The organism is Paenibacillus sp. FSL R7-0048, assembly GCF_038004505.1.
In the GTDB taxonomy this organism is placed as follows: domain Bacteria; phylum Bacillota; class Bacilli; order Paenibacillales; family Paenibacillaceae; genus Paenibacillus_AQ; species Paenibacillus_AQ odorifer.
On the sequence record NZ_JBBORF010000001.1, the window covers coordinates 7086434 to 7144104 of the forward strand.

The window sequence follows — 57671 nt, forward strand, 5'->3', positions numbered from 1 at the left end:
GGCAGGATTCGATTTATGCATCGCTGGCCACCATTGTCCAGGATCCTGTGGAAAAGGAAAAGAAAAAGCGGATATATCCAAAAATCACAGCTGCTGTGACTGCGGCGATATTGTTAAGTGTTATGCTAACGGCTATCTATCCGCCTACGTTGGCCAATGCGCTCAAGCAGCTTCCCTTGATAGGCGGTATTTTTGAACGGGCAGATGATATAGGGTTACAAGCGGCCCAGCGTCTGGGACTGACTTCCCGTCTAAACAGTAGTGATACGCATGAAGGGATCACCTTGTCTGCCGAAGAGGCTGTATTTGATGGCAGCCGGTTGGCATTCTCGGTGAAGCGTGAGGGAGAAGAACTGGAAGGTAAGCTAGCCGGAGTAACGATTGGAGCGGATGGGAAGCCTTTTTTAGCGAAAGGTGCAATAACCTCTGCAGAAGTATTGATCGACGGCGCTTCCCTGGAGCAATTTTCTGATGGTCTCTGGAAAGCTATGCCGTTTCTAAGCTGGATAGAAGGTGCGGAAAGCAACACAGCTATTTTTAGACTAGTGGATTCCTCGAATTCCGGAATCTCCAACAAACCTTTTCCTGATCGATTTGTATTGACTGTAACCCTTGGCTTAAACGGTATGGATGAACCGTTTGTTCTCCAAATTCCTGCGCGGAAGGCTACGATTAATAAAATTTCCACACCTGACATACGCGCACAAGTTGGAGGATGGAGTTTGATCCTGAAAAAGCTGGAATATAGTCCATTAACGACACGCCTGTCGCTCATGCTGGAACAGGATACAGACGAAGATCATACAGCATTGAGTTTAGTGGGCTTTGAAGTAAAGGATCAACAAGGACAGGTGCTGAAAGATATTTCACAGAAAGTCCTCTCGACTTCCAATAGGTCACTTAATGTCGATTTGCTTACTGAGCCATTTGAGAAACACCCTAATATGCTCACAATCCGTGGCTATCTTTATGAGTTTGAGAACCCACAAAGTAAGAATGGAGCATTTAAAACAGACAGTTCTGGAAACCCAGTGAAGCATTATATTGACGGTCTAGAGATAAACGTGCTAGTTAAATAAAAATTAAGGAGCTTGATAATATCATGAAAAAAATGACTAAGAAGATGTCTGTAATTTTAAGTGCTGCTGTATGCCTAGGAGCGTTGGGAATGCCAGCTTTAACCCAAGCATCCAGTGCTCAACCCGCTGTTGAAGCTTCCCTGAATACAACAAAAGTGGCCGATTCACACGATCAGCTTACTTTAAAGGGCAGTGCGCAGTTTGATGGTAACTATATTAAGATCGACCTGAGCCGTGAGGGATCGCTATTTTCAGGAATGCTCGCAGGAGTAACTTTAAATGATAAAGGTGAGCCCTATCTTGCAGAAGGTACTATTGTGGGAATTGACGCTAAGCTCACTCAACCAGGAGGCATTGATTTAAAAACACCACGCTGGATCAGTGACGGTGATGCCAACAAGGCGGTTGTTGTATTGCAGACCGGATGGTTAACTGAGCAACAAAAGGCAAACCTGGCTTCCTCTGAATTGAGTATCCATGTGAAGCTTAACGGAATCGATGAACCGTATGTACTTAAATTTTCTCTCAAGCAAGCAGGATTAGTGCGTAACATTCAGCTGCCTGCTATAAAGAAAGACAACCAATTTGAAATCAAAACCACCCGTGTTGCTGCAGGAGAGACTTCTGTGCGTATCGCTTTAGCGGTTAAAGGGGTTGCCACCCAAGCACAGGCTTTAGGATATGACATTTATGATAATCTGGGAAATGAATTAGAATTTATTGCAAGGGATTCTGTTGCAGCAACTCAAAATACGGTTTCTGAAGATTTATTGTTCGAAGCACCTAGCTCAGCGGCAGAATATCTGATTATCAGACCGTATCAAGCCGTATTTGAAAAAGGCAACACCGGGGCTTATAAAGTAGATGCCAAAGGCAATGTAGTTAAAAATTACAACAAGCAATTGGAGATCAAAATCCCTCTAAAATAATCGTTAGCGCAGCAAACATAAACATATTTATCTAGGAAAAGGGGATTACCTCTCCGGCCGAAGGCTTGAGGTAATCCCCTTCTTTCAATGGAAAGAATGTTCCGTTTTACTGGTCATTTATAGCTAAAAAGCGGATAGTAGCTGTTGTCCCCTTACCTTCAGAACTACTATAATAAATTTCCCCGCCGTACTTTTCTACGATATTAAAGCAAATCATTAATCCTAAACCTGTTCCATTACTTTTTAATGAATAAAAAGGAGTCCCTAGCGACTTAACCTCAGCTTCCGACATCCCGCTTCCTTCATCGATGATTGTTATCTCAATAAAATTATTGTTCCTATTCGCCATAATAGAGATTGATTTACCAACATCCGAAGCCTCTAAAGCATTTTTTATTATATTAATAAGCAGCTGCTTAAATTCAATTTTATTAATAGAGATCATGCAGTCTTCTTCTACATAGGTAACAATTTGATTATCAGATAACATTGCGTAGGAATGGAGCAATCCTGTGACACTCTCAATAACATCCTTCACATCTACTTTTTCTAGCTTTTGTTCTCCATTTGGCTTTGAAAGGGTTAGAAATTGCGAGATAATCTGTTCTACTGTGTTCAATTCATCAATCATTAATTTAAATTTTCTTTTCATAGGATCATCAAATGAAGGATCCTCATCAAAAAACTGCAAAAAACCTCTAACCACTGTCACTGGATTTCTAATTTCATGCGCAACGGCAGCAGTTAATTGTCCAACCATCTTTAAGCGCTCAGATTGCTGTAATTGTTCATAATAAAGCTGCTGTTTTTTCATCCGTTTAAATGATATTTGAAAAATGAAAAATAATAACACTTGAACCGCTATTATATTAATGAAATTCCCTAGAATATCATAATGTAAATATGTATATAGATCCCCTCTATCAATCAAGAGGATATAGCCAAATGTAATTACCATCAGTATTCCATTTATAATGAAGGAAAAATAAAACAATTTTAAATCAAAAAATAGAATAGAGAGTGCAGGAATAAGACAAATGAGGATATAGGTAGTCCAAGTTTGAGGATATAAAAAGAATAGCGTATAAAAATACGCAAATCCAAATAGAATGATAATCTTTCTAAAAGTATGTGTCTCATGCTTAGGGTAAATCCATAAACAAACCGTTAGAAACGCCACACATAAAAAATGAATGATATAACCAAAATCAATTCCATCTAACTCTAGAGTAGATAGTATTAATCCAGACATCATAAGAACGATGATCATTAACATTAATATGTAATAGGTTTTTCGATTCACCCGACTGTAGAACTCTCTCATGAATTCACCACTTTTAAATTGATTGTCGAAATAAGAATTATATCAGCTGAAATAGTAATAAACAATAACTGAAAAAAACTGTAAACTCAATACCCCATTTAATTTCTGAAACTAGTAATTATTGCTATAATCATTGTATTCACTTTAGTTCTGATATCTAAAGCATTAGGATGGTGTTCCCTATGGTATTTGCATTTTTATTTATATTCGCTATGTACGCGGCAACTAACTATTACATTGCGAGAAAGATTTTTAAATGGTTACAACATATATTTTCACATATAAACGGGATCATATATGGAGTCATCTACAGCTTATGTGCGTTATCAATCATTATTAATTTACTATTGTCTTCTTCAGCTATGACGACCGATTCAAATATTGTTAATTTTATTGGTCAATTCGGGGACTATTGGATGGGTATCTACTTCTATTTGTTCTTGCTTTTGATCCTTTCAGATGTAATCTTACTAATTAGTAAATGGATCAAGGTCCTCCCTTCTCCTATACCAGCACGTGTTATTTTTCATACAAGGTCCATAGTATTAATTCTAGTCATAGGATTGGTGTCCTATGGGATTTATAATGCAAATCATTTAAAAGAAGTCACCTATCCGCTCCAAATACATAAAAACACTTCATTAGATCAGTTAAATATCGTCCTGATCAGCGACTTACATTTAGGCTACGTAAATGATGTAAAGTTTATTGAAGACGTTGTTGATCGTATTAATGGACTACAGCCGGATATAGTGTTGATGACAGGAGATATATTTAATGGTAACTACTATGCGCTCTCTAACCCTTCCAAAGGAATAGAGTTATTAAGTACTATTCAGTCAACCTATGGAGTTTATGCTTGTTTAGGTAACCATGATGCAGGACGCTCATACGATGAGATCGTGAACTTTATAGATAAGAGTAATATCAAACTTCTAAATGATGAGCATGTCGTTATTGATAATCAATTCGTTGTTGTTGGCAGAAGGGATTCATCACCGATTGGTAATCAAGGGAACCCTCGAGCAATTACTTCAGAAGTGATGAGTGACATTGATACAAATATGCCCGTTATCGTAATGGATCATCAACCAACCAATAGGATTGAATACGCAGATGACGTTGATTTGATACTTAGCGGACATACGCATCAAGGACAAGTATTCCCTGCAAATCTGATCACCAATGCTATGTTTACAGTAGATTATGGCCACTATCAGAAGAATCCTAACAGCCCTCACGTCATCGTTACATCTGGTGCAGGGACTTGGGGACCGCCATTACGAATTGGCACGAATAGTGAGATAGCACAAATCAAAGTTGATTTTAAATAGACGATAATTTTAGACTGATTAAAAAACATGGAAGAATATCCCGATAGCATACATAAGTTCGAAAAAGAGCATCGACCACATTAATGAGAAAATCCACCACCGTATGCGGTGGTGGATTTCTATGACTGCCTATCTAACTGTAATATCAGCAAGCACCCTCATCGACTAATCATGCCGGATCTCCGTGTTATTTCGAATACCTTCGAGACGTTCTCTTGGATCAGGCGTTATTCTTTCCCTCTTTCTTCTATTTATCGAATACAAAACAAATAATAATATAAACCATAAAGGCGTCAACAATAAGGCCGGACGAGTTTCATCAGCAAATAGCATAATTATGAGTATGATTGCAAACAAAGCTAGAACAACATAATTCACAAAGGGTGTAAACGGTGCTTTGAATTTTGATTTGGCCTGCAATTCCGGCTTCGTCTTTTTATATCGCAAATGGCAAATTAGAACGACGCCCCAAACCCAGATGAAACAAATGGCACTAATTGTTGTCACGATGCCAAAAGCCGTCTCCGGAATCAGCTTACTCAACAAAGCGCCTACAGATAAGACAAGCGTGGATATGAATAAAGCATTACTTGGTACATGATTTTTATTAAGCTTTGCAAAGTTGGCTGGAGCCTGGTCATTTCTGCTTAGATTGTATAGAATCCGGCTTGTTGAGAACATCCCGCTATTACAAGCGGACGCAGCTGAAGTTAATACAACGAAGTTAATAACCCCCGCGGCAATCGGAATCCCCACTAAACTAAATGTTTTAACAAAAGGACTTTCTGCCGGGTTTAGTTCTGTCCAAGCGTTGATGCATAATAAGGCAATAATAGCACCCACGTAGAAAAATAGAATCCGTAAAGGTATTTTATTAATCGCCGATGGGATAGTTTTTTCTGGATTGGAGGTCTCTGCTGCCGATACGCCCACCAATTCCACACCCACAAAAGCAAACACAACCATTTGAAATGAAAGTAGGAACCCTGAAATGCCGTTTGGAAATACTCCCCCATGTGCCCAAATATTACTGAGCGCAACGGTTCCGGTAGTTGTTTTGAATCCAATCACCAGTAAGACTACCCCGATAGCAATCAATGCGAGAATAGTGATTACCTTAATTAAAGCAAACCAAAATTCCAATTCGCCAAAGCTTTTTACCGTTAATAAATTGAGTCCTAATAAAATAATTAAACAAATGACTGCGGGTATCCATTGCGGGATATCAAACCAATATTGTACATAGACCCCAACAGCTATAATATCGGCCATAGCCGTCATGATCCAACAAAACCAATAGGTCCATCCAGTTACAAACGCCGCCCGCGGTCCAAGATAGTCTTCGGCAATGTCTGTAAAAGATTGATAACCTGCTTTAGACAACAGAAGTTCTCCTAATGCCCTCATCACAAAAAAAATAGCGATACCCACGATTAAATAAGCAAAAATGATGGATGGTCCTGCCAGTTGTATAGCTTTGCCTGATCCTAAAAATAATCCGGTACCGATGGTTCCACCAATCGCAATGAGCTGAACATGCCGATTCTCTAAATCTCTCTTTAATTCTTGTGCTGCCATTTCGAACTCCCCCTTATGTGAAAAAAATAACAAGTAAAAATGATAACAAAAAAGAGATTGGATACGCTCCAATCTCTTAGGTCTAAGAATAATAAATAAAATACATTCCTTTATTCTGACGATGATCAGAATAACAAATGAATTATCTAGTACTCTTCTGTCCTTTTGCCTGAGATTGTGAACCCTTCGGCGCCGGGGGAATCCCCCACGGTCTCTCCAGAAGCTGCTCCTGCTATAGTGTGATCCATAGCAATCATAGCTTGCGAATTATTTAATTGTTATGCCGCTAACTTCATTTTTAATATTTTTCAATACTAATCATTGTCAAATATTTTGTCAATAACATTAATTACCGCTTTATTTCAACTGCGAAATACGCGAATATCACGCATTGCTTCGGAAACATCGCAACCAACAGATCAAGATTGGCTGATGGTTAATATGAAAAAAGGGCTATCTCATTGTAGAATTCTACTCCTGAGACAGCCCCTTTATGTTTTGAAACACACTCTATTAGTGGCTTGTCAGCCAAGCCGCCAACTCTTCTGTCTGACTCAGAATAGCTATCGGGTCCCAGTAGCCGGAGCGATCGCTTGTCCAAAGAAATACGTGATCATTTTTGACTGCTGGCAGTGCGCCCCAGATCGGGTCGGCTTTAAGTTCATCCAGCTTTTTCGAGTCGGAGGTAAGAATAATATAGTCACCGGCATACTTTGGTAAGACCTCAGCAGAGAATGAAGCCCAGCCCGGGTCGGCCATTTCGGCGGCGATATCCGCAGGAGGCTTAAATCCCAATCCATTATAGATTGGTTGTCCACCTTTGCCGAAGTCTGTTCCAACGGCCATCAAGCTGTTTTCAGACCATTCAATAATGGAAAATGTGCTATCTGCTGGCACAACCTTCAATACGCTCTCCTTGGCATTGGCCATACGGCTGTCATAGTCTGCAAGCCAGGTTTTGGCCTTATCTTCTTCACTAAGCAGCTCACCGAAATAAGCCACTTCCTCATGTACCGTTTTTAAGGAAGCGTATGGAATAACGACCGTAGGTGCGATTTTTGACATCTGCTCATTTAGCTCAGGATAGAAATCATCCATAATAATCAAATCGGGATTAAGCGACAGAATTTTCTCTACATTTCCATTTCCGTCCCCTATATTCTCAACGTCTTTCAAATACTCCTGAAAATATGGATTTTTAATATGATGTTCGGAGGTTCCGATGGGTGTAATGCCAAGCGCAATTAAGCTACCGAGATATTCACCTGCAACAATTCTTTTGGGATGAAGGGGGATCTCCACCTCACCGTTAACCGTTTTAACGATTTTGGTCTTCGGCTGCTGTGAGGCAGCATTCTCCGTAGCACCGTTTGTACCACATGCGCTCAGTACCAAAATGAAGCTTAACAGCAATACCGATGCCAGCGTAGGCCTTGAATGTTTAAACATGAATGAATCTCCCTCTTGATCAAAATGATACTGATAATCGTTATCAATATAATCAGTATAGTCAAATGATTCAAGGGCAACAATGGAGGATTCTATGTTTGTGGCAGGACTATCTTCTAGTTTGTTCTTTCTGGAATGCAATTCTCTATAGCTAATCGGGGAAACACCCTTATACTTTTTGAACAGCCTGCCCAAATAACTAGGGTCTTGATAACCGACACCCACTGCAATTTCCTTCAGCGTAGCATCTGTTTCCAGCAGCAGTGCCACCGCTTTTTCGATGCGCACCTTAATTAAGTAATCAATCGGGCTAAGTCCAGTACGGATTTTGAAGTAGGAAGATAAATGGGGGACGCTATAGTTCAGGCTTTCCGATAATGATTCCAGCGTAATGTTATCCGTATAATGTTCATGGATAATGTCGGCGATCCGGGCGGCCAGATCACGCTTAGTCGTATTAACCCCTTGCACCGACATTTGATGAAATAGCTCATACACAAACTGATGGAGTAAAGTTCGAACATGCAACCGCGCAAGCGGCTGCGGCTTCTCCCACTCCTTAAACATCTCGCTCACTATGCGATACAGCGCTACCGAATTGTCAGGCGTCATGCTGTACGAATGATCAAAGGATTTAGCGCCCTCGTATAGCGTAGCAATCTCTAAGGGTAGTGAGGGATGCATACTCACTTTATAATAAATGCTATAGTAATCCAGCCCCTCGCTGCCTGCGTCAATGTTGAGCACAGTTCCTTTGCCTACATGAAGCACTGTAAAGCGCTGTAAACGGTGAACTTGGCTTCCCAGGTTAACTGTAGCATTACCGTGAATCGACATAAGAAACAGCCTTGAGGGGACGTAATAGGAAGGTATAGATTCGCCAGGTCTAAGGGTCATCCGACGAATATCAACTACTTTGCAATTCGCGTGATTCCATACAGCAATAAGGTCATTGATGTCCATGATTGACTAACACCTTACATGTTTTCGTTTGAAGCCGAGCTGCGATTTATCAACTGCCTTTTGAATATTAATTGAAGCATTCAAAATCTTGCTTTTTGCACTACCGGTATGGATTTCCACCGGGCCAACTTCCTTTGCAATCTCAACCGCTTTATCATGAAGCGGCAGATAGGATACGCCCACAGTGTAGATGAAATTGTTCATTGCGTATTTCGTTCGCTCAGGAGCATCATGAATCGTGTTTTTTGCAAGCTCCAACATAGCGGCCAATTTTTCTGCGGAAAATTCACTGTCCGGGCGATTTCCGAGCAGCCAGCAGTAACAGTTCCAGCCCGCCGACATTTTCAGCTCTATCTCACTTGCAATCCATTTATCAGAAACCTCTTGCGCAATATCCGTCTCCGCCAACGTTACTGCCACCACAAAGTCCGATAGCATATAGAAATAAGCCCCAGCAATCCACCGCTCAAAATCCGACTCGGTCATTGCTTTAGGCTCCGCGATCACCCCGGCAAAATACATAGCGTCGTAATTTCCCGTAGCATAAAGCTGCTCGGCCAAGGGTTGATTATGTTTTATTTTTCTGAAGATGGGCTTCATCTGGCCTGTGGCCACACCAAAAAGCGGTTCGTGCGCGCCATTGGATAGATATATTTTCTTGGTGCGTTCCTTGCCGAGAGCTTCAAGCTCTTGCATGACCGTTTCTAAATCCATTGTTCGCACTTCCTTTTTAGATTATTGGCTAGGGACTCAAACTTTACTTGAATATATCATAAAAGCCCTTATAAATACCTTCTTTTATACATCAAGGTAATTTGCCCCGCTATGTATTCAGCGCTATATTGGTTGCCATCCTTAATCCACCACATAATAATCCCCAGTAGTGAGGCTGCAATAATATCAACGGAGACTACCTCCTTAGTAAGGTCAATGTTCCTCGCGTTTCTTCGTTTTTCGACAGTACTTTTTAACAGGTTGGTCAAGTGTTTTTTGAAGCCTTTATGCTCAATCAATACAGCAAAAACTTTCCGGTATTCAAAAAAATAATTTAAAAAGGTGACCAGCTGCTCCTGTTCGTTGTTGCTCTTCATTTGTAATAGCGGTTCAACCTTCATGGACAGGTCATCGAAGATTTCATGTACGATCTGGCGCAATAAATCGTTAATATCCTCATAATGCAAATAAAACGTTGCACGATTTAGTTCCGCGCGGTTGGCGATTTTTTGGACGGTCAATTGCGAAATCTCCACATTGTCGGCCAATAATGAAAAAACAGCGTTCTTAAGCATCTTTTTTGAGCGAATAGCTCGTGGGTCAACTCTTTTATGTTCAGTCATTTCATCCCTCTATTATCGTTTAAATGGCATTTCATCAACTAATTTACCTATTCTGTCGATTAGTCGACATTTTCAATAAAATTGCAAATAGGAATACTTTTTAAATCCTGATATGATTTATTTTATTGACACTATGTCGAAAAAGCAATGAAGAGAGGACTGCAACATGCAAGAAGACACTAAGAAAATAAATAAAGGGATCTTACTAACCATCTTAATCTTTGGTTGTTTCTTATCCACACTCAATCAGACGCTTTTAAATGTCGCCTTAAGTAGTCTGATGGATGTATTTGATGTCACGGCAACAACCGTACAATGGATTTCAACAGGATTTATGCTGATCAACGGGATTTTGATTCCGATTACGGCCTATTTAATGAAACGTTTTACAACACGGCAATTATTTATAAGTGCCATGTCATTTTTATTAATCGGTTCTATAATTTGTGCAGCAGCGCCGAGCTTTAGTCTACTCTTAATCGGACGAATGATCCAAGCTGCCGGTGCTGGCATTATAATGCCGCTCATGATGAGTGTTGTGCTGGCGATCTTCCCCGTTGAAAAACGTGGCAGCGCTATGGGACTGCTTGGACTGGCGATGATATTCGCTCCGGCTATTGGGCCAACACTGGCGGGATTTGTTGTCGAATACCACTCTTGGCGCTGGTTATTTATCGGGCTTATTCCACTTGTCCTCATTGTTATAGCGTTGGCACTCAAGTATTTAGTGAATGTATCTGAGACGTCTAAGTCGAAGCTTGATGTCATAAGTGTTCTTTTATCAACCGTCGGATTTGGCTTAATTTTATACGGCTTCAGTAGTGCAGGCAGTAAAGGCTGGGATGATGTAATCGTGATCCTGACCTTAGGGATTGGGGTCGTGGTAACAGCCGTATTCTGTCTTCGACAAATCAAATCGGATGATCCGCTGCTAAACCTGTCGGTCTTCAAAAATAAAGTGTTTACGATGACGTCTCTTATTAACGTATTAATCACGATGATGATGTACGCAGATATGATCTTATTGCCTATTTATCTGCAGAATGGCCGCGGGTTTACAGCATTTGATGCAGGACTACTATTGTTGCCGGGCGCACTCGTAAATGCGTTCATGTCACCCGTCACCGGTAAACTATACGACCGTTTCGGTGCGAAGCCGCTGTTCATCATTGGTCTATTGTTTATTATTCCATCTATGTGGGCGGTAACAGATTTATCTGAATCAACTACGTATACGTATCTAATGATTCGTACCATTGGCCTGCGAATTGGATTAAGCTTCATTACTATGCCACTCAATACAGCCGGGCTAAATGCGTTGCCCAAACAACTTGGCACTCATGGTACAGCTGTGAACAATACCGTTCGCCAAATTGCCGGGGCCATTGGTACTGCTGTCGTAATTACAATTTATACAGTGCAGGCAACAAGTCATGCAACTACAGTGATGCTGAACAATCCCTCCACTACTCCTGAGATTCTTAAATCCCTTACATCAATTCTTGGGGCAAGTGACGCCTACTACTTCATGATGATTTTATCCATTGCCGCATTTGTTATAACCTTATTTATGCCCACGAAAAACAAGCTCATGATTGAAAAGAAAGCAAACCTAGTTAGCAAGGAAGAACCTCAGTTGTAACTAGTAATTACAGAGTAAATGAAGAAAAGCCATTCCTTAGCGGAGTGGCTTTTGTTATGAATGGCTTGCTTTGGATCATTGGAGCACGTATTCCTACGAGCATCAATATTTCCTTATCCATATCAATATCCCCCTCTCCATATCAAATGTGTAGACTCTATTATAAAAACGAAAAAATATTTAAACTTTACACATAAGTTAATATATGGTATTTTAATAGTGTTATTAAAAGGAATATTAATCCATAATAAGGAGCTGATTCCATTCATGAAATTATCTTTAAAAAAGAGATTGATGCTTGTTGGAACCTTTGTTTCAGTCTTTCTTTTTTCTTTTGTTTCCCAAGCATATGCGACTAATTTAATTGGCTACCCTACAGCTACACAAGCTAAGAATAATTGGTGCTGGGCTGCGACTAGCGTTACCATACTTCAATATTACGGAATCTCTGTAAGCCAATGTTCTTTTTATGATCATGTGAAGGGAACCTCCGGCTGTACAACAGACGAGAGTGAATCTTATGGAACTGTTCAAGAAGGCATTCATGATTATGGTGTCTCCAGTTGGAATCATACAGGAGCACTATCTTACAGCGATGTAAAAAACCAGATTGATAATGTTGGCAGTCCTATATATGTAAGCTGGAAATGGAATAGTGCTACCGGTGGCGGGCACGCAGTAGTTATCTATGGGTACGACACATATAGTGGAAATGATTGGATTCAACACATGAACCCGAGTGGGGGCACAAAAACCTCCATGTTATACACCAACGTTAAAGGTGGCTCCAGCTACGATAGAACCTGGAGATGGGGACTTCATGGCTTCAACAAATATATTTAAGGAGGGCTTCCCATTAAGAAAACGCTGCTGTTAACTGTAACTTCATTCGTTTTATTTCTGACTTTTTTCTCACCTGTATGGGCTCAGACCGTAACTGAAGATGTTGTTTCTTTTGCAAATACAGAAGGATTAACATTGATTAAAGAAGGGCTATCTAAAGATCCTGAAGGGTATGGTTACAACAATGAAGCAGAGATTAGTGAAATTACCGTAGGTCAAGGAATGCAGATTCATTTTATTGATGGCGCTAAGCTTAGGGCGGCTTCCGATAGTCTGATTGAAACGGTCACACCCCAAGACAACTGGGAGTTTCTTATTTTATCGGGCGGAATACCCAAATCTAAAATGATCATTCAAAAGGATTCAAACGGGTCCTATCAAGTTACTGAGTTTGGAGGAAATCCTAATACTTTGGCCTATGCTATTCATTCACTAGAAGCTGAGGGTGAAGTGAGTGAGCCTACACTTATCCGTGAGCGGGACGAATATATAGCTGCCTTCAAGAAAGACAATCAGGAACTAATCATCGCCCCACAACAAGCCTCATCAGCAGAAACAAAAGGACTAAGCAATATTTCGGAGCCTCAAGCACCCGGGCATTTAATTGATGTGTTACAAACGATGCAGAACGATTCTTCCGATGACGAGCAGGATGGGTCGGGAACCATTGCTTCCGCATATTATGCGGACGATAATAATCATCTAACAAGGTCTATCACCATTAGCGCCATTATTGCTCTAGTAGCGGTATTTGTGTTCTGGGCCTATCTCAGAAGACGTAAACAACCTAAATAAATGTAAAAATAAGTAGGCCGCCCTCCTTCATTGGATTGCGGCCTACTTTGATAGATAGTACCTCTAAAAAGCCTCCCTCTCCCCATATGATTAGGACATAAAGGCTGCCAAAGACCTCGTTAGCATAACACCATTTGTAATGGTATCTTGCGGCTAAACATCTCGTCCAGTACCCATGCCCCTTTTATACATTTTTTCTGCTTCAATAGGACTTTCTTTTGCCGTGATATGATACGGAATTACCCGATAAACTTGAACCGGACCGCCAAATACAGCCGATCTATACTTTTCCACATGCTGCTTGGACAAGGGGCGATTATAATAACCCGGTACGTATTTATTGATCAATTCCTGAAGTACGTGTGTGGCTTCATCCAAATCTGAAATTGGTTCTGCTTGTCCAAAAATCATTACGCTCATATAAGCTGTATCCGTTTTGGCTGGTACCGGATCTGTAATAGTTCCATATTCCTCACATACCGTAAAACATACCTCCGGATTATCACGCATGACCTGATTACGTCTTCCATCTCCAGCCCCATGAATATACAGTTTCCCTTCAGTCCATACATAATTAAGTGGCACAACATAAGGGAGGTTCCCATCAACCAACCCCAGATAACCTAATCTCGTTTGGTGAAGGAACCTTTCAATCTTCTCTTGATCTAGGCATTCCCTGGTCTTGTAACGAACCGAATTCATATCGAATCTCTCCTTTTATTTAAATTGCGGATACCTGCGTTGTTACGGTAGTATATCAATGAATGGATTGCATTAAAATATCCATAATTCGCTGTTTAGAGCAATCCATAATCAGCTTTTTATGATTGGAGTTTCTATTTGGAGGTATGTACGATGATGAAAGTAATTCGTAATGATAAGAGACCGATCTGGCAGCAATTGCTTGATCAAGCGATCCATAATATTACTAGCGGAGTCTGGGCACCAGGAGAACTACTGATTCCTACCCGCGAACTTGCGCACATCGTAGGTGTCTCCCGCTCAACTATACAGATCGTCTATGAGGAATTGTTAAGTCGGGGTTATACAGTTACCTCCCGCCGGGGAGGGACGCGAGTTAGTACATGGAAGCAAGTCGCTATATCAACGAAGGAAATAGAAACAGAGGGCCCCACACCTCCTTCACTCTCCTTGCTAGACTCAGCTGTTGATCAATTACATGACTGGTTCAGAGGTAAAGAGCCGCTAGAAGTGGATATTGATTTCAGTCCCCATGAACCCTATTTGGACGAACAATTCCAAAAAAACTGGCGGCAATCGCTGCTCCAGGCATCCGCTGAAATGGATTTATCAAGCTGGGCTTACGGTAACTGCTACGGGTACACACCATTACGTGAGCAAATACAGCGTTATTTATCACTTGAACGGGGCATACATGTCCAAACCAATCAGATTCTGTTGACCTCAGGAGCTCAGCATAGTATTGACTTAATCGCACAGTCACTTTTAGCTGATGGGGACACTGTCTCAGTAGAAGATCCAGGTTTCCCAGCTGCTTGGATGGCAATGAAATACCGCCGTATGAATGTGGTACCCGTTCCTGTTGATGAGTATGGTCTAGTGGTTGAGCATATTCACCCGCAATCCAAACTGGTCTTTGCCACCCCTTCCCACCAGTGCGCAGTAGGGGTCGTTATGTCGGAGCCCCGCCGGCAACAATTGCTGCATAAGGCCGTTCAAGAACGATTTTGGATCATTGAAGACGATTATGATAGTGAATTTCGATATCGTGGGGAGCCGCTGCCAACGCTGTTTAGTCAGGCATCTAATAATACTTTGTATCTCATGAGTTTCTCTAAAATGATTGCACCAGGCATTCGTATTTCGGCTATTGTTGGATCAGTCGAGGCAATTGCTCAGCTAGCGAAGGTGCAGGAGCTGACTTACCGTCATCTTCCGATTATGGATCAGCTAACACTAACCCACTTCATTAAAAATGGTCATTTTATGCGCCATATGCGAAGAGTCAGAAACGTGTACCGGCGAAGACACGAGGTCATGGCAAAAGCTATTATGGCTAGCGGTTTAGGGGAGCGCTTCACGCTCAGTGGAGTAGAAACTGGATTACATATGTTATTAGAAGCTGAGGAAACATTCGACGAAGAAGCTGTGACAAAGTTAGCCCTACAACATGGAATACGTGTGTACCCTCTTGGACCCTATTGTTTGGATAGCAAAAGAAAAGGATGGGTATTAGGGTTTGCAAAAGTAAATGAGGCAGCGATTGAGCAGGGTATTCATCGTCTTGCGGAGCTGATCCTATAAAATCATTTCCGCAGCACTCACAAAATTTGTTGAACAGTCCATAGACTATTTTAGATTTATGAAACCATTGAAACTTCAAACGAAAGTTAATATATGGTAAATTGAAACTGCGATAGAACCTGGAGATGGGGACTTTATGGCTTCAGAAAATATTTTTTAGGAGGGCTTCCCATTAAGAAAATGCTGTTGTTAACCATAGCTTTATTTTTATTATTTCTGACTTTTCCCTTGCCTGCATGGGCTCAGGCCATAGCTGAAGATGTTATTTCTTTTGCGAATAAAGAAGGATTAACATTGACTAGAGAAGGGCTTTCTAAAGACCCTAAAGGATACGGTTACAGCAATGAAGCAGAGATTAGTATAATTACCGTAGGCGAAGGAATGCAAATTCATTTTATTGATGGTGCTAAGCTTAGGGCGGCTTCCGATAGTCTGATTGAAACGGTCACCCCCCAAGAGATCTGGGAGTTTCTTATTTTATCGAGCGGAGTGCCCAAATCTAAAATGATCATTCAAAAGGATTCAAACGGGTCTTTTCAAGTTACTGAGTTTGGAGGGAATCCTGATACTCTAGCCTATGTCATTCAATCTCTACAGGCTGAGGGTGAAGGGAGTGAGCCCACACTAATCCGTGAGCGCGACGAATATATAGCTGCCTTCAAGAAAGACAATCAGGAATTCATCATTGTTCCACAACAAGCCTCATCGGCAGAAGCCAAAGGACTAACCAGTAATTTAGAGCCTCAAACCCCAGAACATTTAATAGATGTGTTGCAGACGATGCAGAACGACTCTTCCGATGACGAGCAGGATGGTTGGGAAACCATTGCTTCCGTGTATTACCCGGACGATAATAATCACCTAACAAGGTCTATCACCATTAGCGCCATTATTGCTCTAGCAGCGGTATTTGTGATCTGGGCCTATCTCAGAAGACGTAAGTAACCTAAGTAAATGTAAAAAGAAATAGGCCGCTCTTTTCATGGAGTGCGGCTTATTTTTCTCTCATCTACGGCTCCCGAGAAATATTCAAACACTGCACTCTAATACTATTAAAAACTTACCAAGAAACTACTCAAAGGCATATCGGTTTACTCAACTTTCCTTATAAACAATTTTTTCAAAAAAAGCATAATCCTTATAAAGAATTTTCTGGAATTTCCGATATATTAATAGTACACATAATGGTTCAAATTACCTAATTGGGAGGGTTTTATTTGAAAAAGATTTTTAAAATCGGGTGTCTGGGATTCATCGCTTTAATTGTACTAATCATTGTTATTGGTATATTTGCTAAAGATAAGGATAGTTCAAACGACACAACTAGCAAATCTAATACCACCGCAAACTCTGTAGAAACAAAGGGCACCTCAAAAGAAGATGCGAAAAAACTAGCAAAAAAAGGAGAGGAATTACAAGTTGGCGATGTTGTTTTTAAAGTTAACAAGGTAACTACTACCAAGGAAATTAAAGATGGAAATTACTTATCCTACTCACCTAGTGCTGACGGAAGTATTTTCCTAGTAGTAAATGTAACTGTTAAAAATGCTGGTAAAAAAATGATTACCACAGACTCATCATACTTTCAACTCCTAAAAGATGAAGTTACGTATAACCCGTCAACGTTGATTACTACTTCCGGAGACTATTTTTTATATGAAGGAATCAATCCTGGATTGGCTCAAACAGGCAATGTAGTATTTGAAATCCCAGAAGATATGACTGGCTTTCTTTTAAATGTCCAAACTGGGTTCTGGGGAACCGAACAAGGACAGATTGAATTGAAATAATACTATATGGATCGTAAACCACCAATGTAAGTTGGTGGTTTTTTGTTACTTCTTCGAAGTAAAAATTCTACTTTATGATCAAAATAACCGTCAACGAAGTAACTGGTGCTTTAAAACGTAGTGGTTAAGATACTTGGCAGTTAACAACTGAATATTTAAAAATCAATGCAAAAGGCACTACCTTGAGGCAGTACCTTTTGCATTGTTAAGTGAAGAGATATCCAATTTAGGGGAGGTTAATACTCCACATCGACCCAATCAGGTCGTACATTACATAGCTTTTTCAGCCAGATCACTAACTAAATTTCTCATCCACTTACGGGAGTAAATCCGGGCGTAGCCGAAGCCAAAGCGGACAACCTCCTCCAGCGAGATGACGAGATACACAAGGTAGACAGGTTGCTTCCAAATGTATGACAGCAACAGCCCGGATGGAACACCTATCAGCCACGTTGCGGTAGACTCCATGCCGAATACGAACTTGCTGTCTCCTCCGCTGTTTAGAATACCGCCGGCTATAATCATATTGGATACTTTGACCCAAAGAAATCCAGCAAACACGATAACGATATACATGCTCATTTGTTTAGCGTCCTCGGAGATATTGAACGCAGAGACATACAGCTTCGAGCCTGCCGCAATGATAACCCCGACGATCAGAGAGATAATGATGCCTAGACGAATGAACCTTTTCGCATGATCGAGTGCGATATCAGATTCATTCGCACCCAAACGGTTGCCAACCATTACCCCTGCTGCACTAGCCAGACCCGATAATAAACCGATGCAAAGACCCTGAAGTGGGAAGGTAATGGTCATTGCAGTCATTTCCATCGTCCCCATACGGCTATAAATGACCGCATATGCCGTTTCACCCAATACCCAAATCAATTCAGTCAGTAGCAGCGGATAGGTCGTTCCAAAAAACTTGCGAATGAGCGGTTTAGGAACGATGAATAAGTTCTTTAACCCGACAGCTCCCGGTAAACGATACCGGTACACGGCACCAATGATCAACAAGCATTCGAAGACCCTAGAGATAAGAGTAGCAATGGCAGCGCCCTTCAGACCAAGCGCAGGAGCACCGAAATGACCGTAAATAAGTACGTAATTCAGTATAATATTCAAGCCGACTGCAATTAGACTTACATACATCGGCCATTTGGCATGGCCAGTACTGCGTAAAATCGCGGAATACATCATCGTGAGCATGACAGGCACAAAACCGATCGACATTATCTGGAGAAAGATATAACCCTCATCTATTACATTCACGTCTGTAGTGAACAGGCTCAGAAAGAGCGGCGAATCGATGAAGACAGCCGCAGAGAACAGGAATGAGAACGCAAAGCCGGTGATCAGTCCGAGACCCAGTACTTGAGAGACGCTTTTGGAATCTTTATTTCCCCAAAACTGGGCTGCATATATGGATACACCCGTCGATAAACCGGCCAAGACAACCGCGATGATCCCGTATATTTTAGTCGACATCCCCACCGAGGCAATTGCCACATCTCCCAGCTGCCCAACCATCAATTGATCCGTCAAATTAAGCAACGCCATCAGCAAGCTTTGAAGCGTAACGGGCACAGCGATTTTATAAACACTTTTGTAGAAATCTTCTTTCTCTGACATGTATCGTTCACAACCCCCATATTCTCGATTTTTCCAGAACCCATTGCCATTCGCAGTCTATGACTTAGTGTGAGGTTAGATCACCTTTTTGTAGCGCATGAGCGTGTAGTTATCTTTTGGTTGAATTTCTACAACCTTGAACTTTTTCGCAAAGTTCAATTGCTGATACCCGTCTCCATCCACTAAAGTAATGTTTGTCGAGCCGCCTATGATGATTGGAAGCTGCATTAGAATAATCTCATCGACGATATCCTGATTGAAAATATGCCAGTTTAAGAATCCGCCGCCTTCGACCATCAGACTGGTAATCCCATAGTTCTCCTCCAACTGACGTTCAAGCTCCACAAAATCTACTTTATCCTCGCCGCAGATAAGGCACTCCTTCCCTCTTTGCCGGATCTGTTTGATTTTTTCTTCATCCCGTCCTTTCTCGGTCGTGACAATAATCGTCTTCCCTTGGTCCGAGAGTACATTGCAATCTAGCGGAATATCCAAGGTAGTTGTCGGAATGATACGAATTGGATTTTTATTTTCCTCATACCGATTAGTAAGGAAGGGATTGTCCGTCAAAATTGTATTTTTGCCGACCATAATTCCCTGCACCTTCCCCCGGAATAGATGAATAAATTCCATATCCTCACTGGAAAATAAAGAAAAAAGCTCTTTACTCGAATTACCAGCGCCCATAGTGAGCTTTCCATCAATAGAAATTTGGCTGAATATCGTTGTTTTCATTTGGCTCTCCCCATCTCTAATTAGCTTTTAAATGCGCCCCAAGAGGCTTGAATAGTCTGTTCTATTTTGTTCAATGCTTGTTCAGGATTGCTCAAGGGCAGCTCGATAAGACCTGCATTTAACGCCTCCCATACATGGATCATGAAGGGATAAGTCGGCATCGGCCGTGAGTGATCTAGAAGCGATAAAATCATCTTTTTGTTAGGCGCAGCAGAGGCAGCTAGACGGTTCAGTACCTCTTCCTGAGCCGGAATCCGCTGTACACCCAGCGTCCACATCGATTGGCATTCGTCACTCAGCATAAAACACGTGAATGATAAAATATCTTCCCGCTCCTCGGACGTTAATGAATGATTAGGGTAGATCAGGCCAATAGAAGAAGACATGGATAACGATTGCCGCCCTTCGATGCTCGGAAGCTGGCAAACCGCAAGCCTATTGTTCATATGCTTATCTAGATGGTTATAAATCCACTCGCCACAAATAATGGCGCCGATCTTACCGTCAATGAACTGCTCAAGCAGTCCTGTGGAGCCATCGAGACTAACGAGCACGCCTTGATCCATCTTGTCGCTAATAAACTGAAGCGCCTGCTTCATTTCAGAGGTGACGATATTCGGCTTTCCATTCTGTACAGGCCAGCCGCCGAAAGCTGTAAGGAACGGAATAAACCAATAGCCTTGCTGTAAGTCTGCTCCAATCGGTACGATACCTTGGGCGGATAACCTTTCTGCTGCCTCTTCGAACACGTCCCATGTCGTCGGCGCACTAGGGTAAATCGACGGGTTGTAATACACAACCAGATGATTGCCCCGCAATACCGGGATACCATACTGAACACCATTCATTTGCATCGTTGAAAGAGCACCCTCAGTCAGCGTATCGTCAAATAGCCCGCCCGGCACTTCGGAGTAAAGACCGTTCTCAACATAGGAGGACATGTCGGCAGGAACCATCGCCAGATGCGGACCTTGCTGGGTGTCCTTAATTTGGTTCAGACGCGCAGTCAGCTCCGTAATATTCATGACTTGTGGCGTAATTTGTACCCCAAAGCGCTCAGTATACAGCTTACAAATTCCCTCCAGCACCTCAATCGAGGTATCTCCCGGACCATCAAACTCATGCCATATCACGACTTCCTTATTGTTCTTTTCCATTGCAGCCTCTCTCCCTTACCTAAATTGTCTATGATTGTTTACGAGCACTAGAGCCTGATTAGGCGCAAGCAGCAAGCATTCGAACGCCTGACCTACGCTGCTACCCGTTAAGGAACTATCCAGTGTTACCGTCATTGGGCATCGGCCAGGTACGGCTACCTTCAAATCAACTTGACAGAAAGCATCAGCACTCAAGTTAAAGCAGCACAGCAGCGTTTCATCCCCTTGCATATACCCATACAGAACAATACCTTCCGGGGATTGAGCCACGAAAAAGTTTTCCGGCTTCACTAGGTGGCGCCAATCTCTCTTGATTTCACTTAGCTCCGCCAACAGCGGCAGCATCGGTGTAGGATTGGTCCAATTAATTTGCATGACGTTAAAAAAAGCTCGGGAAATCTCCTCTCCGTTCGTGTTGTCTCCAAGACCACAGTTGAGCGGCTGCTCCTCATTCATTTCATAACCCGTCGTCACGTATGGAATTGCGTTCGGAAGAAATTGATTAAATACCGCAATCATCCGAGCAACCTCAACACCGCCACGGCTGGTGATCCGAGGAGTATCTGCTGTTTCTGCACAAGCAAATACATGAATATTCAACTCAGGCAGCTCTTCTAAGAATGAAACGAGATTGTCTTTAGTAATTTGTGTCATGACGTTCCACCCACTGCCAAGCATAATGTTATAGCCGGTGCTTGCCGCCTTCTTGTGGTTGCGATTGAACAAATCTTCGCTGATTAAGATCGCATTTGGATTCATCTCTTTAATCGTGTCAAAAATACGAGTCAACAACGGAATAGGAAGCACGTGTCCGATGTCGATGCGGAAGCCGTCAATCCCATATTTTTCGAGATTAACCCGTACTGCCTCCTCCAGAACATCCCACAGCTCCAGATTCGGCTCCTCTCCCGGGTAGTCATTACATTTAATCGTATCAAAAAGGACATATGGCGCCTGATCCGGACTTATAAGATGTCTCACTTGCGGAGAGAAATCCTTGTAGAGGCGTAAGAACGTAATGTCTGTCCAAATCGGCTGCACATCATTTATCCAATCCGAATGCGCTGGAGCAGTCGTTATCCCCATCTCTTGCTCCACCAAAGTTAATAGCTCATCTCCAGTTTTAGCAGCTTTCTCCTTTAAGTGCTGCCAAAGAATTGGATGGAGTTCATTGGGCGGTGGCGTGAACTTCCGCAGAAATACTGCTGTCTCCTGGCTGCGGTAGACCGTCTCCAATTTGTCCGGCGTACACTCCTCAAAAAATCCAAGCTGGGGAATTGCGGGCGGCGCAAAGCCTTCTAATTCGTCCATTTTGATCCAATATACCCATTCAGGATGCTCGGTAATGAACACACTGTTTTTCGCCGTCACACGGGGAATGAAATCAACAACAGTCTTAATATCAAGTAAATGACAAGCCTCTACCAAAGCGCTGAGCTCATCGTGGATCGTAAACTCCTCCATATCATCCAATAGGCTATCGTGCAGGTTCTCGTCCAAATGGAATAACGATTGCACTGCGTAAGGGGACCCAATATCCCCCTTCAGATTCAACTTGCTGTACTGGTTAACTGGAAGCATGTACAGAATATTGATGCCCATTTTCTTTAGCAGAGGCAGAAGAATAAAGAATCTTAAAAAAGTACCCGATTCAATTTTTCCGTCATGGTTGTAATCCCAAGCCGTAGAATAGCGAATAAGCGAAGAATAGATCGCGCTATCGTCCAGATTTATGCGTTCCTTAAGCAGATATCTCCACGAAAGCCTGTCCACATATTTCAAATGATCAGTCAAAAAATCATACGGGTGTACACAAATTTCACCCTCTTTTTCTAAAAGAACACGTTCATATTGGCACTCATTCCACACTGCGGGTATCCAAATTGGCTCTACCTCTTTGGCCTTTTGTGTAGACAAGTAATCTTGAATTAATCTGAATTTGCTATCATTGCTCATCAACAGTGCCACCTCTCATTGATTGTAGTCTTACGTTTAGGGAACAAAAACCGTCTTTACGGTTTCACTCCCAACCACCTTCAAAGAGTTCAATTCATAGCCGATTAACTCATCTATCGCTGCTTCATGCTGACTGAGCTTAACTTTTCTAGTTACTAGTTTCTCCATTTCAGGAGTTTCAGCGGCAAACCGCAAAGCTTCCTCGAACATGTAGCGGTATTCACCTGCTGCTATAATTTTTATTGCATGCTGCACGAATTTGGTAGGGGAAAAGGTGTAGCGATACTTCGCATTAATACCAAAAGGAACGATGCGGCCTCCACGTTCAATCCACTTTTCCGCCATTTCGAGTTGAGTGCCCACCGTATCGATAATCACATCAAACTTATGTCCCGCACAGATTTTGTCTACGGTAGCTTGATTTAATTGGGCAGGGGTTAGAGCAAAATCTGAGATCTCTTTGGCAAAAGCTAGCCGAAAGGGATTAACTTCAGTCGCTACCGTGAGCGCAGATTTCGACTTGCTCACAATTTGGCTTAACAGTCCCATTGGACCCGATCCAAGAATGAGTACCTTGTCGTCTGCTGTGACATTGGCTTCTTTGAAATTGTGCAGTACACAGGCAAGCGGCTCAATCAAAACCCCCGTCTCCCAGCTCATATGATCGGGAAGACGGTGTGCAAACGTTTGTGCAGTTGAGTAAAAAAAAGTGAATGTCCCATTTCGATTCAAACCCGCAATAGGCATCCCATTTCCATCGATGCCCGTACAGAGGTGCGGCTGTTTCTTCAAGCAAAAATAGCATTCATCACAGCTTTGATTCGGATCGATAACTACTCGGTCGCCTACCTTAACACGGTCAACGTTGCTGCCGATTTGGATTACAGTCCCTACTGCCTCATGACCCCGAATGACCCCTGGAACCCCCTCCTCTTTCCCAGTTATGACTGCTAAATCTGTTCCACATACACCTGTCATCTCAATCCGGATCTTGACTTCATCCGGTGCTGCAATCTGCGGCTCTTCCCATTCGCAGAGCTCCAGCTTATGATTGGATGTCCACACCAACGCTTCCATACTCATTCCCCTTTCTCTTTTTTGTTATCCATATTCGCCCAGAATATATCATAACTACCATGTAAAAGTAAGGTGAATGTTGTCGAAAAATGTTAATAATTACATTTTTATATAAACACTCACGAGTAAGCGCTTTAATTTTCTTTCGCTTATTATGCGGAGTGCACTGTCTGAAACGGCAAGTTTAAGGGCCATCCCTTGTGGGATGACCCTTGAATACTATCGTGATCAATCGAGTTCCGCGAGGAAATAAATCCCGAATCAACGTCTCCTATTTTGCAGCTTCCGCTTCCAGCCGTGCAATGACCTCAGAACGGGCTTGATCTGTGAAGCTAAGCACGCCGTTTTCCTGAACGATCAGTCCTTCCCGTATTCGGCCATCCAGCCAATCGCTGATCCAGCCGGGAGCATACCCGCCTTGGCCGAACTCGCCGCCAAAAGCAATCATTTCTTCATATACATCCAGATATTGTTGACGGCTTGTATTTGGATAAGAGCTTGTGTATAGCCAGAACTGCACATCATACATCAGAGTAGAAAGCTCATCCGCATGAAAGGAGAAATGTCCCTTCTCTTCAACGATTCGGGTACATACTTTACGGATCTTCTGCTCAAGCTGATCCACCTCAGACACATGGCTGCACAGCTTCGCAAGCAATGGTGAGAATTGGCCTACGGCTACTTTGCGCAAATCCTCCTCTTTATCTTCTTCAGAGGTGTCGTATTCCTCATCACTCACCAGGCCACGTATAAACGTCTCGAAGTCTGGGGCCAGAAACGTAATCTCATAATTATCTTCCTGATCCACATGAATCACCTCGGGTTCACCGTCCTTCCCGCAATTCCGGTAATCCAGCATCACGACATCATGACCTGCCGAAGGGCAATCACAAATTACCACGCCAATGTCAGGGTATCCCCACTCCTCAATCATAAACGGACTGCCGAGATCGCCGCAGAGTGAATAGCTTTTCTCACGTCCGATGCCCATAATGCCCGTAATCGCAATATGATCCTCAGCCCATGAGGTCGCATCCTCCGTAGGAAAACAAGTATTATAAGGCACTCCCCCATTGTGCTGCTTCATCAGACTGATATAAGAGGCAGGAAGCTTGTAACCCAGTTCTTCTTCTACAGAAGCAATCAGCTCATCCGTAGGCGGGGCCGAAACATATTCTTTTAGCGCATAATCGCTATCTTTCCAAAATTCGGAGAGGTCCATCCCTTCAAAAGGAGTTGCAGTCGTCCCCGAATCATTATGTTGCTCTCTGATTGCCTGTCTGGCTGCGGCGTGTTGTTCTTTGCGTAGCTTGCGCTGGCTGAATTTCAGAAACATGGCCGTATTCTCATCATCCGGATCGAGGTCATGGGCAATACCCAGCACTCTCACCGCTTCCTCATATCGATTCAAATAATAGTAGGAATATCCCACACGAAAATGCCACAGATAATCATTCTGTCCTTGTTCCGCAATCTTCGCGAAGTGTTCAAGGGCTTCTTCATAACGTTCCAAATTGTTATACGCTCTTGCCAGACTGCTGACCATCTCGTAATCTCTGTCCGCTGGAGGAATCTCCATCAGAGTGTCTACAATCTTCTGGTGTTCATCATCTTCATGCCACTGTGTCAGCTGTGCGATTAGTTCTTTGTCCATGGTCTACCTCCCAAGCTTATAATCAAGTTACTAGAATATAGAGAAATATGGTTTTCCCTATTCTACCAGATGGGATGTAGGTATTGAAAATCGATAATAGAGCCTCACAAAGATTCTTAATTATGGGTACAGCCATATCCCTGAAACCGTCATCACCGCTGGCAGTACAGCCTCGTCAACCGCTACATTGTCATACCAGCCGCCCACTGCAAGGTTCAGCACCAGATAAAATGACTCGTTAAAGGGCATAACCCCTGGCTCCAAGCAGCGCTCGGCAAAGCAATGTCCGTCTACCAGCCATCGAATCGAACTGGCGGTCCATTCCAGTGCATAATCATGGAATTCATTAATGGTTCCGCTTTCAAAATGGTGCGAGAACTCCTCGACGATTTGATGTTCCCAATCCTTTCCGTAGTGCAGTGTTCCGGATATTTGCTGAGGCAAGCGGCCTTTGGCTTCCATGATATCAATCTCGCCGGAAGCTGGCCAAGGTCCGTAAGCCTGTTCCTGCGGAAGCAACCAGATGGCAGGCCAAACCCCTTGCCCCACCGGCAGCTTTGCACGCACAACTAACTTCCCATAGCAAAAGGAAAAATGGTCCTTTGTATCCAAACGAGCCGAGGTATATGCAAAATTACGCCCATCCTTTCCAATGGATTCACTGCGTGCGCACAGATTTAAGCCAAATTCATCGATATACAGATTGCTGGAATGATCCGTGTAATACTGCTGCTCTCCGTTGCCCCAACCTGGGTCTATGGGATTACCCTCATTATCTAACAAGTCATTGCCAAGGCGGATATTCCATAGCTTCAAATCGGCATTTCTATCTAAGAAATTCTGTTCCCATATAGGTTTATTCATCCTTTGCACACTCCCTTCATTTAATCACAGCATACTTAATTTTTGCGGCTGGTCAAACAAATCTAAAAAAATGGGATAGGGTCGATAATCATGGGCTTTTTTTCCTATACGCTTTTTCATACGATGAAATAGAAAGGGGGCACGGAAAATGTTCCAATACAGAACGGAACAAATGAAAGCGCTTTTTAAGCAGTGGCAATTGCAAAGCATGGTTATCCCGGGAATCATCTGGATGTTTATCTTTTGTTATATCCCTATGTTTTGGCTCATTATTGCATTTATGGACTACAGCATCGCCAAACCCTTACTAGAATCACCGTTTGTCGGGCTGAAGCATTTTCAGGATTTTTTGACGGATGAGCGTTTTTGGCGTTCGATTCGCAATACTCTGGGGATGAGCAGCATCAAGCTGGTCCTGGGTTTTCCCATTCCTATCTTGTTTGCCTTGCTGCTGAATGAAATACGGAGTCTTCGATTTAAGCGAACGGTACAAACCATTTCGTACCTGCCGCACTTTATTGCCTGGACGATTTTTGGCGGCATTGCGCTCAATTGGCTGGGCGAGGGCGGTGTGATCAATCAGTTGATGATGGCGATTGGGCTCCAGGAACGCGAAATCCTGTTTAACAGCGACCCTAAGTACTTTTGGTGGATCACCTTTTTTACCGATACGTTAAAAGAAACCGGCTGGAGCGCCATTATCTACATAGCGGCAATATCCGGCATTGATCCGGGGCTGTACGAAGCGGCTGAGCTGGATGGCGCAAACCGGCGGCAACGGATGTGGCATATCACCATTCAGAGCATACGCCCCACCATCGCTATTTTGTTCATCCTCGCTGTCAGCGGGATACTCGGCAGTAACTTTGAGCAGATCTTTATGTTGAAGAACAATATGAACATGAGGATGGCGGAAAGCCTAGACTTGTATATCTACAACATGGGGTTGGTCTCCGGGCGCCATTCCTTCTCAACAGCCGTCCTGTTCGCCCGCTCTATTGTGGCGCTAGGTTTGTTGTTTTTGGCCAATCACACATCCAAAAAACTAACCGGCGACAGCATTTTTTAGAAAGGAGAGGACAGAGGTATGGAAAGACGCAAAAGATTTCGGCAAATTGGAGTATTTGAGGTCTGCAACACCCTGCTGATGCTGGCGGTTTGCTTTTTAACACTGTACCCGATGTGGTTTGTATTCATTAACTCGCTTAACGCGCCGCAGCAGGCATCCCTGGGCACCGTCAACTGGTTTCCCAAAGAATTATCGCTGGCCAGCTATAGTGTTGTGTTCAATGATAAGACAATGATGAACGGTTTTTACATTACCACTCTGCGCACAGTGATCGGGACAGCAACGCATGTGTTGTTTACCGCCATTATTGCTTACGGAATGAGCAAGTCTAATCTGATCGGACGCAAGCTGTATCTTAAAATCGCATTGGTTACGATGCTGTTCTCAGGCGGGCTGATCCCTACATTTATTCTGATGACGAAGCTGGGCTTATATGATAATTTTTGGATATTCATCATTCCCTCTATGTACACTTTTTTTAATATGGTCATTTTCATGAGCTTCTTCCGCACCATACCTGACAGCCTGGAGGAATCTGCGAAGGTAGACGGTGCTTCAGACTATGGTGTCCTGTTCAGAATCGTATTGCCCAATAGCATGGCTGTCATTGCGACTATATCGCTTTTTTCAGCCGTTTATCATTGGAATGATTATTACCAGGGGGTCATCTACATCCGTTCGCAGGAATTACTGCCACTGCAGACCATGCTGTACAAAATCATTGCGGAGAACTCTATGTCCTTCATGCAGCAGCAAGCTATGGCGCAATTCGGCGCAAGACTTCCCGGCAACTCTATTAAATTTGCATCCATGATGGTGGCCACACTGCCTATTCTGATAGTCTATCCTTTCATTCAACGCTATCTGGTCAAAGGCGTGATGATTGGCGCCATTAAGGGATAAGAGTGTGAGTGTCTAGAAACTGGTATACAAAATTCAGAAGCAGCAAAGAAAGGATGATAATGTCATGAAACGCAATCTGATTAAGCCGGGGTTGACCCTCGTTCTGGCCGCAAGCCTGATGCTAGGCATAGCCGCGTGTTCCAATTCAGCGAATAGTGAAAATAAGCCAACACCACAGCCTACAGATAGTACACAGCCGCCGCAGAGTGAAGCAAAGCTCAATCCCGATGATCCGGCATGGAAGCTGGATACCAGCCCTGTTGATTTGACCTGGTTCGTAGGTGCTAACTGGTATGCCCACACTTGGGGAGACAGCTTGACCTCCAAGTACGTAACGGAAAAAACAGGCGTAAACATCAAGCTTGAGGTACCTTCCGGTGAAGCGAATGAGCATATTACCCTAATGATGACCTCGGGCAAGCTGCCAGACTTGATATCAATGGGTTCGTGGGAAACCGCTGTCAAAAAGCTGTGGGAAGGCGATCATGTCTACGCCTTAAATGAATTAGCTGACAAGTATGACCCTTACTTCTTCAAGGTGGCCGGGGACGGTACACTGAAATGGTATCGTCAAGAAAATGGCAATACCTATGGCGTTCCGAATGATTCATATAGCCCCAACCTGATGCATGAAACTGGCATGACGGCCGCCAACCAGACTTTCCTGGTGCGAAAAGATTTGTATGAGGAGATGGGCAGCCCGGACCTTAGCACTCCAGAGGGCTTTCTGAACGCACTGCAACTGGTAAAGGATAAGTACTCCCAATATAAAGGCCAGCCCATCAGTCCCTTTTTTGCACAAGGGAACGTCCCTTACGGGATGACCGAATATCTGCAGAACCTACTGGCCGTACCGCATGAGAAAGACGGAAAAGTATACGACCGCATTACCGATCCCGATTATATTGCCTGGCTAAAAACCTTCCGTACGGCTTACGAGCGCGGGTTGATTAATGTGGATTTCCTGGTGGATTCCGATACTCAGGTAGAGGAAAAAACAAACAACGCCCGCTATTTCATGATGGTCCGTGAGTGGACCGGTATGTCGGCTGTCAATCCTATGCTGGCTGCTAGCAGCAACCCGGACTCTTACTACATCGCAGTCGATGGGCCAAAGAACAGCAAGGGCGATAACCCTAAGTTATTCCCTGGCAACATGGACGGCTGGATGGTGACGATGATTAGCAAATCAACCGAAAACCCTGAACGAGCCATCCGCTTTTTGACCTATCTGGCCAGCGAAGAAGGCCAGCGAGAGTTGTTCCTTGGCAAGGAAGGCGAAACATGGGAGATGGTAGATGGCAAGCCGCAACTGAAGCCTGAAATGGTAAAATTACTCGACACTGATATTGAGAAGCTGGAGAAAGAATACGGCATCATGGATACCTATTGGATGATGCGAAACCCTGTAATCGTCAACCAGTGGAGACCGGAGAAATCTCCTGTCATTAAGCAAATGGAAGACTTCGCCAATAAGCAGGCCGATATTGATAGCGGTATCTATAAGGGCTTAGATCCACAGGGCGATTCTGATGTGTCGGTAGCCTGGTCCCGTATTTCGCAAAATTGGGAGGAAGTACTCCCTGAGCTAATTACGGCCAAGAATGAGGCTGAATTTGATAAAATCTTCGACAATTTCCTTGACCGCCGCGAGAATTACAGCTTTGGCAAGGTGATGGAATACCGCCAGGCTGAACTGGATGTGCGAAAATCCAAAATGGCAGAGTAATAATGCCCGTATAAAGATTACTGCCGGCCACCGAAAGGTTGGCCGGTATTCCCTTTTTCGCTTCTTTTAACCATTTAACAAAACAGCCTAGTTACCTACCGGGCAGTTTGTAATATATGGTATATTACAAGGGTAGGAGGCTACTTAAATGAAGTATCTGCTGACTAAAATGAAGAAGCTGTACCGTAATTCCCGCATCTCCCAAAAATTGTTTTTGGCCTTTAGCATGATGATTGCCATCCCTGCGATTGTGGTATCCTTTTTATTTATCCGCACACAGGAAAGTCAGCTGTACAAGGACGCTATGGCTACCGGCAGCAGCCATGTCTCAAGAATTAACGAACAGCTGCGCAGCAAAATGGGCATTATTGAGAACGCTTCCTCTACTGCGCTGAATCAAAAGGCATTTGTAGATTTTATTCACTCCAATATGCGCGGGGATGGCCTGCGTCTCGTAAAATTTAGACAAAATCAATTTGAGCAAATGCATAATATCATTCAAAGCTACGAGATGATCAGCGAGCTCAGTTTCTATGTCGATAATCCAAACCTATTTGAGATTTGGCCTGAAATCTACCATTATGACAAGTTCTGGCCGAAGGACTACTGGGTGACACTTCGGGAGGAAGGCGGTGCGGCATACCGCTTATTTGCTTTTAAAGATGGAGAGCATACGCTATCCTATTACCGGTTGGTACGTCTTCAGGGGCAACAGCAGAAACTCCCTACCATTATGGAAATCCGCGCCCAGCATAGCGTCTTTTTCAGTGACTTGCTTGAGGATAGCGGGGGGGATTTCTTTTCTGTAGTGATGGATGGAGCCGACTCTTCCCGATCGGTATACAATCCTGAGCATATTTTTTCTCAAAATGCCGGTGAAGAATTGGATAAAATTCTAGGCAGCATTCACCAGCGGTTGGATGTGCTGCAGCAGAGTAGCCCCATTAAGGTAAAGGTAGGTGACCATACTTACTACGCGTTGTATCGCTACATCGCCCCACTGAACGCCTATGTAGTGGATATTGCCTCTCATCAAGCGCTGATGAAAGGCCCACGAAGCTGGTATTTGCTCGTAGTAGCGATCACATTGTGTGTATTGCTGCTGATGTTACTGCTCGTTTCACATACCACTCGGCGCATTTTCCGCCGGCTCGACAGGGTGCTGGTTTCTATGCGCAAGGTGCGGCAAGGCCAACTGGATGCGAAAATTGATACCGGCCTGGATAAAAACGAAACCGGTGACGAAATCGACGAGGTGGCCGTCAGCTACAATAATATGTTGGACGAAATCAAACATCTGATGACCCAAGTGGTAGATAAACAGCTGATCGCCAAAAATGCACAACTGCACTCGCTGCATTCGCAGATCAATTCACACTTTTTATATAACGCGCTGGAATCCATCCGTATGCTCGCGGAGGTTCAGCGACAGCCGGCTATCGCCGAAGCGTTGGTGTCTTTAGGCTCACAACTGCGATACAGTATGCAATGGCGCAGCGATACGGTTGCGCTTAGCGAAGAACTTGCCAACATACACAGCTATGTCCGATTCATAAACTTTATGGAGGGTGGCAGCATTGAGTTGACGGCCGATCTCCCGCAGGAGGTACTGCGTTATACAATCCCTAAAATGTGCATGCAGCCCATCGTCGAAAATGCCGTTCATCATGCAGCGCCCTCGGGCGGCAGCGTAAGTATCCAAATTACCGTATCGGTAGAAAATGACAGCCTTCTGCTAATTGAGATACGAGATGATGGCGCAGGTATTGACCCGGAAATGCTGTCCAGTCTGCAGGCTGTGCTGCGGGGCGACTCAGATTCACCGATTGTTACCAGCAAAAACGGACTGGGCTTGGAGAACGTGCATAAGCGCATACAGCTTCATTATGGTAAGGACTGCGGTCTTTGGATTGACAGTGTGCAGGGCGCCTATACTTGTGTAACCATACGTTTGCCTTGGGAAAATGTGAATCTTGGAGGATGGTAGGGCATGATCAATATTCTAATTGTGGACGATCAAAAGCACATTCGTGATGGGCTGCAGGCTATGCTGCGCCAATTTGCGCTCCAGCTGGACAATATTTACTGTGCCGTAAACGGAATTGAGGCCTTGGATATATTGAGTCAGCACAACATCCAACTGGTGATTACTGATATCAGGATGCCCGATATGGATGGACTGACGCTGATGGCGCAGAGTAAACAGAAGCACATCGAGGTAGATTATCTGATTATTAGCGGCTATAGTGATTTTGCCTATGCTCAAAAGGCCATCGAACTTGGAGCAAAGGGCTACCTGCTCAAACCTGTGAAACGTGAAGATCTGCAAACCGCAGTAGAACATGTTGCGAATGAGATAAAAACACGGCAGACGCTCTCGCGTAATATGGAGCATATCTCGCGCCGCGCCCGGGAGACAGACCGCAAGGAACTGAGTATGTTCATGCAGGGTGCAATGATTGATGAGGCGTGGGTTATCCAGACCCAGCAACAGAATCCAGAGTTGTGGAGTAATTACCGCCTGTGTCTGCTGCGGGAGGAATTATGGATTAACCAACCGGGGGCCGACAGTAGCCACAGCATGGAATCCCTTGCCTACCGTGTGTATGGCAGACGAGGGTGTATATGCCTGCAACACCGCCCGTACCTGATTCTCGCGGTTGATGCGGCCGTAGATACGGGAGCCTTCCCGACCGCCCTCAAAGCAGGACAGATAGATGCCATTACTGCCATGACCAGCCCGCAGCAAGGATTGAAGGAGTTGCCCCGCAGCTATACACAAGCGTTGGAGCTCTATCGCCACAGTTACCTGTTTCCAGAGAAGAGCTGCATCTTGCCAACACATATTGATCGACTGGAGCAGCAGTGGGAGCTTCCCTATGAAGAGTTATATGCCCTGTTCCAGTTAATCGGCACCAAAAACAGCGGTACAATCACCCAAGGCATTTCTATGATATTTCACAAAGATACATTGCAACGCTATCACATCCAATACACACAGCAGCTATGTCGTGCCATTGTACAGATGCTGGAGGAATCTGTACGTGTGATCCGCCCGTACATGGGGGAAGAAGCGCTGGACATCGAATGTTTACGTAATCTATTCGATTATCCGGGTATTCGCGATTATATTCAGGCGCTGCAACAACAGCTGCTTCGGCTGAACCAATTTTATTATGAATATAAGTGCAGCTATCGCAACTCGCAAGATTTAAATGAAGCCATACGCTTTATACACGAAAGCTATCATAAACCCCTGGATCTCGCGATGGTATCGAATCACGTGTCGCTTAATTATGCCTATTTTTCTAACCTGTTCAAAAAAAATATCGGCAAAGGCTTTGCAGAATACTTGCGCGATGTGCGCCTGGATAAAGCCCGGCGGCTACTGGCCGAAACCGATCATAAAATTGTAGAGGTAGCCACCATGGTAGGGTATGAAAGCTACAAAAGTTTTACACGATCCTTTCGGGATGTCATGGATATGCAGCCCACAGAATATCGGCAAATGATGCGCCGGAAGCACGACAGCGGGGAAAAGTACCGTGACACAGCGCTATAAATAATCAAAAGCCAAAAAATTGGGTTAGAACAAAAATAATTGTACCTTTTAGCTGATTATTATATTCGATAGAATAGAGATGTCCCTAAATGTAAGCGGTTTCGTTTCTTCATTATTTTATTAAAGGAGGGCAAGTATGAAACGACTTTACAATACGGAGAGTGGTTTTAAGCAGAAGGTATTTAGTTTGTTCTTAGCAGTAGTACTGTTAGCTGGGGTTGGCCTATTGCCGACTTCAAAGGTGCAGGCAGCAGGAACCACAGTTACCTCTATGTCTTACTTTTCAGCAGCAGACGGTCCTGTCATCTCAAAATCAGGGGTTGGGCAAGCTAGCTATGGTTTCGTCATGCCTACATTTAATGGGGGCTCTGCCACCTGGAATGATGTTTCCGATGACGTCGGTGTAAAAGTAAAAGTTGCTGGAAACTGGGTGGATATTGACAATGCAGGCGGCTATACCTACAACCAAAACTGGGGACACTGGAGCGACGGTGGCTTGAATGGCTATTGGTTCACTCTCTCCGCAACAACGGAGATTCAGCTATTCTCCAAGGCTAATGGAGTTACACTTGATTACACCCTGGTATTTCAAAACATAAACAAAACGACCATTACTGCTATGGCCCCTACACAAGGGCCGCAGATTACAGCAGGATTTACAGGAAGTGCAGGCTTTACTTATCCTACCTTCAACAATGATCCGGCCGTTACCTATGAAGCCGTAGCTGAAGATCTGAAGGTATATGTAAAACCTGTAAGCAGCAATACATGGATTGATATTGACAATAATGCAGCCAGCGGCTGGATCTATGATAACAACTTCGGACAATTCACCGAAGGCGGCGGCGGCTACTGGTTCACCGTAACAGAGTCTATCAACGTCAAGTTAGAATCGAAAACCTCAACGGCTAACGTCGTTTATACCCTCACCTTTAATAAACCGGTAAGAAATTCATATGTCTTAACTCCTTATGAGGGAACGACCTTTACCGCAGATGCAAAAGGTGTAATAGGTGTACCGCTACCTAAGATTGATGGGGGCGCTCCAATAGGCACTGAGCTAGGAAATTACGTATACCAAATTAACATCAACGGACAATGGGTTGCTATGAGTGATTCCAGCCAAAGCGGATTTGTATACGCCGGCAATGGCTATAACAACATGTCCGATGCCAACCAGTGGGGATATTGGGCTGACTATATCTATGGGCTTTGGTTCCAGCCCGTCCAAGAGGATGTGCAAATCCGTATTGGCTATCCATTAAATGGACAGGCGGGCGGAAGTGTCGGCAACAATTACGTCAACTATACCTTTATCGGTAATCCAGATGCCCCACGTCCGGATGTATCCGACCATGATGACATTGCCATCGGAACACCAAACGACACCGCGATAGAAGGCATGAATCTCATTTGGCAGGATGAATTTAACGGAACAGCGCTCGATACGAGCAAATGGAGCTACGAACAAGGTTATTATATTACTGACGATCCGAATAGCTGGGGCTGGGGCAACGCGGAACTGCAGCACTATACAGACAGTACACAAAATGTATTTGTACAGGACGGAAAGCTGAATATCAGAGCTTTGAACGATTCAAAATCCTTTCCACAGGACCCAAGCCGGTATGCCCAGTACTCATCCGGCAAGATTAACACCAAAGATCACTTGTCCTTCCAGTACGGCAGAGTAGATATTCGTGCTAAGCTGCCTACAGGTAACGGCGTTTGGCCAGCACTTTGGATGCTTCCGGAAGATGCCGCTTATGGAGCGTGGGCCGCATCCGGAGAAATTGATATTATGGAAGCCAAAGGACGCTTGCCCGGCACGACCAGCGGGGCCATACACTTTGGCGGACAATGGCCTGTAAACAGATATATTGCTGGTGAATATCACTTCCCTGAAGGCCAGACCTTCGCCAATGATTATCATGTGTACTCCATGATCTGGGAAGAAGATAATATGAAATGGTATGTGGACGGCAAGTTCTTCTTTAAAGTCAGTAGAGATCAATGGTATTCCGTAGCTGCACCTAACAATCCGAATGCCCCATTCGATCAACCCTTCTACATCATTATGAATCTGGCGATCGGCGGGCACTTCGACAGCGGCCAAACCCCAGATCCGTCCGATATTCCTGCAGCAATGCAAGTGGATTATGTTCGTGTCTATAAAGAAGGCAACAGCCAGAATCCGGTAAACGTACCAGTTACCGGTATTTCTCTGAATCAAACTACTGCGCAGGTGGAGGTTGGACAGACTGTGCAGTTGAACGCCAATATTGCCCCGTCTAATGCAACCAATAAGCAGGTCACTTGGACCGTATCAGGTACCAGCGTCGCTTCCGTGAATCCGAACGGTCTCGTGACGGGACTCACTCCAGGCACAACAACCGTAACGGCTACAACAGCCGACGGCAATAAAACAGCCCTCTCCACCATCACTGTTGTACCGGCAGCATCATCCGGTGTTATCATCGTCGGCGATGAGGTGCGGGGTCTGAAGAAAATAGGTGACGACCTGCTGTTCTATGTGAACGGCGCAACCTTTGCCGACTTACACTATAAGCTAAATAACGGTGGGCAGCTAAACGTAGCCATGACCCCGGCAGGAAACGGAAACTATACCTACCCTGTAAATCACCTGCAACACGGGGATACCATCGAGTACTCCTTCACCTATAATCCGGGACAAGGGGCCGTCGATTCCCCAACGCTCTCGTATATCCATGGGGTAACCCAAGGAACACCAGAGTAAAGTAGTTGAACGCTAAGCAACTGCATGAACACGAATAGGCGAGGAGGAAGTGTTGAAGCTTCCCTCTCGCCTATTTTGTTGTTTCTACCGTGTTGCTGGTCTCCTCGGTGGAAGCTCAGCTAGCCTCATGATTATGGGCCGTCAGTTCATCACCTGACGCTTTCCGCACCTTCGCTCGCTTGCCTAAATTAACGCGTCGAAATGACCCTCCGCGTCCACCGTCGCCGTCCGGGGATCAGTCAGGCCGATGCCCTTGAGGCCTCCCATTCCTTCATTTCCCCAAAGGGGGAGGTGATCCTGAAGCGGAGAAGCCGGCACAAAATTTACGGAGGTGCTGCTCCCGCTTTTCTGTACCAGTTGGGACTCCAGCAGCCGGATTTGCCGCTGCAGCTGCTCCCGGCGATAAGGCGTCTGCATCTCACTTCCTTGTGCCGCATTCACTTTATCCAGTTCCATCATCAGCAGGTTTCGCTGTTTCTCCAGAGAACTGACATCACTCTGTGTACCGCCGTAGGCCGCAATGGTCTGTACGGAGCTGATGCCTGATACTGTCTGTGCCGCCATGATCTTTCCCCCCGTTTCCTTGGCTCCCAATCCAAAATCAGCCAAATTTGAAAGTTCTAATCATCTTTATTACCCGGCAGGCCCCGTCATGACAACATCACAGCCTCAATTGGAAAATAATCGTCGTATAGTCTCAGTCGGCCGCTTGTTTCAACCCTACCAAAGACCCACCGAAGGCTGGCTAAAGTCCCTTCAGAGCTCCCTTACTCGTCCTTCAACCGCCGCTGATACAAAATGACAGACACTACTGTTAGCACAACCGTCCATACCAAATTAATGAGGAGTGGTTTCAATACATCGCCCGTCGTATAACCTGTATTGCTTAGACCCAGCAGATGCACAAGCTGACTGCTTGGCATGTAATCCAGCACTTTGAAGACCGGATAATCCTTCGCTAGTACTTCTCCCCACGGTGCCCCCATAAATATGAACGCCACAGGGAGTATAGATAATGAGGCTTCAAGCAACGTCTTGGAGAATAAGCCGCAGATCGTCCCGGCTGCAGTGTACAGAATAATCGAAAGAATGATTACTGCCACAAACGCCCATATATTAGCTGGCTCATAGCCAAATAATAATGTGGAAATAGCGAGAACAACAGCAGACATGACAAAGACCAAACTGCTTTTACCGATTAGTACATCCATGGTCGTAGCCGGTGTCATCATTAATGACCGTAAAGTGTTACGCTCCTTCTCTTCCGCAATCAAGCAGGCTTGTGCGAAACATGTTAGCAATACAAACGAACTATTAAAAAGAAAACCGCTGGCTCCAGGTAAAGACGCACCTGCCCTCTTGAAAATCAGAGCGATAATAATAGGAAAAATCAGCATAATGGACAGCGCGTAGTTACGTGAAAACTCTTTGTAATCCTTCACAAATATCGCCCGGGCACGTTTGTATGAGATACTCATAGTAGCTCACTTCCTGTCATTTTAATAAAGATATCACCTAGACTTGGTTCTTTCGTCTCTAACCGGTCAATTAGCCCCCGCTTCATCCAATCCGCGATTTGATCAGCCGTCCCCTCATCGATCGGGAGCTCGTAGGTTTCCCCATTGATTAAGTCCACACAAATTACGTTCTCCCGGTGCTGCCGCTTAAGTTCCTTTGGTGAGCCTATGGTTTGGATTTGTCCCTGATACAGAATCGCTACACGGTTGCATATCAATTCTGCTTCAGACATATCATGCGTAGTCAGAAAAATCGTTGTTCCTTTCTCATTTAAGTAGCGTAAGCCTTTATAAATATGTGCTGTGTTTACCGGATCCAAAGCCGAAGTTGGTTCATCCAGAAATAATAATTCCGGCTCATGGATAATCGCGCATGCCAGCATGACACGCTGACGCATCCCTTTGGATAAGAGGTTGGCTTTCTTTTTGCGCTCTCCGCTTAAGTTTACAAACTGCAGCACCTTGTCGACCGCAGATTTGGGAAGATCATATAGCTTACGATACAGCTCCAGATTTTCCTCAATACTTAACCTCTCATATAGACCACTGTTATCCGTCAAAATGCCAAAACGCATCTTCTGAGCAGACTGCTGCATCATCTCCGCTGACTGATCAAATACACTTGCCTGTCCACTTGTCGGATTTAATTGTGCCGTTAAAATCTTGATTAATGTTGTTTTGCCTGAGCCACTCGGTCCAAGGAAACCAAAAATTTCACCCTTAGGAATTGAAAAAGAAACATCTGCTAACGCATCTTTTTCTCCAAATCTCTTACGGATACGTTCTACCCGAATAACATTCATTAACTCCACATCCTTAGTGTTGATGGCTTAAACATATACAGATTACATGCTTCCTGCCATCAAAACGCGCCGAAATGTAGCTGTAAGCGCCTGAATGGTACCCTTTAAATGTTAAGAAGAGCTTTTAATTCAGACAATTTTGAACGGGATAACGGAACCACGGCATCTTGACCTGTATTTAATCGCAAGCTGTAGCTATTTTTCGTCCATGTAATAATCTCTCTTACTTTTTGCAGATTAACAATATAGGATCGGTGACACCTAAAAAAACCGAAATTTAATAATCTCTGCTCGAGCTCGGTCAGCGTTAGCGCACAGTCATAATTTTCACCGCCCACATGAACAAGGATTGACCCCTCTACACTTTCTATAAAATCAATTTCAGGCGGATTAAATAAAATCACTTTGTCATTTCTTTTGGTAGAGATCTTCTGCAAGGTTATATTGGCCTCGTCTTGTTTCTGTACTTCCTGCTTATCCTCGTCGAAGTCCCGAATATCCAATGGATGAAATCCCGATTCGTTCAACCGATAAATGGCATCACAGGAAATAAGGGCATCCTCTAAATTCGAAGTTAAAATTAAAATCTGCTTTTCTTGTGAAAGATCATCAAGAATCCGTTTGAGTTGACGACAATCTTGCTCTTCCAAGTAAAAATAGGGTTCCTCCAGTACAAGTGTAGGCTGATGCGCAAAAAATACACGCAGCAATGTCACATACATTCTTTTCGATGAGCTTAGATCCTTGATCTTTACCTTCCGTTCTTCCTTTAAAGCAAAATAATCTATCAACGAAGCGGCACGCTCATTCCTCTCCGTTATTCTGATTAGAAAAGTGATTAGTTCCTCCACCGATAAACGCATATACTCGTTTTGCCCAGCCCGAAATAAATAATATTGGGAATGATCACCTAATTGATTCATTAAAAGCTGCTTTCGCTTCAAGTCCGTTATGATGCCAACCGATTGGTTCGGTGTCATATTTAATTCGATCTTCGGTAGAAATAATTCCCCATTATAATAAATTGGTTGAAATTGCATGCCATCCTCCCGGTCATTTAATGCAAATATTAGTCAAGGCATCTTCTAGTCATTTCTGCACATAAAAAAAAGCCCAAGCAGCTTCTCCGCTCGGTGCAAGAGTACATTAATTAGTAATACGGTTCAGCGCAATTTCTGTAACAGCAAGTTTTGAATAAAGACCATCCCGATAAAAGGATAGTCTTTAGGGTCACTAATTTATTTTAATTGCCTCAATACAAAGCTCGATCCTCACTTCATTTCCGACTATAATTCCACCCGTTTCCAGAGGCGAGTTGAATTTCAATCCAAATTCATTACGATCAATACTGGCTGTTGAGTGAAATCCTACACGTTCCCGTCCGCGGGGGTCCTTGTTTAGTCCTTCAAAAACAGTATGAAAAGTAACAGATTGGGTTACTCCATGCAGAGTTAGATTGCCTGTAAGTTCATATTGCCGCTCACCAGCAAAGACACAGTTGGTGCTTTGAAATGCAATGGTTGGATACTTGGCAGCATGAAGGAAATCGTCGCCCCTCAAATGTTCATCTCGTTGCGCTTGGCGAGTTGTGATACTATTTGCGTCTACGGAAGCCTGAATACCCATGGTTGTTAACTCGTTGGGATCAAAACTTAAGATAGCCTGGAAACGCTCAAATACTCCTTTGATTTTATTAATCATTAAATGCGTCACCGAAAACTCGACAGAGCTGTGGTCCGGATCCACTTCCCATTTGATATTACTCATGAATAAATTCCACCTCTATAATAAGATTATGAGCAAGGTCACCTATCTCCAAAACAATGCGCTACTCGCTATACACCTAATATACAAAAACGCTACTGACAACGTTGTGTCAGTAGCGTTTTAGCATTTTTGTGGCTTCCTCGTAAATCCGATTTCAGAATGGTTCCCCATTGAATCCGTAATTCCTTTTACCCGAATATCCACCATCGCAATAAACATCGAACTGTGTGTGAACAGTCATAATCTGCAACTAGTCGAATCTTTGCAGCGATTCAAATAAACGCCTTAAGTTATTCAATAAGCTGTTTTTTTCCTCCAGAGTCCAGTCATCCAAAGCTTCATGCAAAATTCGTTCACGGGTGAGGCTAATCATTGTATTGATTTTCTCCCCGCTTTTCGTCAATTCAGACACACGAATGCGGGAATCTGCACTTGATGGATACGTATGAACCAACCCCGCGTTTTCTAACTTATCGATTTGCCGGCTAACACTCGAATAGTTTTTTCCCATCATGGCGGCCAAATCACCAACACTAGTCGGTTGGAGATGCACGATGCCCACAAAGACACGAAAGGTTGCTGCCTCCAAATTTACGCCAGCATTAGCAATCATCTTCTTATCGCGGTCTGGCCTATTGATAATGGAAACTAAATCGATCAGCGCTTTAAAAATATCGTTTTCCATTTTATTTCACCCTTACAACAGGACGAGGCATTAGCGGGGCATTCCAGGCCTCTTCAATATCTTCTAGAGCGAACTCTTTTGTGGTAATTTTTATCTTCCCCTCGGCGGCCATTTCAAAGACACCTCTAACAGCGGATAGCATATCAGCTTTGGAAACACTCTTATCTCCGCTACCTACGAGTTCGATTGTTGATGAGCGTAAAAGAGATGAAGGTAAATGAATGCTTTCTTGGCCAGATGAAGTTCCAATGCTTACAAAACGGGTTGAACGATCCGTTTTCGCCTTAGCAAGAGCTGACATGATGGCGAGTGCGCTGTCGCCCCAAAGATAATCCAATATAACATCAACACCTTCAGCAATAACTGGCATTAGGGCGTTTTCAAACATTTTTTGACCGTTGTCGGCTGTCATATCAAATGCAATGGCCTCATCAGCTTCAAGTGCTTGCAACTTCGATTCGTTGCGTCCTGTTACAATGACCTTCTTGGCCCCCAGACCCTTAGCAATCTGAACTGCTAAACTACCGGATGTACCAGTAGCGCCATTAATCAATACAGTTTGACCGGATTTAAAATCAGCTCGAAATACCAATGCAGCCCATGACGACATAGCAGGGTTGGCGATAGCGGCAGCAGTGAGATCATCAATACCATCTGGTAAACGGACAGTCAGCTTTTCGTTGACAATTGTTTGCTCAGCCAAACTGCCATATGGTGCAGTAGGCAGCGCAAAGTAAACACGAGACCCATCTTTCAAAGTTCCTACACCGTCGATACCGGCTACAATTGGAAAGTTATCTTCAGAAGAATAGTGCATACCCATTGAACGGAACTTGCTAACTCGACTCAAGGCTGTGGCCGTAACGTTAATTATAACTAGCCCCTCTGTCCCAACGGGGGAATCAAAATGACCCATTACGGGAATCGTCCCCTTAACCTTTACGATTGCTGCCTTCATATTTACACCCTTCTTCCACCCCATATTATGTGCATATTGCACATAATAAAGTATAACATAAATTATGTGCAATATGCACACTTTATTTGGAATCCATATCCAAACGCACGCCCATTAGCTTATTTCCAAAAGAAACGGCTGGTCAGGTTCCCCTGATCCAGCCGTTTTTTGATTACTTTAATATTACATTATCGATTAGTACCGCCGTATCGTAGATACTATCTCCTTGATCCCAAACATGGAACCGAAGGACAATGGAGCCCTTGCCGGCAAATTGGCTTACATCAAATTGTACATGCTTCCAATTCGTCATGTATGTTGTATGATCCCCGCCGTAGAAATCAATCGCTACTTTGTTCTCTTCAATCCAATAGGCCGTGGATTCATTAATCGATTCAGCCCCGATAATAACAGAATCATTACCATAGACACTGGACGTCACTGTATTGCCGCCATTTATGTGAGAAGTAATGAGGGAAGCCGTATTAATGTATACACTGGAAGTTACCGTTGCTCTGAAGGTGTCATTGAATTTGCTTCCAACGAATTCCTTAGGCTCCTCAGAAATGAAATTGTAATCAAACGATAGGGTTGTTGCACCCGCCGGAACAATGAAACTTTGCTCGATATAACTGTCTGAATTGTAGTCATATCCTCCTTGATCATTGTTTTCATACCCAAGGCCAGTGCTGATAATAGCCATGTAGTTCCCCTCTGTCGGTTTAAGCGGTCCCAGCTTGGAGATCACCCGAACATCGCCGTTTCCATTCCAGCCGGTCCAAGTTCCGTTTTCAAAGGTTCCGTTGATGACCCCTTCGGTCTTAGTGCCAATGCTGCTTCCTTTCATGAAGAATGCTGCCAACCCATCGTTTGCTCCATGGGCAGCCACTGCTGCTTGAAAGGCTTTTTCGGTTGTCATGTTGTCATCGTTTAAAGCGGTAAATACGGATTTAGCAATAGCTTGATCATATGCAAGCTTTACATAATCGGTATATCCATAATAAGTGCCAGCACCATTGTTGATGAAGGCATCTGCCATGGAATCGTTGTACGCGCTGCGGCAGCTGCCATTATATACGATGGTATCAGGTAGCATATCGTTGTACCGTGTAATAAAAGACGGTGTAATAGCATAATAACCGGATATAATAGCCAGTCGTCCCTTTTTCAAGTCCAACTCATAGGTCTTTTTGCTCTCTGTCGTTGCCTTTTCTCCTGTCAGGAACATAACTTGCGGTCCAGCGTATTTGAAATCAATGCCGTACTTATTATGGAGCTTTTGAAGCACTTTTTCATCATAGTAAGTATCTCCGTGGGTATCCAAGACCACGACGCCATACTGATTCAGCCCTTTAAAGAAATTAACGCCCGCTGCGGTGTCCTTTACTCTTTCTACAAGGAAAGGGTAACTCGACTGGTCAAAGCTGTGATATACAGCGTCATAAACAGTCGAAGATGGAAGTGTGCCGGAGAACGGAGAAATCACAGCAACTCGCTGGCTTCCTATGGTGGCCACGGTTTGTTCCACATTTTGCGTTAGCGCCTCAGCCGCCAATGTAGTACTGGACGCAGCCTCTTCTACGGTGCTGCTTAACCCTTTTGTATTCTCAGGAGCTGCGGATATCCCCCCTAGAATCCCGTTGTCCAGCAAATACCAGATGCTTCCTCCTTCACCCGAAATCCCAGCATGCTCTACTTCTGCTTGGGTTTGGAGCCAAGCCACAGTTTCTTCCTTTGCTTTTTGCAAATTACCATATGAAGTAGCCAGTTGATCAAGCTTACTCTGTGTATTATTTTCAATGATTTCCGTTTGTGCAAGCTGTTCATCCGTAAGATGCTTCATTACAGATAATTTAAAAACTGTGCTGCTTGGCACATCTCCCACAAACGCCTGCAGATTTATGTAACCCTCCGTACTTTCAGTCAATACTGCTTTGCCACTGTACAGTCCGTCTGCCTCAAGACTGTCTCCATGGGCTTCCAAACCGTCATCGTACAACGAAATGATTTGCGAAATGACTTTGCCGCTGTCATCTACTTGATAGACACTAGCGATTACCGTTCCTGGCGCATTAATCGATGAGCGGAATATAACTTCTGTTGGCTCTTCCACATAAATGGCATCTGAACTCTCCCCCTTCACCACAACCTGGAGAGCATTTGCCGGTGCCGGGGTTGCCGGTGTCGGTGTCGGTGTCGGTGCCGATGTTGGTGTTGGTGTCACTGGTGCTGGGGTTGCCGGTGCTGGGGTTGCCGATGCTGGCGTTCCCGGACCTGAAGCTCCCGGCGCCGGTGCGGTCACAGATGTCCCGCGGTCAGTTGTTGCCGGGGTGGCAGTCGGTGTTGCCTCAGGACTCTTGCCCTTATTAAGCTCTTCAGCCAGAAGCTGTTTGGATTTCTCGACATATACTGATTTATTGGTTTTGAACTCATAAGCCAGACGAGCCAGAGCCTGGCGCTCCGCATGCTCTTTCGGTTTGAATTTCAGAGTGCCGTCACTGCCTTGGACCCCGTTGATGAAACCATTTTTGAAGGCAAGGGATACTTGCGCTTTTGCCCATTCGGACACCTCTGAGATATCCGACAGCTTGCTATCAACCGGAAGCTTCTTCGCTGTTTCATCCAATTCGAAAGCTCGGATGAAAAACACGACCAGCTCCTCACGGGTGACATTTGCATTAGGACTGAAGGTGGTGGCCGATGTCCCCTCCGTAATGCCTGCCTTTACCAATGCACCTACATAACCGCGATACCAACTGTTCGCGGCAACGTCTTTAAACGGTGCGGCTTGATCAGCATTTGCTTCTAGCCCCAACGACAGGACTATGATTTTCGCCAGTTCGGCACGTGACATAGCCTTTTTCGGTTTAAAAGAGTTATCTTCATAACCTGAGATTATTCCTGCTTCAGTTAATGATTGAATCTCCTTTTGCGCATAAGAGCCTGTGATGTCTTTGAACTGCGCGGCCTCACCAAACACCATATGTGGCGTAAGAGTGCTTAATAATAGGGCAAACACAATCATCAGACTGAGTTTACGGCGTGCTGCTTGGAATAACATTGTTTCTTCCCCCTTCTTACTCTAAAAATATCAATGAGTCTGTCGTCCTAGTGAGTTCCAAGGATGGCATTTTACACCATTATTCGACAACTTCTTGATTCTACAATAGGACCAGGGTAATTTACAATGTCTATTAGATAAAAAAATAGATATATTTGTAGACTGGAGATTAAATGGCATAAAAAAAAGACCATCGAGTATAAGCTTGGATTGATAGCGATTTAATATTTTATCGTATTATTCTTCACATTCACTAAGATTTTACAATGATAAGCTTAATAATGTATGCCTTATGACACTTTAGGAGGTAATATAATGAGCAAGTACGACGAAGCCATGAAGCTGCTGGAAGAACAAGCGGGTAACAAGGACGGCCTGATCTCACTATCCACCATCGCACTGGAACCGGGGACTAATGGCAAAAGCCGTCCCTCCGCCCGCATTGTAGACGCCTATTATGAGGACGGTGCGTTCTACACCGTTACTTACGCGACCTCAGGCAAGATGCAGCAGATCGCCCAAAACCCCGAAGTCGCTGTTTGTATCATCGTCGAAAACTTTACGGCCGATGGTATCGGTGAAAACCTGGGCTGGGTATGTGACGAGAAAAACGCGGAGATGATGACAAAGCTGCGCACAATATTCGCCGGGTGGTATAACGAAGCCAATAACGACGAAGACCCTAACACATGTCTGCTGCGCATTCGCCTGACAAAGGGCCTGTGGAATGACGCCCATAAAGGGATCAGAAATGAGATTGATTTTATCAATAAGACGGCAAATTAAGTGATCTATGTGATAGAACAGTCAGCAAAAAAGGTTCATCGCAGCAGTCAGCCGCGATGAACCTTTTCATAAGAACCAACTAAATGATAACAGCTACATTAGAACTTTATAAAACCCGTAAGGCCTGGGAATTGACTTCCCGGAAATCCCGGATTTTCACCTTCTCCACCTTCTCCGCTTCCTTCGTCAGGCAAGATAAGCTCATAAGTCACATTTTGTGCCGGCACTAAGTTCATAGCATACTCATCAATTTCCGGTGCCCCGTCTAACGCCTTCCATCCAATTCCAGTCACTCCTAATCCCCAGACAGATTTACTTGGAATCGTGAATTGTACGCCGAAACGATAGGTTTCCTCATTGATTAGCTTTTCTTCTTGTGTAAATGGATCAATGTAGATAAATTTCACTTTATACACATTTCTATCATAATATAGCTGGAGCGTCGTACTGCCATCTTCACCCCGGCTAATCTTCTCTTTCTCAAAATACTCGGTAAGCTGCACGCCAATTCGCGAAGTGAATCTGAGTACGACCTGTATGTCCCGCTGCGAATAGCTTTGCTTAATAACCTCGGCGATTTGGTCTTCCGGCAGCTCTCTTTTTGCAAAAGGCGGCCCCTGTCTCAGTTGCCTAATCCGCACGAGCTTGAATCTGCGGTAGTCCTCTCTGACCCGGCAAAAGCCTATCACATACCAATGGCCGTGGCGAAAGTCAATCCAGCTTGGCTCTACCGTTCGCTCCAGCTTTTCCATATCCCTATTGATATAGTCGAACACCAGCAGCCTGTTATCCGTGATGGCCTTGCTTATGATCCCAATGTATTCTTTATTTTCCTGCTCCATGCTGAAATGGCACATATCCAGAGTCAGCTTGTGCTTATCGGACTCCCGCTTATAGGTATGCTCAACCTTTAACATGATGTCATTAAAAGCTTCGTTCCTGCCAAACAAGCCGTGTAAATTCTTCATTCGCAAGGATACCTCGAAATGCTCGGCAAGCTCCTTGCCCGTTACCGTACCTTTACCGGAGATGATCAGCAGCATGGAGAGCAATCGGTCGACTCGCATGATTGTGTGTGACGTCGGGTAACGTCTCCTCCTCTGAGTGAAGTAAGTGAATCATATATTCTCTTGCTTTAATGCATCAATAATATTCTCCTTTTTTACTATAGCTCCGGAATAAACAACCGCAGAGCTGACAATGACAAATACACACACAATGACAGACAGAATGCTCATCCAGGGCAGGGTGAACCCATAGCTGAATTTGTTCGCAAATGCTTTATAGATCAGAAACATCACGGCGAAACTGACAGGAAGCCCATACAAGAGCGACTTGACCCCATAAAAAACACTCTCATAGTTCAGCATTTTTGCAAACCCCTTTGGCGTCGCGCCTACGGATTTCAGCATCGCGAATTCCCGTTTGCGAAGAGCCAGCCCTGTTGAGATCGTATTAAAGATGTTCGCAACAGAAATCGCAGAGATTAATACGATAAAACCGTAAGAAAAGACGTTCATCAGCAGAATCTGTTGTTCTTCTCTTATTCTGAATTGATATACATTGTAGACATTCAGATTGGTCTCATTCATCGCTTCAATTTCCTGCTGCGTTTTCACCGGTTCCGTGCTTTTCAAATGGAGGTACATCGAAGCGTTAGCCAGCTCCTCGCCGTCTGCCAGCCGATTCATGACGCGTTCCGACACGATCATATTTAACCCGCCTACGCCTACCGGGCTCATCCCCATCGGTGCCTTATCCGTCAATGCGGCAAATATCACTTTATTTGCCTTCGTTTCTTCCCCGCTCGCTTTAATAAAACTCGTTAGCTCGATATGTTGTCCGATATTCGCATATATGGACTTCGTCTGAATATATTTCCCCGTATCTATATCTTTGTAATGAATCGTATCCATCACGATTGCGGCGGGATGATCCAGATCCGTAAGCTGTTCGTAATCTGCGCCAACCGCTCTGGCATAAGCTTGCAGGCTCGAATCATTCATTGCATAGAGCTTAATTTCGTAAGGGTATTTCCCGTCTTGCAGCATACTCTTATCCTGCTTAACCTTCTCTTGCAACTCGTCGGCGATGCTTGCTGCATCGACCCAAGCGTTCCCGACTAACTCATGACTCACGTTGTATTCCGTGACGCCATCCAGAGATACAAGCGATTGCATCAACCGGTCATCTAGTCTTTCGCCATTACTGGACGACACTTCAATATCGTAATTGATGCCTTCCAGCGACAATGCCAGAGATTGTGTCAGGCCAGTCGTGAAAAACGATATCGTCAAAAACAAAACGATGCTGATGACAAGCGAAAAAAGAATAACATGATGTCTTCGTTTGTTCCTTTTTAAGTTTTTCAGCCCGATTTCTGCTTCGATTCCGAAGAGCTTACGAATGATCTTCGACGTCTTCACTGCTTTGGCCGTAAGCTTTACGTCAGTGGTTTGGCGAATCGCGTCCACGGGAGATACCCTAGATGCTTTAACCGCCGGGAGATACGCCGAAACGAAAATCGTCAGCATCGAAACAAGACAAGTAATCAAGAGCAATAACGGCGTGACGATAAGCCTCAGCTTTTCACTAGTCCATAAGGCCCCTTCAATCATTGTGTTCATGAACAAAAAGGCGATTCCGATTCCGGCAAGACCGCATAAGATGCCAATGGGAATGCTGATCAAACCAATGACGATACCTTCAAAAAATACGGAATTTCGCTTCTGCCTTTTCGTCGCCCCCACGCTAGCGAGCATCCCTAAATGGCGGGAACGTTCCGAGACGGATATCGCAAAAGCGTTATAGATGAGTCCAACCGAGCCAATTATAATAGTCCCTATAATGACTGCCGATAATGAGAACATCATGCTGGATGAGGCCCCGCTGCTGGACAAGCCATAATAACGAAGCAAATCGTTATTATATTGGACAGTGTCAATTTGGTTTTTCTCAGCCAGCTTCTCCGCATGTGCGAACAAGAACGGATTGACCCGCTGCAAGACCACCGACGCATCGACCCGATCATCCCCCCCGATGATATGATCATCGACATAGCTAATGATCGTATAAGCCGGGGCCCAAGCCGTTTCCGACACCGGACGTTTAATGAAGCCTACCACCGTATAATCCCTAATTATGCTATGCTGTAATGTCTCGGTCAATGTGCCGTCTTTCCTGCGCAGCGGTTCCGTCTGATCCAGGGGATGATCGCCCCCTTGTTCGAATCGGTCGCCGACGCGAAGCGTTAGACGGTCGCCGATTTCGTACTTCACTTTGCCATTTGTTGCAACAGACTCGGAGATCACAACCTCCTTGTCCGTGTGCGGAAGACGTCCCTTGCTTATTTCAATCTGAAATTGTGTGAACCCTTGCACATCATATTCCTTAATGAACAAGTACGGCTTATTGGAATTTTGTCCCCCTTCTAATGGGGCATACCCAAGGTCTCTTGTGATTGCAACCGTTTTGGTTGCATCATCGCCCTGTATCGCCGCAAGCTGTTTCTTGGTTATATCTTGATACTGAATATGCCACTCCCCTGTATCTGTGATAGTTTGTCTGATCATTAAATCCGCAAAGGAAAAAACAAGCGTAATGACAGCGGTCATCATGGATACCGAAATAATTACGCCAAAAATAGTCACAAGTGTTCGTCTCTTGTTCTGCTTCAGATGCCGGATGGTTAATGTATTGACAATATTCATCGCCTTATCACCTCGTTTTTGGCAATCCTCCCATCTTCAATCGAAATGATTCTGTCGGCTTGCAGGGCGATCCGTTCGTCATGCGTGATTACGATCAGTGTCTGATGATAGGTCTTATTCAGTATTTTCAATAAAACGACGATCTCGCTGCTATTCCTGCTGTCCAGATTCCCGGTGGGTTCGTCGGCCAGCATGATCGCAGGATTGCCGATGATCGCCCTGCCAATCGAGACACGCTGCTGCTGTCCACCGGATAGCTGATTCGGCAGATGGTTTAATCGATGCTGCAAATTCAACGTATTCACAAGATCAGCCCGATTTGCCTGCGTCTGAAGATGGCCAGCTGCGTTTCGTCCAAGGTATACATATCCGTATCCTGAACATACACTTTCCCGCCAGTCGGTCGATCCACACCGCCCAGCATATGAAGGAGTGCCGATTTCCCCGATCCGGAAGGTCCGATAATTGCGACGAATTCACCTTTTTGGACCGAAAAGGAAACATCATCAAGCGCCTTCACCGCCGATTCGCCTGTGCCGTATATTTCGGACAAATTTTCAATTGTTAAAATCTCCATTGCCATCCCTCCTTCCCTAGATGCTCAATTCCAGGTATATACCATCTCTCTATATCCAACATCCCAAAGGGTTTCATTCCCCTCAATGGTTATCTTAAGCTCATTAGCCCCGGTGAGATAAAGGATCCTCATATCCGGCTCATGGAGCTGATCTTCTGCAGATACAGACAGGAGCTCATGCCCGTCAACGGTAACCTTAATGCTGCCCTGAAAATCCTTATGATCAGGAATTCCATAATTCAAGCTAAGATACAGATCTCCCTTATTGCCTAGCGAATACGTATATGTTTCCTTCTTTTTACCTTCGATGCCATACACATTATATTGGGGTGTCACGTCTTGACCGCCAATCTTAAGACTGTCCTGTTTGGTTCCCGTTAATCGATTTCCGGTACTATCTTCCCATTCGTTTATCGCTACAAAAGGGGCCAACTCTTTGGTGAACACTTGATCAACTACTCCTAAGACCCCCCACACGCCGAGCATTAAGACAGCACTGGCAATTCCCGTAGCAGTGATATTTCTCCAGTAGTTTTTTGTACGGAAGCCAATCTTGTAGGCCCCGAATCCAATAGCAGCGCCCAATGAGTTCTTTATGACGTCGTTCGTGTCAAAGCTGCCGAGGAATGTTAGTGCCTGGATGGTCTCCACCACAAGAATGGACAGGATAAACCCTGTCATGAAGCGAACAAAGCTGGTGCGGTATAACAACGGAAACAGTATGCCAAAAGGTATGAAGGCTGCAATGTTTCCAATACCCACCAAGTCCATCAGTGTCGGATGTAGAAGATCGGAAAGACCCGGCACCCTAAAAAAATCGTCCGGCAAAAAAATAAAGGTGTACTGACTGGTTAGATCTACCTTATCCACTCTGCCGAAAGCAAAAAACATAAAATAAAGAATAATCAGGGTGTAGCCTATCGTGATAAAAAAAGTAATCTTGCGATGCTGCTTCATTTGCATGGTTGTACCTCCATCGTTCATCTGATGAATATCATTTTATCTGTCCAAAATGACTTTACAGTGACATTGGAGGTGACAGTTTAGTCACTTATGGAGTGCTGTTAAATCACATGCTTATAAAATTTGATCCGAAACTCTGTACCAGTCCCGCTGTCGCTCGTTACATCAATCACGCCGTTCTGGCTTGCAATGATGCTGTGAGCCATCGCAAGCCCTATACCGATGGTTCCTTCATTAGCATTCTTTCCTTTATAAAAACGTTTGAATATATAAGGCAAATCCTCTTTCGGAATGCCCTCTCCGTTGTCAGCAATAACGATTTCCGTAAATAGCACGTTGTCGGAAAATGTGATGGTAATCGCACCGCCCTCAGGTGTATGCTCCACTCCAATCTTCAAAATATTGATAACCGCTTCAGCAGTCCAATGGAAATCGCCGTCAAAAGAGACGTTGTCATCCCCTGTGATGGAAACGGTCTGTCCCTTAATATCCATCGGAATCATAACCGGCTCCAGTGCATTTAGGATTAGGGTTTTCATGTGTATTCGATCTTTTTTGAACGGGATAGTCCCCCATCCATTTTCGCTAGCTTTAATAAAGATGAAACAAGCCAATCGATCCGTTCAAGTTGAATGTGAATATGATGAGTGAACTCCGTTCTTTTGAGTGGAGGCAGATCAGGGGCGCTTAACAGATCTGCCATGACTGTCATAGAGGTGATCGGTGTTTTGAGTTGATGTGAAATATCGGAGATGGCATCGGTCAGTTGAAGCTTATCCTGCTGCAATAGAGAACGATGCTCGGAGAGCATGCGTGTCACCTTGTAAATATCATTCTTTAAGATGCTAAGCTCACCTTCTTGATTATCGCGAGGGTCAAGGGAGGCCTGGCCGCTGCTAATCTCCCGTAAATAGATGGACAGCTTCTCTAGCTCGTAATAGTGAACTGATCGATGTCTTCGGCGAGCACCTTTCGGGCTGAAGCGACATTATGGCAGAGAACAGTCCAATAACCCTCTTGCTGCAGCGAATATTCCAGTCCCGACGCGATCGTCTTATCATCTTCAACTAATAATATTTTCATCTGAAGTTCATCCTTAGGATTGGATTGAATTGCACCTGTCTCGGATTTACTTATAGTATTCCCCAAGATTTTAGAACATTTAATGAATTCCACGACTACACAATCTCTTTATTAAAATGTCCTCTTGTGTCTGTTTCCTGATTAAAGACAGCATTATTCATAGAGCCATTTAATTTGCCTGACGCCATATTAATGACTTTCACAACCTGCTCTTTGGATTCAACTGTGAAGTTTAATCTGAGCGCCTCGATTCCTTTGATGTTTGGTAGCTCATCCAACAGATTAAGCGTCTTCCCATTAAGGAGAGTCGTTGTACAATCATTATGGGAAATGATAGGGAACGTTCCGTGCTCATCTTTTAACTCATAGCTCTTCGTTTTGCAAATTCTGCATTGATTCATTTTTTTCATCGGACAATATTTTGTAAACATCAAAGGAACCTTGCCATATACAATCATTTCCAGTGCAGGATAGCCGTCATTTTCTTCATAATAGGCATTCCTTAAATCTTCAATTTGGCTCTTATTCAATTCATAAGATAAAGTGACTCGTTTTGCACCTAATTTATATAATTCATAGCAACTAGTAGCATTAACAACATTTAGAGAATAGTCCGTAACAAACGGATTCGTTTCTCTGTAGTGATAAATTCCGCCATATCCTCCGATTAGTAGCTGCCCTTCTTTTTCCTTATAACGATTCTGATTTCTTCTAACAACATTTTCATAATAGATTTCCTTAATTCCACAGCTCACGCAAGCATCATACTGCTCCTTAGTCGTTACAGAGGCCGTAAAGTATGGTTTTTCAGGGGCAAAGCTTATTTTTTCTTTTGCTTCCAAAGCCTTGGTTCTTTTCTGCTGGCTGTTAAGCTTTAAGTCATATAAGCCCAGTACAATATCTCTTCTTGCTGCATTTAACAGTTTAGCTGGAATAAAAGCATTGCATTCCTCAAAATCCACATGATTAAGTTCGAATATCGTATCATTTAATCTTGAAAATTGCTTGATTACCTGGTCTTTTGTTGTTGGATTATTAATGGCTTCGCCTAGTATTTCCTCGCTTTCATATGAATAATGACAGCCTAAGCCCTCCGCATCTATGACAAGCTTTGAATCTGGACGTGCATATACTCTAATATCGAGGTTAAACCGCTTAAATTCTTTTTCCAGTGATAATTCTAATTCTTTGTTATAGAAATAATCCTTCGTTTTATATACTAAATCTCCCGTAGACATCTTTTCTTTGATTTTGATATAGCAGACATCCTCTGCTTTGTTGATTAATTCGCCCTCTTTATCGTACAGTTTTGCAACCGTTAAATTAACATCTTCATTGTTGTGACTGATTCGAATGGTATCGTTCTGATTTAAAGGTCGTGTAAGTGTTATTTCATACCTATCTTTAACAATCTTGCTGATTGTTCCAATTTCATAACCAAAGTGATTAGGTCTTAAAATGTTTGTAATATTTCTCCTATCTTCGTGAAACAAATATCCTTTAGTAAATGTTCGATTGAATGTTTTTTTCAGATTTTCTTTGTCTTCTTCGGTTATTTTATGATCTAAGGCCTTGCGATATTTGGATACAACATTAGCAACATACGTAGGCACTTTCATTCGGCCTTCTATTTTTAAAGAATCGATTTCTTTTAAATCCTCGATATAGTCGATTGTGTTTAAGTCCTTGGTAGATAGAATATGGTTTTTCCCTAAAGATGTACCTGTTGTCTTATCCATGAGTTCATACTCCTTACGGCATGAACCCACACATCTTCCGCGATTTGCGCTTCGATTACCCATTAATCCTGACATTAGACAGTTTCCCGAGTAAGATACACATAAAGCACCGTGAACGAAAATTTCTAAAGGTATCTCAGCTTTTCTTTTGATCTCTTTTACTTTTTCAATCTCAACCTCACGGGACAGAACAACTCTTTTGGCACCAAGTTCTTTTAATAATAAAGTTCCGTCTAAATCGTCTATTCCCATTTGAGTTGAACAATGTGCTTCCATATCAAGAAAGTTTTTAACGATATAATCGAACGCAGTCAGATCCTGGACGATAATGCCATCCACACCGATTTTATTTAATTCGTGGATCTGCTCTTTCATCTCTTCAACTTCGTTTTCAAAAACGATGGTATTCATTGTAACATAGAGTTTAACGTCCCTCAGGTGCGCATACGTAACCGCCTCTTGTAACGATTCTAGATCAAAATTAGATGAGTATGCACGCGCACCAAATTTTTGCATTCCTAAGTATATGGCATCACAACCATTAGAAATTGCAGCTTTTAAAGCTTCCATATTTCCTGCTGGAGCTAGTAATTCAGTCATTTCTTCCTCCTTATGATCCATAAATAACGGCAATGCTAGTTTGTCCAAAGGTGTTCTTAAAAGTACATCGTCAGGACTGCATGGTATTGAAGAACGGTTAAAGGTCGTTTTCACGCTTTTGTTATTGCTTTTCTTAACAGCAGGTTTCCGCTTGCCGTACTGCGTCATCTCTTCTTCTTAGTCCCCTGCTTCATCCCAGTTAAGATGGATAATACGATAATAACTACTATAAATCCGATAAATGACGACATGGCCGCTCCCGTTTAAATTAATAAGATTATTAGAAAATCAAATTTCAGACTATTACCATTAATCATAAAATAAGAACTATACTTAAGCTGCAGCAAAACGCACAAGCCAATGGCTTGTGCGCTTGTTTTAAATGACCTCATTTGCTCTGAGGGACGTATCTCATAATAATTCTTTAAGTACATTTTTCGCCACGCGTATCTTCTCATCATTAGCGTCACGAAGCATACCTACAATATCCTGAATATCGCTCTCAGCTGAGGTAACCATAAACTCTTCACTCCTCATGTATAGAGAATTATTTGGCTCCTGGAGCCAAAATTGAGCAGGAATTATGGGTGCCTATCATTGCCAAGTAGCAAACATTTATTTTTACATAAGTATGAGCGAGCATCTGGCGCATTGATTAGCAGCCTTAAAAGAGCCTCCACTAAAATCGAAGTGGAGGCTCTTTTTACATTTTTGTTATTTCAATTGTATTGGCTTTCAACCGTTATGCTGTGCAGTTCAAGTCATTTAAACTAATATTGAGTTCTGTTCTCCGCTTTACCACTATTTGTGATACGGTTCCCCCCGATTGATCTTCACCGCGCGATACACCTGCTCCACCAGCACCAGGCGCATGAGCTGATGAGGCAGCGTCATGCGCCCGAAGCTCATGCGCTGCTGCGCGCGGCGCATGACCTCGTCGGAGAGCCCGTGGCTCCCTCCGATGACAAACACGACATGGCTCGTCCCGTAGGTGCCGAGCCGGTCAATTTCTGCGGCAAGCTCTTCCGAGCTCCACAGCTTGCCCTCGATCGCGAGCGCAATGACATGCGCCTCGCTCTTAATCTGCGCGAGGATGCGTTCGCCCTCGCGTCCCTTCACCTGCACGACCTCTGCTTCGCTTAGAGAATCGGGTGCTTTTTCATCTGCCACCTCAATGACCTGAAACTTCAGGTATGGTGTCAGCCGTTTTGCATACTCCGCGATGCCATCGATCAAGTACTTTTCCTTCAACTTTCCTACGCCAATAATTTGAATAAGCATAAGTGCCTCCTGTCATAATCCTCTATAGAAATAGCAAAAGGACGCGCACTGGGCGTCCCTTGTAGTTTTAGTAAGTACCTTCTGTTCTATCACATATTTGGTGGAAAAGAAACGACAATTAAAACGGCCTACTCTTGCGCAGTCCCTAAATGTCCTATTTTTCATGCAATCCCTGGATCTGATCCCACGTATTCCTAGATTGCCTGAATCTAGAATTTCATGTATTCCCCGTCCTCAGCAGGTTCAATCTACTTCTACTTACTCTCCCCCTGCTCCTCCATCACAAAATCCGGTTTCTCCCCAGCTTCATAAGCACTCAATATAGAGTCCAGCAAGCCTGGGAAACGTGCATTAAGATCCTCAGTCCGCAGGGACAACATGCGCTGTGTTCCTTGAACTCGTGTAAAAACAACCCCTGACTCGCGCAAAGTACGGGCATGGTGAGACATGGTGGATTTTGCGATAGGGACGTTGAAGCAGTTGCAAGCCTGTTCTCCATTTAAGTGAATATCCGATACGATATGTAAGCGAATCGGATCGCTGAGTGCATACAATACGGAGGCAAGCTGAATGTCCTTGCGGTCCGGATGAAATAGTATTTTCACGGATGATTATCCCCTTTTGTCGTACGATGAATGCGAAAAAAATATTGGTGTTCCTAATTGCATTTTATATCAACGCATGCTATATTTCAATTGTTCGTAAGTAATCGAACTATTAAACAATAATAAAAGGAGTGCTTCGCACATGACTTCTGTAAATAACCTCTCCGCGAATGCGGATCATGAAGCCTCCGTTCCGGAAGCGCCTCTTCCACGAGAAGGCCTGCTGACCCTGCTGTTCAGTGTCGCTGTGGTTCTCGTCATCATGAATACGGCTATGTTCAATCTGGCGCTGCCTGATGTGACCGAAGCCTTCGGGATTACGGCTGCGTCCGCTTCTTGGATTGTCACTGGGTATTCCATTATGTTCTCGATTGCCTCAATCACGTACAGCCGGCTTTCTGATTTTCTGCCGATTCGCCGTCTGTTGGTTATAGGCTTGTTGACGCTGGGCCTCGCGGCTGTTGCCGGCTTTTTCAGCACCAACTTTATCTTCCTGCTTATCGTTCGTATTCTCCAGGCCTCAGGCGCGGGCGCAGTAATGTCCTTGTCGCTTGTCCTATTTACCCGCTATATCCCGCAAGCCCGCCGCGGCAAAGCAATGGCGACAATTATGTCAGCCGTCTCGCTGGGTCTAGGACTTGGGCCGGTCGCGGGCGGAGCCATCGTCGAATATCTCGGTTGGATTTGGTTATTCTCTGTAACGGCAGCTATTCTGCTTCTAGTGCCGCTGTTCCTTATTCTGCTGCCCAAAGAAGTACCCACCCGTGGCTCCTTTGATGTGCTTGGCGGGCTGTTCTTGGGCGTCGGCACGACCGGGCTGCTGCTGTTCCTGACCAGCGGGCTGTGGATTGCCTTGATCGCCGGAATTGTCGCCATTGCTTTATTTGTTGGCCGTATCCGCAGCACACCTGATCCATTCGTGATGCCGGAGCTTTTCCGTAACCGCTCATATCTCGTGTTGGCTCTGATCGGAGTTGCCTCCTACCTGTGCAGTTTTGCCACGTTATTCCTGCTGCCGCAGATTCTGACTCACCGTTTCGGCTTCAGCGCAAGCCATGCCGGGCTTGTGATCTTTCCGGGTTCGCTGC

Annotated in this window: 44 protein-coding genes, 3 pseudogenes and 1 riboswitch (2 of these 48 running past the window's edge); of the genes and pseudogenes, 17 read left to right on the plus strand and 30 right to left on the minus strand. The window is 44.1% G+C overall.

The features are described from left to right. A protein-coding gene (locus NSQ91_RS31370; RefSeq protein ID WP_076303522.1) for a DUF4179 domain-containing protein crosses the window boundary here: on the plus strand, positions 1–1079 show its 3' portion. It extends 82 nt beyond the left edge of the window; only the last 1079 of its 1161 coding nucleotides appear in the window; its start codon lies beyond the left edge, outside the window; the stop codon is at positions 1077–1079. A 23-nt stretch (positions 1080–1102) separates the two neighbouring features. Then, on the plus strand, positions 1103–2008 hold the full coding sequence (locus NSQ91_RS31375; RefSeq protein ID WP_076124237.1) for a DUF5643 domain-containing protein: 906 nt from the start codon (positions 1103–1105) through the stop codon (positions 2006–2008). A gap of 106 nt (positions 2009–2114) precedes the next feature. On the opposite strand, the gene NSQ91_RS31380 is transcribed toward NSQ91_RS31375, so the two are convergent. Beyond that, positions 2115–3332 (minus strand): sensor histidine kinase, encoded by a 1218-nt coding sequence (locus tag NSQ91_RS31380; RefSeq protein ID WP_076303521.1) that lies wholly within the window; start codon positions 3330–3332, stop codon positions 2115–2117. 182 nt (positions 3333–3514) lie between these two features. Between NSQ91_RS31380 and NSQ91_RS31385 the strand changes: the two genes are divergently transcribed. Further along, on the plus strand, positions 3515–4666 hold the full coding sequence (locus NSQ91_RS31385; RefSeq protein WP_076181791.1) for a metallophosphoesterase: 1152 nt from the start codon (positions 3515–3517) through the stop codon (positions 4664–4666). A gap of 165 nt (positions 4667–4831) precedes the next feature. On the opposite strand, the gene NSQ91_RS31390 is transcribed toward NSQ91_RS31385, so the two are convergent. The 4 genes from NSQ91_RS31390 to NSQ91_RS31405 form a co-directional block, all read right to left on the minus strand. After that, complete coding sequence (locus NSQ91_RS31390; protein WP_076303520.1) at positions 4832–6244, minus strand: amino acid permease; 1413 nt, start codon at positions 6242–6244, stop codon at positions 4832–4834. A 147-nt stretch (positions 6245–6391) separates the two neighbouring features. Further along, positions 6392–6474, minus strand: a riboswitch (glycine riboswitch). Positions 6475–6757: 283 nt separating this feature from the next. Next, on the minus strand, positions 6758–8656 hold the full coding sequence (locus NSQ91_RS31395; RefSeq protein WP_076303519.1) for an AraC family transcriptional regulator: 1899 nt from the start codon (positions 8654–8656) through the stop codon (positions 6758–6760). 6 nt (positions 8657–8662) lie between these two features. Further along, on the minus strand, positions 8663–9370 hold the full coding sequence (locus NSQ91_RS31400) for a DNA alkylation repair protein (RefSeq protein ID WP_076181784.1): 708 nt from the start codon (positions 9368–9370) through the stop codon (positions 8663–8665). Between the two features lie 68 nt (positions 9371–9438). Then, positions 9439–9993, minus strand: coding sequence for a TetR/AcrR family transcriptional regulator (locus tag NSQ91_RS31405; protein WP_076124245.1), 555 nt, complete (start codon positions 9991–9993; stop codon positions 9439–9441). Positions 9994–10159: 166 nt separating this feature from the next. On the opposite strand from NSQ91_RS31405, the gene NSQ91_RS31410 reads away from it, so the two are divergent. The 3 genes from NSQ91_RS31410 to NSQ91_RS31420 all read left to right on the plus strand — a co-directional run bounded on the left by NSQ91_RS31410 (position 10160) and on the right by NSQ91_RS31420 (position 13273). Next, positions 10160–11635 (plus strand): DHA2 family efflux MFS transporter permease subunit, encoded by a 1476-nt coding sequence (locus NSQ91_RS31410; RefSeq protein WP_076303518.1) that lies wholly within the window; start codon positions 10160–10162, stop codon positions 11633–11635. A gap of 267 nt (positions 11636–11902) precedes the next feature. Next, a complete protein-coding gene (locus NSQ91_RS31415) occupies positions 11903–12478 on the plus strand; it encodes a C39 family peptidase (protein ID WP_076124249.1) in 576 nt (191 codons plus the stop codon). A 135-nt stretch (positions 12479–12613) separates the two neighbouring features. Then, the gene (locus NSQ91_RS31420; protein WP_076124251.1) at positions 12614–13273 is read left to right on the plus strand and encodes a hypothetical protein; all 660 of its coding nucleotides are present in this window, start codon (positions 12614–12616) and stop codon (positions 13271–13273) included. 153 nt (positions 13274–13426) lie between these two features. Here the strand turns inward: NSQ91_RS31420 and NSQ91_RS31425 are convergent, their stop codons facing one another. Then, on the minus strand, positions 13427–13975 hold the full coding sequence (locus tag NSQ91_RS31425; protein ID WP_036682364.1) for a pyridoxamine 5'-phosphate oxidase family protein: 549 nt from the start codon (positions 13973–13975) through the stop codon (positions 13427–13429). A gap of 153 nt (positions 13976–14128) precedes the next feature. Here NSQ91_RS31425 and pdxR point away from each other — a divergent pair, with 153 nt between their 5' ends. The 3 genes from pdxR to NSQ91_RS31440 all read left to right on the plus strand — a co-directional run bounded on the left by pdxR (position 14129) and on the right by NSQ91_RS31440 (position 17349). Next, the gene (gene pdxR, locus NSQ91_RS31430; protein WP_076303517.1) at positions 14129–15559 is read left to right on the plus strand and encodes a MocR-like pyridoxine biosynthesis transcription factor PdxR; all 1431 of its coding nucleotides are present in this window, start codon (positions 14129–14131) and stop codon (positions 15557–15559) included. 294 nt (positions 15560–15853) lie between these two features. Next, the gene (locus NSQ91_RS31435; protein WP_143763829.1) at positions 15854–16504 is read left to right on the plus strand and encodes a hypothetical protein; all 651 of its coding nucleotides are present in this window, start codon (positions 15854–15856) and stop codon (positions 16502–16504) included. 272 nt (positions 16505–16776) lie between these two features. Continuing rightward, positions 16777–17349: a DUF4352 domain-containing protein gene (locus tag NSQ91_RS31440; RefSeq protein WP_052097390.1), complete on the plus strand. Its 573-nt coding sequence runs from the start codon at positions 16777–16779 to the stop codon at positions 17347–17349. 270 nt (positions 17350–17619) lie between these two features. Here the strand turns inward: NSQ91_RS31440 and NSQ91_RS31445 are convergent, their stop codons facing one another. From NSQ91_RS31445 to NSQ91_RS31475, 7 genes are all read right to left on the minus strand, one after another. Continuing rightward, positions 17620–18984, minus strand: a complete 1365-nt coding sequence (locus tag NSQ91_RS31445) for an MATE family efflux transporter (RefSeq protein ID WP_076132870.1) — start codon at positions 18982–18984, stop codon at positions 17620–17622. A 75-nt stretch (positions 18985–19059) separates the two neighbouring features. Then, positions 19060–19719, minus strand: a complete 660-nt coding sequence (locus NSQ91_RS31450; RefSeq protein ID WP_036682374.1) for a dihydrofolate reductase family protein — start codon at positions 19717–19719, stop codon at positions 19060–19062. Positions 19720–19739: 20 nt separating this feature from the next. Beyond that, entirely contained in the window at positions 19740–20876 is a 1137-nt protein-coding gene (locus NSQ91_RS31455; RefSeq protein WP_076303516.1) for a sugar ABC transporter substrate-binding protein, read from the minus strand. Between the two features lie 15 nt (positions 20877–20891). Then, positions 20892–22832 (minus strand): alpha-amylase, encoded by a 1941-nt coding sequence (locus NSQ91_RS31460; protein WP_081391769.1) that lies wholly within the window; start codon positions 22830–22832, stop codon positions 20892–20894. A 36-nt stretch (positions 22833–22868) separates the two neighbouring features. Beyond that, positions 22869–23915, minus strand: coding sequence for a zinc-dependent alcohol dehydrogenase (locus tag NSQ91_RS31465; RefSeq protein ID WP_254848691.1), 1047 nt, complete (start codon positions 23913–23915; stop codon positions 22869–22871). Positions 23916–24180: 265 nt separating this feature from the next. Continuing rightward, entirely contained in the window at positions 24181–25563 is a 1383-nt protein-coding gene (locus tag NSQ91_RS31470; protein ID WP_076303515.1) for an SMI1/KNR4 family protein, read from the minus strand. A 120-nt stretch (positions 25564–25683) separates the two neighbouring features. Beyond that, on the minus strand, positions 25684–26427 hold the full coding sequence (locus NSQ91_RS31475; RefSeq protein ID WP_076191524.1) for a glycoside hydrolase family 16 protein: 744 nt from the start codon (positions 26425–26427) through the stop codon (positions 25684–25686). A gap of 148 nt (positions 26428–26575) precedes the next feature. Here NSQ91_RS31475 and NSQ91_RS31480 point away from each other — a divergent pair, with 148 nt between their 5' ends. The 6 genes from NSQ91_RS31480 to NSQ91_RS31505 all read left to right on the plus strand — a co-directional run bounded on the left by NSQ91_RS31480 (position 26576) and on the right by NSQ91_RS31505 (position 36448). Then, the gene (locus NSQ91_RS31480; RefSeq protein ID WP_076124267.1) at positions 26576–27496 is read left to right on the plus strand and encodes an ABC transporter permease; all 921 of its coding nucleotides are present in this window, start codon (positions 26576–26578) and stop codon (positions 27494–27496) included. Between the two features lie 18 nt (positions 27497–27514). Beyond that, positions 27515–28399, plus strand: coding sequence for a carbohydrate ABC transporter permease (locus NSQ91_RS31485; RefSeq protein ID WP_038573901.1), 885 nt, complete (start codon positions 27515–27517; stop codon positions 28397–28399). Between the two features lie 64 nt (positions 28400–28463). Then, the gene (locus tag NSQ91_RS31490) at positions 28464–30128 is read left to right on the plus strand and encodes an extracellular solute-binding protein (protein WP_076303514.1); all 1665 of its coding nucleotides are present in this window, start codon (positions 28464–28466) and stop codon (positions 30126–30128) included. A gap of 148 nt (positions 30129–30276) precedes the next feature. Further along, positions 30277–32115 carry a sensor histidine kinase gene (locus NSQ91_RS31495; RefSeq protein WP_076303513.1) on the plus strand — a complete coding sequence of 613 codons (1839 nt, stop codon included), beginning with the start codon at positions 30277–30279 and terminating at the stop codon, positions 32113–32115. A 3-nt stretch (positions 32116–32118) separates the two neighbouring features. Further along, positions 32119–33690 (plus strand): response regulator transcription factor, encoded by a 1572-nt coding sequence (locus tag NSQ91_RS31500; RefSeq protein WP_076303512.1) that lies wholly within the window; start codon positions 32119–32121, stop codon positions 33688–33690. A 136-nt stretch (positions 33691–33826) separates the two neighbouring features. Continuing rightward, entirely contained in the window at positions 33827–36448 is a 2622-nt protein-coding gene (locus tag NSQ91_RS31505; RefSeq protein WP_076303511.1) for a family 16 glycosylhydrolase, read from the plus strand. 183 nt (positions 36449–36631) lie between these two features. Here NSQ91_RS31505 and NSQ91_RS31510 read toward each other — a convergent pair whose 3' ends face one another. From NSQ91_RS31510 to NSQ91_RS31545, 8 genes are all read right to left on the minus strand, one after another. Then, the gene (locus NSQ91_RS31510; RefSeq protein ID WP_076181760.1) at positions 36632–37012 is read right to left on the minus strand and encodes a hypothetical protein; all 381 of its coding nucleotides are present in this window, start codon (positions 37010–37012) and stop codon (positions 36632–36634) included. Positions 37013–37215: 203 nt separating this feature from the next. Beyond that, positions 37216–37926, minus strand: coding sequence for an ABC transporter permease (locus NSQ91_RS31515; protein ID WP_076191510.1), 711 nt, complete (start codon positions 37924–37926; stop codon positions 37216–37218). After that, positions 37923–38768, minus strand: a complete 846-nt coding sequence (locus NSQ91_RS31520; RefSeq protein ID WP_076303510.1) for an ABC transporter ATP-binding protein — start codon at positions 38766–38768, stop codon at positions 37923–37925. The genes NSQ91_RS31515 and NSQ91_RS31520 overlap by 4 nt, the downstream gene beginning before the upstream one ends. 104 nt (positions 38769–38872) lie before the next feature. Then, a complete protein-coding gene (locus NSQ91_RS31525) occupies positions 38873–39808 on the minus strand; it encodes a LytTR family transcriptional regulator DNA-binding domain-containing protein (protein WP_076181756.1) in 936 nt (311 codons plus the stop codon). Positions 39809–40001: 193 nt separating this feature from the next. Then, positions 40002–40535 (minus strand): YceI family protein, encoded by a 534-nt coding sequence (locus NSQ91_RS31530; protein ID WP_076181754.1) that lies wholly within the window; start codon positions 40533–40535, stop codon positions 40002–40004. A gap of 250 nt (positions 40536–40785) precedes the next feature. Next, the gene (locus tag NSQ91_RS31535) at positions 40786–41220 is read right to left on the minus strand and encodes a MarR family winged helix-turn-helix transcriptional regulator (RefSeq protein WP_076181752.1); all 435 of its coding nucleotides are present in this window, start codon (positions 41218–41220) and stop codon (positions 40786–40788) included. Position 41221: 1 nt separating this feature from the next. Then, on the minus strand, positions 41222–42178 hold the full coding sequence (locus tag NSQ91_RS31540) for a quinone oxidoreductase family protein (protein ID WP_076303509.1): 957 nt from the start codon (positions 42176–42178) through the stop codon (positions 41222–41224). A 172-nt stretch (positions 42179–42350) separates the two neighbouring features. After that, positions 42351–45239: an S-layer homology domain-containing protein gene (locus tag NSQ91_RS31545; protein WP_076282214.1), complete on the minus strand. Its 2889-nt coding sequence runs from the start codon at positions 45237–45239 to the stop codon at positions 42351–42353. A 315-nt stretch (positions 45240–45554) separates the two neighbouring features. On the opposite strand from NSQ91_RS31545, the gene NSQ91_RS31550 reads away from it, so the two are divergent. Continuing rightward, positions 45555–46025: a pyridoxamine 5'-phosphate oxidase family protein gene (locus NSQ91_RS31550; RefSeq protein WP_076303508.1), complete on the plus strand. Its 471-nt coding sequence runs from the start codon at positions 45555–45557 to the stop codon at positions 46023–46025. A 98-nt stretch (positions 46026–46123) separates the two neighbouring features. Here NSQ91_RS31550 and NSQ91_RS31555 read toward each other — a convergent pair whose 3' ends face one another. From NSQ91_RS31555 to NSQ91_RS31595, 9 genes and pseudogenes are all read right to left on the minus strand, one after another. Next, a complete protein-coding gene (locus tag NSQ91_RS31555) occupies positions 46124–47092 on the minus strand; it encodes a helix-turn-helix transcriptional regulator (RefSeq protein ID WP_076303507.1) in 969 nt (322 codons plus the stop codon). A 51-nt stretch (positions 47093–47143) separates the two neighbouring features. Further along, positions 47144–49735: an FtsX-like permease family protein gene (locus NSQ91_RS31560; protein ID WP_076303506.1), complete on the minus strand. Its 2592-nt coding sequence runs from the start codon at positions 49733–49735 to the stop codon at positions 47144–47146. Next, positions 49732–50312: pseudogene (locus NSQ91_RS31565) on the minus strand (ABC transporter ATP-binding protein). The gene NSQ91_RS31560 and the pseudogene NSQ91_RS31565 overlap by 4 nt, the downstream one beginning before the upstream one ends. Positions 50313–50336: 24 nt before the next feature. After that, the gene (locus NSQ91_RS31570; protein WP_076303505.1) at positions 50337–51275 is read right to left on the minus strand and encodes a VanZ family protein; all 939 of its coding nucleotides are present in this window, start codon (positions 51273–51275) and stop codon (positions 50337–50339) included. Positions 51276–51376: 101 nt separating this feature from the next. Next, positions 51377–52215, minus strand: a pseudogene (locus NSQ91_RS31575) (sensor histidine kinase); the annotation flags it as partial. Then, positions 52212–52358, minus strand: a pseudogene (locus NSQ91_RS31580) (DNA-binding response regulator); the annotation flags it as partial. The pseudogenes NSQ91_RS31575 and NSQ91_RS31580, both read right to left, overlap by 4 nt. 95 nt (positions 52359–52453) lie before the next feature. Then, positions 52454–54865: a U32 family peptidase gene (locus tag NSQ91_RS31585; RefSeq protein ID WP_256716457.1), complete on the minus strand. Its 2412-nt coding sequence runs from the start codon at positions 54863–54865 to the stop codon at positions 52454–52456. A 633-nt stretch (positions 54866–55498) separates the two neighbouring features. Next, the gene (gene rlmH, locus NSQ91_RS31590) at positions 55499–55978 is read right to left on the minus strand and encodes a 23S rRNA (pseudouridine(1915)-N(3))-methyltransferase RlmH (protein ID WP_076303504.1); all 480 of its coding nucleotides are present in this window, start codon (positions 55976–55978) and stop codon (positions 55499–55501) included. A 254-nt stretch (positions 55979–56232) separates the two neighbouring features. Next, positions 56233–56583 (minus strand): ArsR/SmtB family transcription factor, encoded by a 351-nt coding sequence (locus tag NSQ91_RS31595; RefSeq protein ID WP_076181727.1) that lies wholly within the window; start codon positions 56581–56583, stop codon positions 56233–56235. Between the two features lie 142 nt (positions 56584–56725). On the opposite strand from NSQ91_RS31595, the gene NSQ91_RS31600 reads away from it, so the two are divergent. Beyond that, a protein-coding gene (locus NSQ91_RS31600; RefSeq protein ID WP_038573941.1) for an MFS transporter crosses the window boundary here: on the plus strand, positions 56726–57671 show its 5' portion. It continues 467 nt past the right edge of the window; only the first 946 of its 1413 coding nucleotides appear in the window; it begins with the start codon at positions 56726–56728; its stop codon lies beyond the right edge, outside the window.

Coding starts and splice junctions, on each gene's coding strand:
- rlmH (WP_076303504.1), bottom strand. CDS start 55,978: ATGCTTATTCAAATTATTGGCGTAGGAAAGTTGAAGGAAAAGTACTTG.
- NSQ91_RS31425 (WP_036682364.1), bottom strand. CDS start 13,975: ATGAATTCGGTTCGTTACAAGACCAGGGAATGCCTAGATCAAGAGAAG.
- NSQ91_RS31570 (WP_076303505.1), bottom strand. CDS start 51,275: ATGCAAATGAAGCAGCATCGCAAGATTACTTTTTTTATCACGATAGGC.
- NSQ91_RS31510 (WP_076181760.1), bottom strand. CDS start 37,012: ATGGCGGCACAGACAGTATCAGGCATCAGCTCCGTACAGACCATTGCG.
- NSQ91_RS31470 (WP_076303515.1), bottom strand. CDS start 25,563: ATGGACAAAGAACTAATCGCACAGCTGACACAGTGGCATGAAGATGAT.
- NSQ91_RS31405 (WP_076124245.1), bottom strand. CDS start 9,993: ATGACTGAACATAAAAGAGTTGACCCACGAGCTATTCGCTCAAAAAAG.
- NSQ91_RS31475 (WP_076191524.1), bottom strand. CDS start 26,427: ATGAATAAACCTATATGGGAACAGAATTTCTTAGATAGAAATGCCGAT.
- NSQ91_RS31385 (WP_076181791.1), top strand. CDS start 3,515: ATGGTATTTGCATTTTTATTTATATTCGCTATGTACGCGGCAACTAAC.
- NSQ91_RS31585 (WP_256716457.1), bottom strand. CDS start 54,865: ATGACGCAGTACGGCAAGCGGAAACCTGCTGTTAAGAAAAGCAATAAC.
- NSQ91_RS31550 (WP_076303508.1), top strand. CDS start 45,555: ATGAGCAAGTACGACGAAGCCATGAAGCTGCTGGAAGAACAAGCGGGT.
- NSQ91_RS31415 (WP_076124249.1), top strand. CDS start 11,903: ATGAAATTATCTTTAAAAAAGAGATTGATGCTTGTTGGAACCTTTGTT.
- NSQ91_RS31395 (WP_076303519.1), bottom strand. CDS start 8,656: ATGGACATCAATGACCTTATTGCTGTATGGAATCACGCGAATTGCAAA.
- NSQ91_RS31455 (WP_076303516.1), bottom strand. CDS start 20,876: ATGGAAAAGAACAATAAGGAAGTCGTGATATGGCATGAGTTTGATGGT.
- pdxR (WP_076303517.1), top strand. CDS start 14,129: ATGATGAAAGTAATTCGTAATGATAAGAGACCGATCTGGCAGCAATTG.
- NSQ91_RS31460 (WP_081391769.1), bottom strand. CDS start 22,832: ATGAGCAATGATAGCAAATTCAGATTAATTCAAGATTACTTGTCTACA.
- NSQ91_RS31505 (WP_076303511.1), top strand. CDS start 33,827: ATGAAACGACTTTACAATACGGAGAGTGGTTTTAAGCAGAAGGTATTT.
- NSQ91_RS31450 (WP_036682374.1), bottom strand. CDS start 19,719: ATGAAAACAACGATATTCAGCCAAATTTCTATTGATGGAAAGCTCACT.
- NSQ91_RS31380 (WP_076303521.1), bottom strand. CDS start 3,332: ATGAGAGAGTTCTACAGTCGGGTGAATCGAAAAACCTATTACATATTA.
- NSQ91_RS31480 (WP_076124267.1), top strand. CDS start 26,576: ATGTTCCAATACAGAACGGAACAAATGAAAGCGCTTTTTAAGCAGTGG.
- NSQ91_RS31400 (WP_076181784.1), bottom strand. CDS start 9,370: ATGGATTTAGAAACGGTCATGCAAGAGCTTGAAGCTCTCGGCAAGGAA.
- NSQ91_RS31375 (WP_076124237.1), top strand. CDS start 1,103: ATGAAAAAAATGACTAAGAAGATGTCTGTAATTTTAAGTGCTGCTGTA.
- NSQ91_RS31520 (WP_076303510.1), bottom strand. CDS start 38,768: ATGAATGTTATTCGGGTAGAACGTATCCGTAAGAGATTTGGAGAAAAA.
- NSQ91_RS31555 (WP_076303507.1), bottom strand. CDS start 47,092: ATGCGAGTCGACCGATTGCTCTCCATGCTGCTGATCATCTCCGGTAAA.
- NSQ91_RS31530 (WP_076181754.1), bottom strand. CDS start 40,535: ATGAGTAATATCAAATGGGAAGTGGATCCGGACCACAGCTCTGTCGAG.
- NSQ91_RS31535 (WP_076181752.1), bottom strand. CDS start 41,220: ATGGAAAACGATATTTTTAAAGCGCTGATCGATTTAGTTTCCATTATC.
- NSQ91_RS31410 (WP_076303518.1), top strand. CDS start 10,160: ATGCAAGAAGACACTAAGAAAATAAATAAAGGGATCTTACTAACCATC.
- NSQ91_RS31485 (WP_038573901.1), top strand. CDS start 27,515: ATGGAAAGACGCAAAAGATTTCGGCAAATTGGAGTATTTGAGGTCTGC.
- NSQ91_RS31465 (WP_254848691.1), bottom strand. CDS start 23,915: ATGAGTATGGAAGCGTTGGTGTGGACATCCAATCATAAGCTGGAGCTC.
- NSQ91_RS31500 (WP_076303512.1), top strand. CDS start 32,119: ATGATCAATATTCTAATTGTGGACGATCAAAAGCACATTCGTGATGGG.
- NSQ91_RS31495 (WP_076303513.1), top strand. CDS start 30,277: ATGAAGTATCTGCTGACTAAAATGAAGAAGCTGTACCGTAATTCCCGC.
- NSQ91_RS31540 (WP_076303509.1), bottom strand. CDS start 42,178: ATGAAGGCAGCAATCGTAAAGGTTAAGGGGACGATTCCCGTAATGGGT.
- NSQ91_RS31560 (WP_076303506.1), bottom strand. CDS start 49,735: ATGAATATTGTCAATACATTAACCATCCGGCATCTGAAGCAGAACAAG.
- NSQ91_RS31515 (WP_076191510.1), bottom strand. CDS start 37,926: ATGAGTATCTCATACAAACGTGCCCGGGCGATATTTGTGAAGGATTAC.
- NSQ91_RS31545 (WP_076282214.1), bottom strand. CDS start 45,239: ATGTTATTCCAAGCAGCACGCCGTAAACTCAGTCTGATGATTGTGTTT.
- NSQ91_RS31525 (WP_076181756.1), bottom strand. CDS start 39,808: ATGCAATTTCAACCAATTTATTATAATGGGGAATTATTTCTACCGAAG.
- NSQ91_RS31445 (WP_076132870.1), bottom strand. CDS start 18,984: ATGTCAGAGAAAGAAGATTTCTACAAAAGTGTTTATAAAATCGCTGTG.
- NSQ91_RS31390 (WP_076303520.1), bottom strand. CDS start 6,244: ATGGCAGCACAAGAATTAAAGAGAGATTTAGAGAATCGGCATGTTCAG.
- NSQ91_RS31490 (WP_076303514.1), top strand. CDS start 28,464: ATGAAACGCAATCTGATTAAGCCGGGGTTGACCCTCGTTCTGGCCGCA.